This window comes from Campylobacter sp. FU_497, from assembly GCF_025772425.1.
GTDB classification, from domain to species: Bacteria; Campylobacterota; Campylobacteria; order Campylobacterales; family Campylobacteraceae; genus Campylobacter_D; species Campylobacter_D lari_C.
The window spans coordinates 54761-112047 of the sequence record NZ_JAKMSC010000003.1; the positions used below are offsets into that span (position 1 = coordinate 54761).

A 57287-nucleotide genomic window follows, 5' to 3' on the forward strand; every position below is an offset into this window, starting at 1 on the left:
ACCTGATGATATAGAAGTGGCTAATAGTGACTTTTTAGTGCGTTGCGTGTTAGAAGGTTTTAGAAGGGATGAAAATGAGTAATCAAGCAGAAAAATTAAAAGATCTAGTAAAAAATGAAAACTCAAATGTAAAACATACTCATTTTATCGCAGTTACTAGCGGTAAAGGTGGGGTTGGAAAAAGTACTTTTAGTGCAAATTTGGGCAACATCCTAGCTAAAAATGGTTATAAAGTAGGGCTTTTTGATGCAGATATTGGGCTTGCAAATTTAGATGTGATTTTAAATGTGCGTGTAGAAAAAAACCTTTTGCATGTTTTAAAGGGCGAGTGTTCATTAGAGGATATTTTAATAGAAGTAAAGCCAAATTTATGGCTTATCCCAGGTGAGAGTGGCGATGAAATTTTAAAATACAATGATAAAAATATTTATGAGAGATTTTTAAATCAAACAAGTATTTTAGATGATTTAGACTTTTTAATCATTGATACAGGAGCAGGTATAGGTGGTAATATAGGAAATTTCTTAGAAATGTCTGATGAAGTTATTGTCATCACTGTGCCTGATCCTGCTGCGATTACTGATGCTTATGCTACTATAAAAACCACTTCAAAAACTAAAGAGAATTTATTAATGGTGTTTAATGTTGTTAAAAATGAAAATGAGGCTTTGAGAATTTTTGATAATATTAAAAAAGTAGCAGATATTAACATTAAGCATAATTTAAATTTAGAATTTTTAGGATTTTTAGGTCAAAGTAAAGATATTAGTTCTAGTATTAAAAAAAGAACTTTATTTAGTGATGATGATACTAATGCAAGTGATGAGCTAAAAACCATAGCTTCTAAGCTTTTATATAGGTTGGAACAAAAAGTGCTTAATAATGTGGGAGATAAAAGCATTATGAGTTTTTTCAAAAAGCTTTTGGATCGTTTTTAGATTGAGGGAAAAAGATGAGACCAGAGAATTTTGTTGCTTTTTTTACTGTTTGTGGTTTTTTTATAGGATTAATGTTTACCATAGTTAATATAGAAGATGCAGTAGAGATAGTTGTATATACTTGTTTGATTACTTTTGTATTTTATGTGTTAATCCATATAGTAATTATGATCTTTGTAGATGCAAATAAAATTAGCGGTAGAAGCTTTAATAAAGAAAAATACGAAAATGAAAACAATAGTTTTATAGCAGAATTAGCTGCAAGAGAAAAGAAAATGGATTACTTGCTTGAAAAACTTCAAGAAGAGCGTGAAGACCTTAAAAAACTTGAAAGCTCTTCAAAAAGAAAAGTAAAACATGCAGCCGCATAATGCCTATGCTTCTACGCTAAAAAAAGAACAAGATGACTTAGTCATCTCTTATATGCCAGCATTAAGAGCTATGGCTTTTAGACTTAAAGAGCGTTTGCCTGCGAGTATTGATGTAAATGATTTAATTAGTATCGGCGTAGAAGAGATGATTAAACTCTCACGCCGTTATGATAAAGAACAAAATGATAATTTTTGGGGCTTTGCAAGAAAAAGAGTAAATGGAGCTATGCTTGATTATCTAAGAAGCCTTGATGTAATGAGCAGAAGTAATAGAAAAATCATTAAAGATATTGACGCTATTATAGATGAGTTTTATCAAGAAAATGAAAAAGAACCTGATGATGAGTATTTAGCACAAAGACTTAATTTAGAAGTAGAAAAGGTTAAAGAAGCAAGAGCAGCTCATGCTATATCGCTTGTTATGCCTTTGGACGAACAACTAAATTGCTTTAATGATAGCAATATCATAGAACAAATAGAAAAAGAAGAATTAATAGAAAAAATCAACGCAGTTTTGGAAGAATTTAAAGAAAGAGAAAAGCTTGTAATACAGCTTTATTATTATGAAGAATTAAATTTAAAAGAAATCGCAGAGATTTTAGAGATTAGCGAGTCAAGAATTTCACAAATTCATAAGCGTTTGCTTAAGAAGATTAGAGAAAGGCTAGTTTAATGGCTGAGATACTTTCCCAAGAAGAAATTGATGCTCTTTTAGAAGTTGTTGATGATGATAGTGATGACAGTACTGCTTCTTCAAAACTAGAAGAAATAGAAGATAAAAGAGATATAGTAGTATATGATTTTAAGCGTCCAAATAGGGTTTCTAAAGAACAGCTTCGTTCTATCAAAGGGATTCATGATAAATTAGCAAGAAATCTTGCTTCACAAATTTCATCTATGATGAGAAGTATAGTTGAGATTAAACTTCACTCAGTAGATCAAATGACTTATGGTGAGTTTTTGATGTCTTTACCTTCGCCAACAAGCTTTAATGTTTTTTCAATTAAGCCTTTAGATGGAAACTGCGTTTTAGAGATTAATCCAAGCATTGCTTTCCCTATGATAGATAGACTTTTAGGTGGTCAAGGGGAGAGTTTTGATACCTTAAGAGAGCTTACAGAAATCGAGCTTAATTTGCTTGATTCTATTTTGCGTATTATTATGCAAAGGCTTAAAGAAAGCTGGATGAATGTTACTGAAATTTATCCAAGTGTAGAAGCGAAAGAATCAAGTCCAAATGTTGTGCAAATTGTTTCACAAAATGAGATTGTTATCATGGTGGTAATGGAGATTATCATCGGAAATTCAAGCGGTATGGTAAATATTTGTTATCCTGTTGTGCATTTGGAAAGTATTTTGAGTCGTTTGGCAAATCGTGATATTATGATGGGTGAAACTTCAGCCAAAAAGTCAAGAAATAAAGAGCTTAAAACCTTGATCGGCCGTGCTGAGGTAATTTATGAAGCTATGCTTGGTAAAACTTTTATCAATGTGAATGAATTTTTAGATTTAAAACAAGGGGATATTTTAAAGCTTGATAGAAGTGCAGATGATAAAGCTATAGTAGCTATTGATAAAAAAGAAGTATTTTTAGCTCAAGTGGGACTTCATAGATTTAGAAAGTCAATTAAAATCTTAGAACTTATCAAAACTGATAAAGATGAGATTAAAGAAATGCTTGAAAAATATGAAGATGAAAGAAGAGCAAAAGCAAATTCGTATGATGATAATGAAGAACTAGAAGAGGAAGACGATGATCAATGATTTTTTAGGCATATTCGTCAATGAATGTGTAAGTACAATAGAAGGTTTAACAGGAAAAAGTGCTGAATTTAGCGAGTATTATGAGTATGATGTAAATTCTCAAGATTCTATGACTCCGCCATTGGTTAGCGCTACTTTTAGCGTTAATAATGAAATGAAAATCAAAATCCTAGCAAGTGCAGTTTTAATGAGTGCAATTGGTGAGTGGATGATGGGAGAAGAAGAAATCTCCAAAAACAGTGAGCTAAATGAAGATGAAATGGATGCAGCCAAAGAAGCTATACAAAATATCATCTCAGCATTTTCTACAACTTTAGGCGCACAAAAAGAAATTCCAAAAATGGAGTTTAGTCTAGAAAATTGTGAATTTGTTGCAGATAGCTTAGAACTTGGTGGTTTTCATAAGCTATATTTATACAATGTAAAAATAGCTGATTTAGAAGAAAAAATTTCTTTAGTTTTTGATGAAAAAATTTATAAGATTTTAACTAAAACTGACTTAGAAGAAATCGTAGCAACAAATGAAGATCATACGCAAGATCATAAAGCCTTGGCTAATGTAGAAGAGCTAAGAAATATCGGTTTGATCATGGATGTGCGTTTGCCTATAAGAGTGCGTATAGGTAGTAAAAAAATGCTTTTAAAAGATGTTTTAACTATGGATATAGGTTCGGTTATCGAGCTTGATCAATTAGCAAATGATCCTTTAGAAATTTTAATAGGCGATAAAAAAATTGCTTATGGGGAAGTAGTTATCGTAGATGGAAACTTTGGAGTGCAAATTACTGAAATAGGCTCTAAAAAAGAAAGATTAGAGCAACTAAGATGAAAGAATATATCATTGAAGATATTGCTTATCTTAAAGAATTAGAAAAAATTCAAAAAGGCATAACCTTTTTTGGCTCTGCGCGTTTAAAAGAAGATAATGAGTATTGTATTTTGGCTTCAAAATTAGCTCAAAAGTTAGCAGATCTTGGTTATAGTATCATCAGTGGTGGTGGCGGTGGCATTATGCAAGCTGCAAATTATGGGGCTATGCAAAGTCAAACTTCACACTTAAAATCTTTTGGATTTAATATACATTTACCATTTGAGCAAAAAGCAAATGATTTTTTAGAGTATAATATCACTTTTAAGAGCTTAGCCATTCGCAAAATGGCTCTTATTCAAAAGAGTCTAGCTTTTGTGATTTTCCCAGGCGGCTTTGGAACATTAGATGAATTTTTTGAAATTCTTACTCTTAAACAACTTAGTTTTAAAAAAGATGTTCCTATTATTTTAGTTGGGCAAAAATTTTGGCAACCTCTTGATGAATTTATCAAAACTTCTTTACTAGGACTTGGAACTATATCTAAAAATGATGAGTTAAAGTATAGTATAAGTGATGATTTAGATGAAATTATAAGAATGATAAAGGAAAAAGATGAAAATTCTTGTTGCAATGAGTGGGGGTGTGGATAGTACTGTAACTGCTTATAAATTAAAACAAGCAGGACATGAGATCATAGGTTGTTATATGAAGCTTCATGGAAAAGCTAATTATCATGAAGAAAATATACAAAAAGTTGAAAAAGTTGCTAAATTTTTAGACATTAAATACCATATTTTAGACTTACAAGAAGATTTTAAAAATCAAGTTTATATGCCTTTTGTTAATACCTACAAAGAAGGAAAGACGCCAAATCCTTGTGCTTTGTGTAATCGCTTTATCAAGCTTGGTAAGCTTTTGGAATTTGCTAAGAGTTTGGGTTGTGAAAAATTAGCCACAGGTCATTATGCAAGGATAGAAAATGGTTTGATCAAAACTGCGGTTGATGAGAGTAAGGATCAAAGTTATTTTTTAGCAAATGCAGATAAAGAGGCTTTGGAATATTTGATTTTCCCTCTTGGAGAGATGAAAAAAGAAGATGTGAAAAAATTTGCTTCCACAATCGATGTTTTAAAATCTTTTGCAACACAAAAGGAAAGTTCTGAAATTTGTTTTGTGGAAGATACTTATGTGCAAGTTTTAGATCAGTTTATGGATACTAAAATTCCAGGTATTGTAAGAGATAGTAGCGGTAAAGAAGTAGGAAAACACGAAGGTTATATGCATTATACCATAGGTAAAAGAAGAGGTTTTGAAGTGCGTGGGGCTCATGAGCCACATTTTGTATTAAAAATTGATCCTAAGAAAAATGAAATCATAGTAGGTAAAAAAGAAGAGCTTAAGATAAGTGAATTTAATCTTGATAATATTAATTTATTTATCGATGCTAAAGAGTTAGATTGTGAAGTAAAAATACGCTATAGGTCAAGATCAACCCCATGTAAAGTTTTGATTAATGAAGATAAAAGTGCAAAAATCATCTTACAAGAGCCTGTTTATGGGCTTGCTAGCGGACAAATGGCAGTATTTTATGATAAAGATTTAGTTCTTGCAAGTGGATTTATAAAATAATGCTAAAATTTGATGTTTTTAAATAGCAGGAGTTAAAAATTTAGTTTTGTAAAATTATTTTACTATTAAGTGGTAGCTTGAAATTAATTTCTTATTTTAATCTTTTTTCAAGAGTAAGGCCATCATACTCGGTGGCTTTTTAAAATCTGTTTTAGAAATTTTATTATATAAATTTAATATAAGATATATAAAAATTTTATATAATTTTAACTATAACAGTTAAATCAACAAAGAGTAATATTATGAGGATATTAGGTTTTGATATAGGAATTAATTCTATAGGTTGGGCTTTCGTAGAAAACGATGAACTAAAAGATTGTGGAGTAAGAATTTTTACCGAGGCTGAAAATCCATCAAATAAAGAATCTTTAGCCTTGCCTAGACGCAATGCAAGAAGTTCTAGAAGACGTTTAAAAAGAAGAAAAGCAAGATTGGTTGCTATCAAGCGTATTCTTGCAAAAGAATTAAAATTAAACTACAAAGATTATGTAGCAGCTGATGGAGAGCTGCCTAAGGCTTATGAAGGGAAGTTAACAAGCATTTATGAGCTAAGATATAAAGCATTGATTCAAAAGTTAGAAACAAAAGATCTAGCAAGAGTGATTTTGCATATAGCAAAACATCGTGGCTACATGAACAAAAACGAAAAAAAATCAAACGACGCCAAAAAAGGAAAAATTTTAAGTGCTTTAAAAAATAACGCTTTAAAATTAGAAAACTATCAAAGTGTTGGAGAATATTTTTATAAAGAATTTTTCCAAAAATATAAAGAAAATACTAAAAATTTCATCAAGATCCGCAATACCAAAGATAATTATAATAATTGTGTTTTATCAAGTGACTTAGAAAAAGAACTAAAGTTTATCTTAGAAAAACAAAAAGAATTTGGCTATAACTATAGTGAAGATTTTATAAATGAAATTCTTAAAGTCGCATTTTTTCAAAGACCTTTAAAAGATTTTTCACATTTAGTGGGAGCTTGTACTTTTTTTGAGGAAGAAAAGCGAGCTTGCAAAAATTCATATAGCGCTTGGGAGTTTGTGGCTTTAACTAAGATTATCAACGAAATAAAAGGCTTGGAAAAAATAAGCGGAGAGATTGTACCAACTCAAACAATAAATGAAGTTTTAAATCTCATTTTGGATAAAGGAAGTATTACATATAAAAAATTTAGATCTTGTATCAATTTGCATGAAAGTATTAGTTTTAAAAGTCTTAAATACGATAAAGAAAACGCTGAAAATGCAAAATTAATTGACTTTAGAAAGTTAGTAGAATTTAAAAAAGCTTTAGGAGTGCATTCTCTTAGTAGACAAGAGTTGGATCAAATATCTACGCATATTACCTTAATAAAAGATAATGTTAAACTTAAAACTGTTTTAGAAAAATACAATTTAAGCAATGAGCAAATCAATAATTTACTTGAAATTGAATTTAATGATTACATCAATCTTAGTTTCAAAGCACTTGGCATGATCCTTCCTTTGATGAGAGAGGGAAAAAGATATGATGAAGCATGTGAAATTACAAATTTAAAACCAAAAACAGTTGACGAAAAAGAAGATTTCCTTCCAGCTTTCTGTGATAGTATATTTGCGCACGAGCTTAGTAATCCTGTTGTAAATAGAGCTATAAGTGAGTATAGAAAGGTCTTGAATGCTTTGCTTAAAAAATATGGCAAAGTACATAAAATTCATTTAGAATTGGCAAGAGATGTAGGGCTTAGCAAGACAGCAAGAGAAAAAATAAAAAAAGAACAAGAAGAAAATCAAGCGGTTAATGCTTGGGCTTTAAAGGAGTGTGAAAACATAGGGCTTAAGGCAAGTGCTAAAAATATTTTAAAATTAAAACTATGGAAAGAACAAAAAGAAATTTGTATTTATAGCGGCAATAAAATATCCATAGAACATTTAAAAGACGAAAAAGCCTTAGAAGTTGATCATATATATCCTTATTCAAGAAGTTTTGATGATTCATATACGAATAAAGTTTTAGTTTTTACCAAAGAAAATCAAGAAAAACTTAACAAAACACCTTTTGAAGTTTTTGGAAAAAACATAGAAAAGTGGAGTAAAATTCAAACACTAGCTCAAAATCTTCCTTATAAAAAGAAAAATAAAATTTTAGATGAAAATTTCAAAGACAAACAACAGCAAGATTTCATCAGTAGAAATTTAAACGACACAAGATATATCACAACTTTAATAGCTAAATATACAAAAGAGTATTTAAATTTTTTACCTTTAAGTAAAAATGAAAATACAAATTTAAAAAGTGGGAAAAAAGGAAGCAAAATTCATGTTCAAACCATCAGCGGTATGCTTACATCAGTTTTAAGACATACTTGGGGTTTTGATAAAAAAGATAGAAATAATCATCTTCACCACGCACTTGATGCGATTATAGTTGCTTATAGTACAAGCTCAATCATAAAAGCTTTTTCAGATTTTAAGAAAAATCAAGAGCTTTTAAAAGCAAGATTTTATGCTAAAGAGCTTACAAGTGATAATTATAAACATCAAGTTAAATTTTTTGAACCTTTTAAAGGCTTTAGAGAAAAAATTTTAAGTAAAATCGATGAAATATTTGTTTCAAAACCACCTAGAAAAAGAGCAAGAGGTGCTTTGCACAAAGAAACTTTTTATTCTGAAGATGAAATGATTAAAGATTATAACTCCAAAGAAGGTTTAAATACAGCATTAAATTGCGGAATAATAAGGAAAATAGGCACAAAATATGTTAAAAATGATACTATGGTAAGGGTTGATATCTTTAAAAAGCAAAACAAATTTTATGCTATACCTATTTATGCTATGGATTTTGCCTTAGGAATTTTGCCAAATAAAATAGTGATCACTGGTAAAGATAAAAATAACAATCCAAAACAATGGCAAACAATAGATGAAAGTTATGAATTTTGTTTTTCTTTATATAAAAATGATTTGATTTTATTGCAGAAAAAAAATATGCAAGAGCCTGAATTTGCATATTTTAATAGTTTTGATATTGGTTCTTCTAGTATTTGTGTTGAAAAACATGATAATAAATTTGAAAATTTAACAGACAATCAAAAATTATTATTTTCTAAGGCAGAGGAAGGAAAAGTAAAAACAAAAGGTTTAGGGATTCAAAATTTAAAAGTATTTGAAAAATACATTATAACCCCTATTGGGGATAAAATAAAAGCAGATTTTCAACCAAGAGAAAATATATCTTTGAAGACAAGTAAAAAATATGGCTTACGATGAAGCTTTTAAAAGCGTATTGATCGCAAATCAAGCAAAGCTAAGTCTTGAATTAAATCATCTTGTAATAAAACAAGATGATAAAGAGGCTAAAATTTTTCTAAAAGATATTAATTTTATTATATTAGAATCTTTACAAGCAAGTATTACCTCAAGCTTGCTTAGTGCTTTAGCTAAATATAAAATTATACTTTTAACTTGTGATGAATCTCACAATATTAATGGAATTTTTTCTCCATTTTTAGGACATTTTATAAGTGCAAAAGTAGCTAAAAAACAAATTGCGGTAAGTTTGCAAAGAAAAGCAATTTTATGGCAAAAGATTATTAAAAACAAAATTTCAAATCAAGCTTATATTTTAAAAATTACCAATCATTCCAAAGAATCCAAAGAACTTTTAAATATGGCTAAGAATGTAAATTTAAACGACTCTAAAAACTTAGAATCAACTGCAGCTGCTTTATATTTTAAAACTTTATTTGGTAAAGATTTTGCAAGAAATGATATATGTTTTATAAATTCAGGATTAAACTATGGCTATGCTATTATAAGGTCGCTTATTGTTAGGGCTGTTTGTATAAGTGGGCTTTTGTCATGGCAAGGTATAAAACATGATAATATTTACAATGATTTTAATCTTTGCGATGATTTGATAGAAGTTTTAGACCATTGATTGATTTGTGTGTATTTAAGCTAAAAGATACAAAAGATAGTGAATTTTTAGACAAGGAAACAAAACAAAAATTAATTGGTATTTTGCAAGAAGAAGTGATTTTTGAAAATAAATCTTATCCTTTAAATAGAGCTATAAATTTTTACGTGCAAAATTTTAAAAATGCTTTATTAGAAGATGATGAGCTGATAATGGTAAATTTATATGATAGAAGATAAATTTATGAGAGTTTTATTGATGTTTGATGTGCCTACCAAAAGCAAAAAGGATCAAAAAAACGCAAATAAATTTAGAAACTCATTGATAAAGCTTGGATTTTTCATGATACAATTTAGCGTGTATGTGAAAATTTGCAAAGGATCAGCTTCGGCAAAAACAACGATAAAATCTATAGAAAAAATTTTACCACCTTATGGAAATATAAGAGTTTTAACTATAACAGAAAAACAATTTGATAATATGCAAATTCTTTTAGGTGGGGTTTCTTTTAATGAAAAAATGAATGATGATAAGAACTTAGTCCTTTTTGAATATGATGAAAAAACTCAAGAATTTAAATATGGCAATGAAAAAACAAATAAAGAAAGGAAAAAAACCAAGTTTATACAACCTAGTTTATTTGAATTTTAATGGTTTTAAAGGGATTGTAACCCTGCGTGGATGACCAAAAACCACTTATTTTAGTCTCTTTTTAAATTTCTTTAGCAAGAATTATAACATATTTTAGGTTTTTTTCTATAGAAAAAAACCTAGTTTTCTTTATTTGATAAAGATCTATTTTATCATAAAGAAATTTAAAAAGAGACTAAAACTTCCATAACATCTTGCTCATTAATACCTAAATTTTATCATAAAGAAATTTAAAAAGAGACTAAAACAAAATACTCGCTTACTTCTTCAAAAACATTATTTTATCATAAAGAAATTTAAAAAGAGACTAAAACATTATTACAGTAGTTATACAAAACTCCACAATTTTATCATAAAGAAATTTAAAAAGAGACTAAAACAACATCAATTTGTGCTAAAGATTGGAAAATATTTTATCATAAAGAAATTTAAAAAGAGACTAAAACCGTATAGCAAATACAATTAGAATTATTGTTATTTTACTCTAAAGAAAATTAGAAAATAGCTTCACAAATTTATGAAGCTAAAATATCTCCATAATGCTTATATCAAACCATAAAAGATCAAATTTAAGTAAAATTCCATAAATCACAGCACTAAATAATCCTGCGAAAATTCCTGCTAAAACATCATCTAGCATTACGCCTAAACCACCTTTGGTTTTTTTATCGATTTTACCTATGATAGAAGGTTTTGTGATATCAAAAAATCTAAACAAAACAAAAGAAAGCAAAAAAGTAAAAACACTTTGTCCGCAAATTGCTAAAGCTAAAAACACTCCAACAACCTCATCTATTACAATATGCTTATCATCGTGTATGCCTGTTTGTTTTTCATACTGATCGATGATTTTTATAGAAACCAAGAAAAGCAAAATTGCAAGTAAGATCAAAGTTCCTATACCCAAATACCTTAAAATAAAAAAAGCAGGGATTAGCGCTGCTATCGTGCCAAAAGTTCCTGGAGCTTTATTAACACTACCTGAATAAAAAAAAGTTAAAAATAGTTTTTGCATGATTACACCATATATGACATTTGATGAAGTTTTATAAGTTGCTCGTAAAATTCTTTATCGCTTCGATATTCTAAAATACCATGCGTAGGGAAAAGATTGCTATAGATATTTTGTTTATTATGAAAGCGATTTGGAAAAAGCTCAGATAAAATCAAAGCCGAAATTTCTCTTCTTATAAAAACTGCTGGTGGAATGATACCAAGTCTGAGTAAATTTTTTAAAGAATCGCCATGGTATTTCATATGATGATGAGCTCCATGCGGACATGATTTGGTGCTTACTATCATTTTGCATTCATCGCAAAATACAAATTCAGGAAGTATGGTTACTTCTATATTATAATCTTTTGCAAAATCATCAAGCACAGTAAAGGCTCTGTTTTGATTAAAATACATTCCAAGCCCTGCGTGATTTTGTCCTACAAAAAGCTTATTGCAGTCAAAACTTTTAGCCAAAGCACATTCAAGAACTGGATTTAAATGCGAGGCAAAAATTTTGATATTATGTAAAGGTATGAGTAAAACCCTAGAAGATGGTAAGTAATTTTGAGCAAAAACATCAAAACAGCGCTTTTTAAGTTTTAAGCTCAAACCATTACTTTCATAAGATTCTATAAGGAAAATAATTACTAGATCAGATTGCTCTATAGCCCATCTTAAAATTCTCTCATGTGCTCTGTGAAAAGGATCAAAACTTGAAACAATGGCAGTGATATTGGAAGGATTGAGTCTTTTTTTGATTTTTTCAAAATCTTCTTTAATAGCTTTGATATGGTTATGATAAATTTCAAATTCCCCACTAATGCAAGTTTTTCCAAAATCGTCAATTAAACAAGCATTGGGTCTAAAAATATCATTGCTGTTTTTATCATTTTCAAATTTACTTTCTAAGATGATATGTCCTATGATTTTATCATTGCAGATAAAATCTATTTTATCGCCAACTTTTGTGTTTTCTAAAATAGTATTATTTTCTTTTGTGCTAGCGGGTGCAAAGGTTAGAGTGTAAGGAATTTTTTGATTATGGATCATTCCAGTAGCTAGGACTTCATCTCTTTCTTTTTGGTTCATCAATTTAGTAAAAGAACCAAAAATTCCTTCTTTGATAAAGCACAAAACCTCGTATTCTTCCTCTGAGATTATAATGCTATTTTTTCTTTGTAATGCCATATTTTTTCCTTTTTTCCCATAAAGACTTTCTTGAAATTCCTAATTTTTTAGATAAATCCGTATCAGGAAAGACATTTTGATAACTAATGATAATATGTTTAACATAATCATCAATAGTTAAAATCCCATTGCTTTCAAAGCTTTTTTCATCTTCATTTAGTTCTAAAATTTGAAATTCACTATGCTCAATATTCGCACTTGTATGTATAATAACAGCTTTTTTTAAAGCAAGATTTAACACTTTCTCTTTTTCTAAAGGTTTTAAGGTTTGAAAATTGACCAAATAATATAAAGAATTATCCTTAAAAATCTTATCTAAATTTTGTTGGTGTGAAAGATCTATATAAATATTTGCGATATTATGCTCATTAGTATAATTAAACACAAAATGATCAGCAAAAATTTGATTGTTGGTTTTTAAAATCAAAGGCAATTTAAATTTTTTATAATCAAAACTTGGTAATTTTGCTGTTTCAAATTTATGTTTTAAGTAAGATTGATAAGTATGATTTAAAATACTTATTTTTTTAAATTCTTGAAAATGCTTTATTTTACGCATTAATTCTTCTATCATGAAAGGCTTTTGTATATAATCACTCGCGCCAGCTTTTAATGGCGCTAAAACAGTATCTGAGCTTATGTAAGATATAAGTAAAATAATGATTTTATGTTTAAAAATTTCTATAATATGTTCAAAATTAGCCATACTAGTAGAAAGCAAAATGATTTCATAATCATGATGAGCAAGTTCATTAACATTTGCGATAATATCACAATCATAACCTATAGAATTAAGCTTTGAACCTATACTTTGAGCTAAATAAAATTCATTTTCTACTATTAAAACTTTCATAATTTCATCCAATCAAAATATTTTAAATTTACACTTGCTAAAACCGCAATGCCTTCTTTTCTTCCTACAAATCCTAGATGTTCTGTGGTGGTAGCTTTGATATTGATTTTATTAGGCGTAGTTTTTAATGTTTTAGCGATATTAAAAGCAATAGCTTCTTTAAAATCTTTCATCTTAGGTGTTTGGGCTATGATAGTAATATCAGCATTTACAAGCTCAAAACCATAATTTTGCACCAAAGTATAAGTATTTTGCAATAAAAGCATAGAATCGGCGTTTTTATACTGCATATCATTATCTGGGAAAAGTTCGCCAATATCTCCAAGCCCTGCTGCACCCAAAAGCGCATCAATTAGCGCATGAGCTAGTACATCTCCATCAGAATGAGCTTTTAAACCCATATTTTCATGCACTTTTACTCCACCCAAAAGCAAGGCTCTTTGCTCTTCAAATTCATGCACATCAAAGCCATTTCCATTAAAAATATCCCAAGATGGTTTTGGTAAATTTAAGCTTTTTAAATCTTCTTTAAAGGTAATTTTTTTAGCCAACTCATCACCTTGTACATACCAAATTTTACCACCAATAGCTTGTATGGCTGTGCTATCATCAGTGAAATTTGAGCTTTGTTCTAAAGCTTTTTTTAGCATACTCGTGCGTGAAAGTTGAGGGGTTTGTATGAGTTTGATTTTATCTCTATCGATAGCTTCTTGAGCGTAAATTGTAGTATCACTTACTTTTAAAACAGGTGTAATACAATCAGCTTTGTCATGATTTTCTATGATATTGTTAAAAAGATTTTTAGAAACCAAAACCCTTGCAACATCACTGACTAAAACATATTCACTCTCAACCATACTTAAAGCATTGAGTAAAGATTGTGCTCTAGTTGTACCACCTTGGACAAATTTATATTCAGGGGCAAATTTTTTCATATAAGAAATATTACCAGAAGTAACAACTATTTGTTTAAAAGGATAAAAAGAACTTAAATTTTTAGTAGCATAAAGCCATAAAGGTTGTTCGCCTAGTCGTAAAAACTGCTTTTTTACCGGAGCATTAAATCTTGATGATTCTCCCGCAGATAGCATAATCAAGGAAATATCTAACATTTGTTACACCTTAATTTCTTATTAATGTTACGATATTATACACCATAAAAGCCAAAATTTATATTTTTGTTAGTAGAATTAATCATTTTAAATAACAAGGAGAAAAATTGAAGGAAAAAATCGAAGAAAGACTAAAACAAGTTATATATCCAGGCTTTAAAAAAGATATAGTTAGTTTTGGTTTTGTAAAAAAAATTGAAGCAAATGAAAATCAAGCTCATATAGTAGTTGAAATCGTTTCAGCTAATGCTCAAATTGCACAAGAACTTAGACTAAACATTGCAAATGTTTTAAAAGATTTAAATTTAGAGCTTAATTTAGAAATCATACAGCCAAAAATTCCTGAAGAAAAAAGCAATTCAAGAAGTGGTAAAAATATCGCTCCACAAATTAAAAATTTCCTTATGATTTCAAGTGGTAAAGGTGGGGTAGGTAAAAGTACTACAACTTTAAATTTAGCGATTTCTTTGGCTAAAATGGGTAAAAGGGTAGGGCTTTTGGACGCAGATATTTATGGACCAAATATACCAAGAATGCTAGGTGAGAGTAAAAGCAAACCTGAAATTGTAGGTCAAAAAATTCGTCCTATTTTATCTCATGGGGTTTATATGATGAGTATGGGTGTGTTGATAGAAGAAGGTAAGGGTTTAATGTGGCGTGGCTCTATGATCATGAAAGCGATTGAACAACTTTTAGCTGATGTGCTTTGGCCTGAACTTGATGTATTATTGCTTGATATGCCTCCAGGAACAGGTGATGCACAAATTACCCTAGCTCAAAGCGTGCCAGTGAGTGCAGGTGTGTGTGTAAGTACTCCTCAAGTAGTGTCTTTAGATGATAGCAAAAGAGCGCTAGATATGTTTGAAAAATTGCACATTCCTGTTGCAGGTATTATAGAAAATATGAGTGGCTTTTTATGTCCTGATAATGGTAAAGAATATGATATCTTTGGTAAAGGCACCACAGAAGAAATGGCAAAAGCTTATAAGTGTGAAGTTTTAGCTCAAATTCCTATTGAAATGAGTGTAAGAGAAGGTGGAGATAGCGGTAAGCCTGTAAGTTTTTATATGCCTGAGAGTGTAAGTTCAAAAAGATATTTACAAGCTGCTGAAAAAATTTGGGAATTTATAGAAAAGGTTAATCAAGAAGGTAAAGTAGATAATTCAGCTATCCAACCTATAATGAATGGCAAAAGCGCGTGTTCGCAATAAGGAGGAAAATATGCCAATAGAAAGTAAAGAAGAATTTTTAAATTTAATCAAGCAAATCGAACAAAGGATTAATTATAAAAAGCCTAAAGCTTTTGCTATAGCAAGACTTGATCTAAGTCAAGTTGATCCTAGTAAAAAACTTCAAGCTAATTTTGGTGTGATTAATTTTGAGCAAAATTATGCCGCTGCAGCTGTTATGTTTGAAGCTTTTTTTAGAAGAGGGGTTGATGTTGATTTTAATGAAAGTGAGTTTGTGGCTACTTTGATTAAAGAAGATTTGGATTTTGCACTTGAATGCTTTGCGCCATTTTTACAAGAGCAAGGTCATAAAAATATAGAAGCAATCAAAGCAGCAAAGGAAAATTTTAGAGAAAATGCTTTTTCTTTTGTTTGTATTTTTGATGATGAAGCACCAAAAAGCTTAGAAAGTGTGTATTTAAAACTTTACTTGCTTTCTAATAAAAAAGTACCTTTAAGAAGTTTAAATTTAACAGGTGCTTTTGGGATTTTACCAAATGTTGCATGGAGTGATAATAAGCCTATTGATTTGGACTTTTTAAGAGAAAATGAGATTGATTTAAAAATGAGTGGAAGGTATCCAAGGATTGATTATGTAGATAAATTTCCAAGATTTTTAGCTCATGTTATTCCTGAGGATAATACTAGAATTTTAGAAAGTTCTAAAGTAAGAATGGGGGCGGTTTTAGCTGCAGGTACTACTATCATGCCAGGGGCTGCTTATGTGAATTTTAATGCAGGTACAACTGGAGCTTGTATGGTAGAAGGGCGTATTAGTTCTTCAGCTGTTGTGGGCGAAGGTAGCGATGTAGGAGGCGGTGCTTCTATACTTGGTGTTTTAAGTGGTACAAGTGGTAATGCTATTAGTATTGGTAAAGCTTGTCTTTTGGGCGCAAATTCGGTTACAGGAATTCCTTTAGGGGATAATTGTATCGTTGATGCAGGCATTGCTGTTTTAGAAGGGACTAAATTTGCTTTAAAAAATAAAGAAGAACTTCAAAAAATCAATCCTGATTTTAAATTTGACAAAGATATATACAAAGGTTTAGAATTAGCAGGATTAAATGGCTTACATTTTAGACAAGATTCTCAAAGTGGAGTGATGATAGCAGCTTTAAATAAAAAAGCCGTAAAACTTAATGAAGATCTACATTAAATTCTTAGCCCTTATGGGTTAAGAATTTTAAAACTCATGTTGTAGATTTTAAATTAAACTATAGATATTGTAAAAATGATTTTTAGTATTTAGTTTTTTTAGTGAAAAATCCTACATAAAAGCTTGAGCTGAATACTTATCTAAATAATATTTTGTGATGATCATTTTTCAATGATATATTTTTGTTTAAAAATACATTGAGTTGCTATAAACTATAATTATAAAATAGTACTTAAGCGAACTTGGAATTTTATAAGAGTAGTTTCTCTTGGGAAGTTAAATTTGTTTTTTGACTTAAAGCAATAAAGCTTTGCAAGTCAAAAAACATTATAAATTCTTACATAGAGCAAGTATTTTGGATAGTTGAATTAAGCATCCAAAGAACTTTTTCATATTTTGCGATATTTTCTTGAGCAAATGCTGCAGTTGTAGTATCGCTTGCTTTTTCAGCTTCTTCATTTAATTTTTTAAATTCAGCTAAAAGATATTTATAATCTTCTCTAATAAATTCTAAAACTTCTACAGGAGTAAAGCAATCTTTACCATTTTCTAGTTTTGGGCTTTTTGCATTTTCCATTAAAACTTTTTGGCAAGTAATAGCTTTTTCTCCAAGTTGTAAAACTCTTTCAGCGCAATCATCAAAAAGTTCTGCCATTTCTTCATAAGCTTTTTCTGTATATTCATGAATTGAAAAAAACTGTAAACCTTTTACATTCCAATGATAATTATGAAATTTAACCCATAAATGATGAGCATCTGCTTGTAATTGTAATAATTGTTTTGTTACTGACATGTTATCTCCTTTTTTTATTTTTAAAATTATAACATAAAATTCTTAAATAATAATTATTATTATCTAATAAATTTTAATGTTAATAATTATTATATTTTCATTATACTCTTTTTTTACAATAAAGCAAATTTATTTACTTAATATATTTTTGAGTATTAATTTTCCCACCTCTACGCCAGGTTGATCATAAGTGTTAATTCCAAGCATAATGCCACATGCAGAAGTAAATAACTCATAATAATACATCAAATACCCACAGTGATAAGCATCTAATTTCTCAAGTTCTATTACATCAACACTTAAATTTTCAGCAATTAATGCATGCATAGTTGCATCGCATTGCGCGTTTAAAAGATTATGTAAATTAACTTCATTAGTAAAATCACAATTTTGTAAATGATTAAAGCTTATATTTGGGATACTAGGAGATTTTTGACTATCTTTGATTTTTAAAAAAGTAACAGTTTTATCTTTGGGTCCATCCATGATAAGTTGTAAAAAGCTATGCTGATCTCTAGCACCAATTAAAGCAATAGGAGTTAAACCTATGCGTTTAAAGCCTTGCTTTTTACCTAGACTTTCAGCAATTAGTTGAATATACCATTCATTAAAACCTTTAAAGGCATCTCCATAAGAAAAAAGCACATTAATATGCGCACTTTTATGTGTGCAGTAATGATAAGCCTTTTGCAAAATTTGATCACATTTTTTCTCAAAAAAATCCACATAACAAGCTTTTGCACCTTCTAATAAGGCTTTAGTATCATAGCCACAAAAGCTCAAAGGAACAATACCAATGGCAGATAAAACACTAAATCTACCCCCAACATTTTTAGGTATAAAAAAGCATTTTATGTTTAATTCTTCTCCTAGTTTGTGAAGTTTTGACTCAAAATCAGTAATAAACACAAAGTTTTCGTGTAAATTTTCATTTTTAAAACCAAAATGAGCAATGATGAGTTTAAATAAAGAAATCACCTCTATAGTTGTACCTGATTTGCTTGCTATAATGAAAAGTGTTTTTTGGGGATTTATTTTTTGCATAGTTTGGGTAAAAGTATGTGAGGAGGTATTGTCAATAATAAAAAGTTTTTTTTCTTCTACTTGATCAAATAAAAGCTCTTTTAAAGCTTTAACCCCACAACTTGATCCACCCATACCTACTAAAACGATATTTTCTATATGAGTTTTAGTAGCGATAAATTCTTTGCTTTCTTTGATTAAATCAAAGCTTGTATCTACTAAGTGATAATACCCTATATCGCCACTTTCTAACTCATCATTCATTCTATTTGCATAAGCGGTGATTTTTTTAAAATCTTGGGTTTTAAAAAATAAAGTATTATTTAGCATTTTTACTTTTCTCATAAAAATAATTTGTCGCTTCCACAAAGCCTTCTACGCTTCCACAATCAAATCTTTTTCCTTTGAATTTATAAGCTAAAACCATATTATTAGTTGCTTGTGAAAGTAAGGCATCGGTAAGTTGAATTTCTCCATTTTTACCTGCTTTGGTATTTTCTAAAATGCCAAAAATATCAGGCGTTAGAATGTATCTTCCTATGATAGCTAAGTTACTTGGAGCATCTTTTGGATCAGGTTTTTCTACCATAGAATTTACCATGATTAAATCCTCTTCCACAGCATTTCCAGCTATAACCCCATAGTTTGAAACTTGATTGGCTTCAACTTCCATTACAGCTATAACAGAGCAGCGGTATTTTTCATAAATTTTTACCATTTGAGCTAGGACATTTACCCCGTCTTCATTCACACATAAATCATCTGCCAAAATTACCCCAAAAGCTTCATCTTGTACTAAAGGCTTTGCTTTTAAAACCGCATCTCCTAAGCCTTTCATTTCATTTTGTCTTGTAAAAGTAAAAGTGCAACGATCTATGAGTGTTCTTATTTCACTTAAAAGATATTCTTTTTTAGTACCCGCAATTTGATGCTCAAGTTCATAAGAAATATCAAAATAATCCTCCAAAGCTCTTTTTCCACGCCCTGTAACAAAACCCATAGTTTCCATACCAGCTTCTAAAGCCTCATCTACACCATAATGAATTAAAGGCTTAGTTAGTATAGGTAGCATTTCTTTAGGTAGGGTTTTTGTAGCAGGTAAAAATCTAGTACCATAACCTGCTGCAGGAAAAATACAAGTTTGAAGCATAGTTTATCCTTAAATTTTTATAAGTTGTTTTGATTATAATTTTATTTAAATATTATAACTAATTTAAGGAAAAAATGAAAACCATTGATCAAATTTATCAAGCAAAAATAGAAATCAAAAAATCAACTTTTTTGTCTTTTTTATGTCCTTTTGAAGATTTTCAAACTTTAATGCAAAAGCTAAGAAATGAGCATTTAAAAGCCGTGCATTTTGTATATGCTTATAGGTATTTAAATGAATTTGATCAAATCATAGAAGATAAAAGCGATGATGGTGAACCAAAAGGAACTTCTGCAATGCCTTGTTTGAATGTCTTAAGAGGGGCTTTGCTTGTTAATTGCGCGGTGATTGTGGTGCGTTATTTTGGAGGGATTAAACTTGGTACAGGCGGTCTTGTAAGAGCTTATAGTGAAGCTACAAATGAAGCTATTTTAAACGCAACGCTTTTAGAATTTGAAGCTAAAAATATTTTAATTTTAAACATTCCTTTTCATCTTTATGCAAGATTTGAGCATTTTTTGAATAAAAATAACATTTCATATGAAAAAAAATTTCAAGAAAATGTTGAATTGATTTTAAGCGTTAATGCTAAAGAAGAAGAGGAATTTAAAAAATTTGCAAAAGAGTTTGAATTTAGTGGACTTGTTTGGAAGTAAGCGTTTGCTTACTTCATTTTATAAAGAACTTAAAAGATCTTTTACCATATCTTTTTGTGGCTCTTGTTTTTCTTCTATATTAGCTTGCATAGGAGTTTCGTTTTGTCCTCTAAAACGATAATTATAAATATTTGACATATTTGAGCTAAAAATTCCTGTGCTAAATTGATCTTGACTCATAGCTTTTGAAAAAAGCTCATCAAGTTTTATGCTTTGCTCGTTTAAATTTTCACTATTGTTTTGACTAAGTAAAGACATAAAGTCTTCATTAGCTCCTTGAGTGCTTTTATAAGCACTACTTTGACCATATCCATACTCTTTAACCGATAAATTATCATGGTTAACTTGCATGTTTTCTCCTTTCAAAATATTACAAGGAAAAAACAAGCAAAAATCATTCCTTAATCGCCATGAGTTGGATAGTATTCAGCTTCTATTTCATTGTTTTTAATAAACTCTTCTCTGGCTTTATTACAGCGCTCATCTCTTAGTTTTCTATAGGCATTTCTACTTTCTAATTCTTGAGAAGTTAAAGGGCGATCTTCTAAAAATGAAATGTGAAAATAAGTATCATCTTCTTTGCTGAATTTTTCATAAAATTCAACATAGTCAAAATAATCTTTTTCGCTTTGAAAATCAATACTTTCTTCTACATAAATAGTTGGGCCAAAACCTCTGTGATTTTGAGTAAAATGTCCAAAACCAGCTGCATATTTTATCTTAAACGAATTCATTCTAAACCTCCTAAAAATTCGTCATAACTTCCTTTAAAGTCTGTTAATTTTCCATCTTCTAAAAACCATATACGATTAGCAAAAGCGCTAATTAGCTCTCTATCGTGGCTTATGCATATCACACAACCTTTGAAATTATACAAAGCTTCACCTAATGCAATGATACTTTCAAGATCTAAATGATTATCCGGTTCATCCAAAAGTAAGAAATTTCCACGCTCTAACATTAATTTTGAAAGCATTAAGCGGTGTTTTTCACCTCCACTTAAACTAGAAGCCATTTTTTCTTGATCGCTTCCGCTAAAGAGCATTCTACCAAGACATTTGCGAATTTCATCTAAATCTTTGAATTTTTCACTCATTAACCATTCATAAAGTTTCAAATTTTCATTGATTAAATTCGTTGTATCTTGTGAAAAATATCCCATTTCTATGGTAGCGCCAAGGTGGATGTGGCCACTATCAGGTTCTAATTTTGATGCGATGATTTTAGCTAAAGTGCTTTTCCCAACACCATTTGCGCCAATTAAGGCTATTTTATCACCTTTTTCTAATTTTAATTCTAAATTCTCAAATAAAGTTTTATCATAAGCTTTGCTAATACCTTTTAATTCTAAAACTTCATTTCCTATTTCTCTATTTGTTCTAAAAACTATGCTAGGATCACGCCTGCTTGAAGTTTTAATCTCTTCAAGTTCAAGTTTTTCTAAAGCTTTAGCCCTGCTTGTAGCTTGCTTAGCTTTTGAAGCATTAGCACTAAAACGACGTATGAAATTTTCTAATTCTTCTCTTTCTTTTAAGGTTTTATCGCGTTTGAGTTCGGCTTGTTTGGCAAGTAAAGTTGAAGCCATGTACCAATCATCATAATTTCCAGCAAAATCACGTATTTGTTTAAAATCCACATCTAAAATTCTTGTACAAACTTTATTTAGAAAATGTCTATCATGGCTAATTACTACTAAAGTTCCCTCATGTCTTAAAAGCTCATTTTCAAGCCAAGAAATAGCTTCTAAGTCAAGGTTGTTTGTAGGCTCATCTAAAAATAACACATCAGCACCTAAAAATAACACTTGTGCTAATAAAACTTTAAATTTATCCGCACTTTGTAAAGTGCTCATGAGAGCATTAAAATCTTTTATATTTAAAGAGCTAAGAATTTTTTCACATCTAAGCTCGCAATCATAGTTTGGATCTTCTTCTGCTGTTATGATTTCAAGCTCGCTTAATCTATCGTTGATTTCATCGGTAAATTCTTCACTCATATAAAGTTTTTCTTTTTCTTTTAGCGCATCATATAATCTTTTATTTGCACACATTACCGCATCTTTGATAGTGTAGTTTTCAAAAGCAAATTGATCTTGTCCTAATACAGCGATTTTTAAATTTGGATCTATACAAATTTCTCCACTGCTTGATTCTATTTCGCCTGAGAGAATTTTTAAAAAGGTTGATTTTCCTGCGCCATTTGCGCCTATAAGTCCATATCTTTCACCACGGTTTAATTTTAAATTTACATCTTCAAATAAAAGTTGATTTGCAAAACGCATAGTGAGATTTTTTACTTCTACCATTAATATCCTTAAAATATTTTTGCTATAATTTTAACAAAAAAAGGTTTATTATTTTGGATTTTTCGTATTTATTGTTAAAAACATTGCCTAGTATGACTTTGGTTTTTAATATCTTAGCTTTATTTTTAGCTTATTTTTTTAAGCAAAATAAGATTTTTTTCTTGCTTTTGTTGATTTTATGTGCTAGGGCTTTATCTTTAGTGGCAAGTGAATATCAAGCGCATTTGTTTATCTCGGTATTTTTACCTTTTTCTTTTGTGCTTTTTGTTTTTTTGCAAGATAGTAAGCTTGTTTTTGAAAGAATTAATTTTATTAAATTTGCGTATTTAGCCTTTATGGGTTTTGTAGCGTTAATACTTAGCACAAGTACTAATTTTAATGCAAGCATTACAAGTGAAATTTTTGGCCTTTCAACGCAATTTTTTAAGCCTATTAGTGAGTTAAGCTTTTGTGTGTTTTGGGTAGGAATGATATTTTTATTATTTTCATATTTTAAAAATAATGATTTTCATTTTTTGCTAGCTTATATGGGCTTGAGCGTGCAATTTTTATTTTACAATAGTGTTGATTTGGGTTATTATGAATTTGCTTCTTTGGTATTGATAGGATTTTTAGTGTATAAAGCTTATAAAATAGCCTTTTTTGACACTTTAACCAATTTGCCAAATTTAAAGGCCTTAAGAAGATATGCCCAAGGACTTGAAAATTTTCATTTAGCCTTGATTGAAGTAAAAAATATCAATGAAATTTATCATCAAAAAGACTCAAAAATGGGTGAGTTTATAATGCATGAATTTGCTAGGATTTTAAAAAAAGCTTTACATGCTAGGGTTTTTAAAGATGATAAGGATTATTTTATTATTGTATTTGAAAATGAAAGTATGGCTTTTGTACAAAGCAAGCTTCAAATGCTTGAAAATTTTATGCAAAAATATTGTTTTGAATTTAAAGAACAAAATGTAAAGTTAGAAATTAAACTTTGTTTATCAAGCAAAAATGAAAACATAGAAGAAAGTTTAAAACAAGCAAAATTAGAACTTAGAAGACAAAAGGATTAAAATGTTAGATTTGATTTTTAGAGAGTATGATATAAGAGGGCTTTACCCAAGTGAGTTAAATGGAAAAAGTGTAAAAGCTATAGGCTATGCTTTGGGTTTAGAAATGAAATCAAGGGGTTGTGAGAAAGTAAGCGTAGGCTATGATGCAAGATATAGTGCAAATGAACTTTTTAACTATTTAATCAGCGGTTTAAATAAAGCTAATATGCAAGTTTTCAATATAGGCTTAGCACCAACTCCTATGGGATATTTTAGCTTGTTTTTTGATGATATTTTTGATGCAAATATCATGATAACAGGTTCGCATAATCCAAAAGAATACAATGGCTTTAAAATAACGATTAATAAAGAAAGTTTTTTTGGTGCTGATTTGAAAAAGCTTTCTTTAAAAGTGCAAGAGTATTTAGAACTTGAAATCAATGATGATTTAAGATATGAAAATTATGATATTAAAAGCTTATATATAGACTTTTTAGCTAAACATTTTTCACATCTTAAGGGCTATAAAGAAAAAATCATTATTGATTGTGCAAATGGAGCTACTGGAGTGATTATAAAGCCTTTGGTGGAAAAATTAAATCTTAATGCACAAATTTTATTTGAAAATCCTGATGGAAATTTCCCAAATCACGCGCCCGATCCAACAGAGCTTGAAAATTTACACGCATTGCAAGTTGCGCTAAAAGAAAATGAAAATGCAAAAATGGGCTTTGCTTTTGACGGAGATGGAGATCGCTTGGTGGTTGCAAGTAAAGATTATGTATTTAAGGGCGATGAGCTTTGCTATTTATTTGCTAAAAATATAAAAAATCCTAGAGTTTTAGGTGAAGTAAAATGTTCTAAAAATCTTTTCGATGAGGTAGCTAAATTTGGTTTTATCATGATGGGTAAGACCGGGCATTCTAATATTAAAAAAATGATGAAAGAGCAAAATATAGACATAGCAGCAGAGCTTAGCGGGCATATTTTCTTTAAAGATAGATATTTTGGTTATGATGATGGAATTTATGCATTTTTAAGAACTTTAGAGCTTTTAGCAAATGGTTTTGATATAGAAAAATTAGTTAAAGAATTACCAAAACTTTATGCAAGTGAAGAGATTAAGCTTAAGGTTAGTGAAGAAAATAAATTTCAAATCATAGAAAAATTTAAAGAAAAAATAAAAGCAAATGCTTTTGAAAATGTGCTTGATTGTAATGAAATTGACGGAGTTAGAATTACCTTTAAAGAAGGCTGGGCGCTTTTGCGTGCTTCTAATACAAGTCCATATCTTATCATGCGTGCTGAAGCTACAAGTGCTGAATTTAAAGACTTTTTAGAAACAAGAGTAAAAGAACTTTTTGAAGAAATCATAAAAGAGCTTGCATAAGTTCTTTTACATCAATATTTTTTGTGTATAAATATGCTCTTAAGAGTTTAGGGATTTTTGCTTTTCTATAAATTTCTTTAAATTCTTTTGACATTTTCTCACAACTTACAAAAGGAAAAATCAAAACTTTTTCTTGTATATAAACAATGCCTATTTTATGCGAAATCACTCCATCGCCTTTTAAAGCTTCTTGTCTTTGTTTAGCACTTAAAAGTACTCCAAGTTTTTTAAAGCATTTTGCGATTAAACTTTCATCTTTATGAGTAATGTAAATATTTTTAAATTCACAAATATTTTCTTCTTTTAAGTCTTTTTCTAGGTATTTAAAGCTTTTTTTTACTCCATTTGGATAAAGCTTTAAAAACTCATTAGCAAAATTTTTGCGTATGAAATTTCTAAAATATTTTTCATCATCATTACTCTCATCATGAAAATAAGCGATATTGTTGTCTTTTAGATAGTTTGAAATTTCTTCTTTTGGAATTTCAAGCAAGGGTCTTATGATAGTAAAATATTTTCTTTTTTCAATATCTTTAAAACCAAGTAATTCTCTAAGTCCTGCACCTTTGGAAAATTGCATTAAAAACCATTCCAGTTTATCATTTAAATGATGAGCTAGTAAAAGATTATCATAAGAGTGATTTTTGCAAAGTTCTTTAAAAAACTCATAACGCAAAGCTCTTGCATGGGCTTCGAAATTTTTTGTTATCTTGGGTGCAGTTTTGATGTAAATTTTTTTATGAAAATGCTTGGCTAATTCTTTGGCACTTTGCTCTTCTTTATCGCTATTTTTGCGAGTTTTGTAGTTTATAAAAGCAAGGTCAAAATCTACATTTTTTTCTAAAAGCATGAAAAATAAAGCACTAGAATCACTCCCATGAGAAAATGCTAAAAGATTTTTCCCTTGCTTTAAATGATTTAAATATTTGCTATCAATCATTAAACTTTCTTAAAGCTTTTGCAATGAGTTTTTTATCTAAGCTCTGCGTGATTTCACACTCATAAAGCTCACCCATTTCTAAATCGCCACAATCACTTTCACTGATAAGAATTTCTCCATCTATATTTCTATCCCAACGCAAATCTTTTGCGCCGATGAAAAATTCTCCTTCAGAGCTTTGACCTTCACAAAATGCTAAAGTCTTTTTACCAACTTGTTGATTAAAGCTTTTTTCTATGCAATCATCAACAATTTTTTCTATCACTTTTAATCTTGCATTGATGATTTTACTAGGAATTTGCTCCATTTCAAAAGCTGCAGTATCTTCTTCTTTAGAATAAGCAAAAACACTAATTCTATCAAAACCAAATTCTTTTATAAAAGCGCATAATTCTTCAAAGTCCTCATCACTTTCTCCAGGGTGTCCTACTATAAAACCTGTGCGTAAAAATGAATTTGGAGCTTGTTTCATTAAATTTAAAAGCTCGATTAATTTAGCTTTGTTAGCTCCGCGTTTCATGATTTTAAGCATATTATCACTGATGTGTTGCAAAGGCATGTCAAAGTAATTTACAAAAACTTTTGATTGAATGATTTTTTCTATTACTTCTTTGCTAATGCTTGTTGGGTATAGATATAAAATTCTAGCAGCTTTTATACCTTGGATATTTTCTATAGCTTCAATAAGATTTAAAAGTCCATCTTTTTGATCTTGATCAAACAAATACGAACTTGTATCTTGAGCAATAAAAGAAAAGTCTTTATAGCCTTTTTTAACAAGTTCTTTTACTTCATTTATAATACTTTCTAAGCTTCTTGATTTAAGTTTGCCTTTAAAACTTGGTATAGCGCAAAATGAACATTTTTGATTGCACCCTTCAGCTATTTTGATAAAAGCATGATAGTTTGATCCTGTGATTACACGATTGGTATTTTTATCTTGTAAGTAAGTAGAATTTGAAAAAAGATTAGTTTTTTTAAGTATCATTTCATCAATTTTTTCATAATCTCCCACACCGGTAAAAAGATCAACTTCAGGTAGTTCTTTCATTAATTCTTCGCGGTAGCGCTGCATTAAACAACCTGTTACAACTAACAATGAATCTTTTTTTCTTTGCTCGTGTAGGTCTAAAATCGCATTTATACTTTCTTTTTTAGCACTATCTATAAAGCCACAGGTATTTACAATCAAAACATCAGCTAAGCTTGGCTCATCACAAATTTCATAATCACTTAATCTTCCAAGCATGATTTCACTATCAACTAAATTTTTATTACAACCTAAAGACATTAAAAAAAGTTTTGGCATATTTCTCACTTTAAATGTTTTATTTTTTTGCTAAAATTATAAGATTAAATTATATCAAAATTAGAAAGAAAATTTTTATGGATAATTACGAATACAGCGAACTTTTAAAAAAATTAAAAAACAAAGTTGGAAATATAGCTTCTATTATTAAGCCTGAAGAGATAAAAGCAAGATTAAAAGAAATAGAAAATTTAGAAAATTCCCCTTCTTTTTGGAGTGATGTAAAACAAGCAGGAGTGATAGGTAAAGAAAAAACTAAAATTTCAAATTTATTAAAAAACTACGAGAACGCTTTCAATGCTTTAAATGACGCTAGTGAGCTTTTTGATCTAGCAAATAGTGAAAATGATTTAGATACTATAGAAGCTTTATTTGAAGACGCAAATAAGCTAGAAGATCTTATTGTAAATCTTGAAATTTCTATGCTTTTAAGTGGGGAAAATGATGGTAAAAATGCTATAGTTTCCATTCACCCAGGAGCAGGTGGAACGGAGAGTAATGACTGGGCTAGCATGCTTTATAGGATGTATTTGAGATTTTGTGAAAGAGAAGGCTTTAAAGTAGAAACACTTGACTTTCAAGAGGGCGAAGAAGCAGGACTTAAAGATGTTAGCTTTTTAGTAAAAGGTGAAAATGCTTATGGGTATTTAAAAGCTGAAAATGGCATTCATCGTTTAGTAAGAACTTCTCCATTTGATAGTGCAGGACGTCGTCATACGAGTTTTTCTAGTGTGATGGTTTCTCCTGAACTTGATGATGATATAGAAATAGAAATTGAAGAAAAAGATATAAGGATTGATTATTATAGAGCAAGCGGGGCAGGTGGACAGCATGTTAATAAAACCGAATCAGCAGTGCGTATAACTCATATGCCAAGTGGTATAGTAGTGCAATGTCAAAACGATAGAAGCCAGCATAAAAACAAAGCAACTGCCTTTAAAATGCTAAAATCACGCCTTTATGAGCTTGAGCTTATGAAACAACAAGATGAAGCAAATTCAAGCGAAAAAAGTGAGATAGGCTGGGGTCATCAAATCCGCTCTTATGTGCTTTTTCCTTATCAACAAGTCAAAGACACACGTTCAAATGAAGCTTTTTCACAGGTTGATAATATCTTAGATGGGGATATTAAAAAAATCATAGAAGGTGTTTTAATAGCTCAAAAAGCACAAGATTAATACTACAAAAGGATATTAAATGGAAAAAATTTTAGTTTGTGTGGATGTTTTAGAGCCTTGTAGGGAAAGTTTGCATTATGGGGTGTATTTAGCTAAAAAGCTAGATTTACCTTTAATGTTTTTATACACTATAGAACCAAATTTTACCAATGCTGAATTAGCTTGTAGTTTTGGCATAGGCGCTAGCGGATGTGTGATTGAAGATTTGGTAGAAGAGCAAAGTCAAAAAAATGAAAATCTTTGCAAAAAAGGGCAAAGAATTTTAGAAGAATTTTGTGCTTATGCAAAAGAACAAGGTGTAAAAGAATGCTTTAGTGTGCAAAGAGATGGAGACTTAGAAGAGGTTTTAAAAGAATATAATGATCAAATAAGATTAGCCATAGCAGGTTTAAAAGGCGGGGGTAAGAAAAATAAAATAGGTATTCATACAGAAGAATTAGTAAGAGCTTTAAATGTGCCTATTTTACTTGTAAATTCTGCTTTTAAAGAGATTAAAAGTGTGATGATGGCTTATGATGGGAGTAATTTGGCTAAAAAGGCCATAGAGCAAGCCATTAAAAGACCTATTTTTAAAGAAGCAAAGCGTTATGTAGTAAATGTTTCTAAAGATGAAAAAGCTTCTTGTGAGTTGTTAGCTCAAGTAAGTCAAATTTTTAAAGAAGCAAATTTAAATGTACAAACTCAGCATTTAAGTGGAGAGATTACTCAAGCTTTATTTGATTTTGGTGAGCAAAATGATATAGATTTATTGATTATGGGGGCTTATTCACATCACTGGTTAAAAAGTATTTTATTTGGTAGTTTGACAAATGATATTTTAACTAAGGCTAAAAAACCTTTATTGCTGATTCGCTAATGTTGCACCATAGACTTTTAAATCACTATATTAGCATTTATCATAAAAGCACCAAACAATTTCTTTTTGTTTGGACTTTGCTTGCTATGGTGCCTTTGTTTTGTAGTTTTTTATTTGATGAACTTGCTATTTATGCAACAGGTAAAATTACTTCTGAAATTTTATTTTTAATTTTAAATATTATTCCTATTATGGTGGCTATAGCATTGATGATGTTTTTGCTTATTAGTATTTGGGCTGCTTTTAGTAGTAAGATTAATATTAAAGAAAAATTTTTTATTATTTTATATGCTTATGTTTTGATATGGTTTGCGTATGGGAATTTGTATTATTTTTCTTGCGATGTAGATAATTATAATAGAATGTTAATAGCTACTCAAAAAAATGAAAATTTAGATATTGTGGATTTGCAAGAAAAAATCATAGAAGTGCAGTTTCAAACCCCTATAAGAGGAATTCATAATTTTTGGTCTTTAAATGATGACTTAAAACCTCAAATTCAAAATAGAATAAAAGGTTTGGTTGATTGTTATTATTTTAGCGGAGTTACTATGCTAACGATAGGTTTTGGCGATGTAACACCTGTTAGTTCTTTGTTAAGATTATTTAGCGTATTTCAAGGATTTTTAGGGCAAGTGATTGTTGTGATTGCTATGGGGCTTTGGATTAACCAAGCAGGTAAGCAATAGCTTACCTTGCGATTAATGTTTTATAGCATATTTATTTTGTATTTCTTCATGTCCTAGTATTTTTTGAACATTGCAGTTTTTGTTAATATCTAATTTTTTAACATCATGATGAAAATTAGTACAATTGTACAATAAAAACGCCATTGTTTTAGCATTGTGTACATCCCATCTTGATAAATCTTGATTAAATTGTTTGCAGTTTTCAAACATATGTGCCATTGTAACGGCATTATGCACATCCCAATTTTCTACTTTATGATTAAATTTAAGACAATTACAAAACATATACTTAGTATCTTTAACATTTGACATATTCCAAGAAGATAAGTCTTGATCAAAAGATTCACAATCAAAAAACATTCCTTCCATGTTTTCAACATTTCTAACATTCCATTTAGAAATATCATGATTAAAGCTTTTGCAACAATAAAACATATAAGACATATCTTTAACATTTGATACATTCCACTTTTCTATACCATCAAAGTTAGTTCTAGTAGAATAATAGAACAAATAAGACATATCCGTGATTAAGCTTACATCGATTTCATCTAAGGCAATAAGCTCTTCTCTAACAAGAGCAACTAATTCACATTTTGTTTTAGGCGTAAACATGTTAGCTCCTTTTTGGTATTTATTTTCTTTCAACGCAATTATAATACTATTTAAATATAAAGTAGTAAAAAATAAATATTAAATTAATAAAAAATATAAAATACTATAATATGTTTCATTATGAAACATATTATAAAATACAAAAAAACTATAATAAATATAGTATAATTTCAACAGAACTAATTTACAAAAAAAGATCATAACAATGGAAAATAATTCAAAAAATAATATATACTTGTGTAGTTTTGCTGATACTAGACTCGGGACTTCAATTTATAGATTTAAACTACAAGCAGAAGCAATGAATGTGTTTGATGATATCATTATTCATACAGAGGCTAGTTTGCCTTTAGATTTTAAAAATTATTTTAAAGATAAGTTTTATACAAAAGATAAAAAAATCACTAGAGGTTTTGGGTATTGGTGTTGGAAGCCCAAAGTTATATTAATGACTTTAGAACAAATGCAAGAAAATGACATTCTTTTGTATTTAGATATAGGTTTTACTTTTAATCCAAAAAAAAGAAAGCAGCTGTTAGAAGATTTAGATTTTATCAATGAAAATGAAATAGTAGGAATGCAGGTAAAAAGTATTGAGAAAGAATACCAAAAAATGGATACTTTGGTTTTTTATGGATTACACAATAACGAAAAATTTTTAAATTCATTTACCTATGGAGCTGGTTTTATTGGTATAAAAAAAACAACTCAAAATATAAAGATCATACAAGAATGGATGGATGTATATTATCAACATTGGAATTTTATAGATGATAGCCCATCCCGACTTCAGAATTTTACGTGTTTTAAGGAAAGTAGACATGATCAAAGCATATGGAATATATTACGAGAGAAATATAGTATAGCATTTGTTCATGGAAAAGGTTATCATATCGGAGAAAAAGCAGTGCTTTGTGCTAGAGAAAAAATATTTTTTCCAAATACCTCTGAAGAAATGGAACAAATTAAAGATATGATTAGAAAAAGAGATTTTTTTGGATATAAATATGTGTATAATTTAAGAAAATTAAAAAAAAGATTGTTTAAAAAAATATAGTTTTATGATATTAATCTTATAATAAGTATGCAAAAAAATATAAGCCATGTAAATAACAACAATGCCATCAAAAATGGTTTAAAACCTGCATTTTTTAAAATATTTTTATGGATATTTACTCCCAAAGCTACCATAGCCATAGAAAGCAAAAGTGTGTCTATGGTTTGTATGCTTGGTTTTATATAGCTAAGCGCAAAATTGGTATTTAATATCTCAAGTGAGCTAATTCCACATGCAAATAAAAACCATAAGGCAAAATAAGGAATATTTGCTTTAATGGAAATTTTTTCATTATTTTTGCTTAGAAATTTCAATGAAAAAAGACTTAAGAAAATCAAAAAAGGCACTAGCATTAAAACACGCATCATTTTTTCTATGACAGCACTATCTCCTGCTTGCACAGCTTCACCTGCTGCAACAGCATGTGCAACTTCATGCAAGCTTGCTCCCATGAAATACCCCATTTGCTTTAAACTAAAAAAATCAAACCAGCCTAAATTCCAAGCCAAAGGATATAAAAACATCCCCAAAGTTCCAAACACAACCACAGTGCAAACTGCCACGCCAACTTTAGCAGAGCCACCTTTAACAATGCTCTCACTTGCCATCACAGCAGCTGCTCCACAAATGCTTGAGCCACTACTTACAAGTATGCTTTCTTTAAGATCAAGTTTAAATAATTTTCCTAGTAAAAGTCCTATAAAAAAGGTAGAAAACACCACTAAAAATGCTAATAAAATTCCATTTAATCCAACTTTTTCTAAATCATTAAAAGTAATTCTAAAGCCATAAAGTATAATCCCAAGTCTCAAAATTTCTTTTGTTGCTATGTTTAAAACTCCTGATTTTTTAAGTAAATTTGCATTTTGATGTGCTAAATTTCCTATTAAAGCTCCCAAAATCACGGCTATGATTAAAGCTGAAATTCCAAGATTTTTAAAAAAATTAAGCTTAGAAATTGCAAAAGCACAAAAAGCAAGAGTAAAAAGCAGTAAAAAAGCTTCAAATTTTCTATTTTTATATATATTTTTATGCATGAATTTTCCTTTTTTTGTTTTTGTAATATTAATGATTTTTTTATGATAAGTAAAATTAATTTTATTTGATATAATGATTAAAAATATTTATCAAAAGAGTGCTTATGACTTTTAAACAAATAAAATATTTTCAAGCCTTGTGTAGAAATTTAAATTTAAGAGCTTGTGCTAAAGAATTAAATATAACTCAATCTGCTTTATCTTTAGCTATATTTGAACTTGAAAAAAGTTTAAACACCAAGCTTTTTGATAGAAATGCTAAATTTTTAAGCTTAAATGAAAAAGGAAAAGTTTTTTTAAAACAAATCACACCTTTGATTTTAGAATTTGAGCGCATAGAAAAAGCAATGCAAGATGATCAAAGCTATGAAATAAGTATGAAAGTGAGTCAAAATGTAGGCACTTATTTACTAGGATCTTTTTTAGATCAAAAGGCAGAAAATATCAAGTTAAATTTGTCTTTGGATAATAGTCAAAATATCATCAAAGATATTTTAGATAAAGAAATCGATATAGGTTTGATTGAAGGGATTTGCAAAGATAAGGATATAAAAAAGATTAAAATTTGTGATGATGAGCTTATTGTGGTGAGTAAAAATGACTTCAAAAAAGAATTTTTCATAGATGAGTTAAAGGATTTTAAATGGCTAAGTCGTGAGCAAGGTTCAGGTGTAAAAGAAGTGTTTTTAAATGCTTTGCCTAAAGATGTAAGACTTAATTTAGTTTATGAGTTAAACTCAACTGCTATGATAAAAGAGTTAGTTAAAAAAGGTGATTTTTTAGCAGTTTTACCTAAATTTAGTGTTAAAGAAGAACTTGAAGTTAAAAGCTTATTTGAAGTGAGGTTAAAAAATTTTAAAATTTCAAGAGAGCTTTGCTTGATTTATCATAAAAATAAAGAGCCAAGCAAGAAATTTATAAATTTATGTGAGTTTTTAAAACTTTGCGTTCAAAAAGATTTAGTTTAGCTCTTGAATACATTTTTTAAAAAGCTCCCCTCTTTCTTCATAAGATTTAAACTGATCTAAACTCGCACAAGCAGGGCTTAGCAGGGCTACTTCATCATTAGTTAAGTTTTGATTGATTTTTTCTACTGCTTTAGGTAAAAACTCGCAAAAATGTGCTTTTAAATTAGCATTTTTAGCATATTCAAGCATTTTATTAGTGCTTTTTCCTATGGCATAAAGCTCTATATCAAGCTCTTTCATAAAAGTAAATAAAGCACTTAAATCCACTCCCTTATCATCGCCACCTATGATAAGATGAATTTTTTTATCCTTATAGCGTTTAAGAGCAGCTAAACTAGCATCAAGATTAGTTGCTTTAGTATCATTTACCCAAAGTCTATTTTTATGATCAAATATTTCTTCAAGTTTATTTTTTTCTATTTTAAATTCATTTAAAAGCTCGTAAGAGCAACGATCTAGTATGATTTTTTCTATACTTAAAGCAATAAGTGCATCAAGTAAAAATGGGGTTTTAAAATGAATTTTTTCTAAGTCAATTTGCATTTTTTTAGCTAAATCTTGCTCATCTTCATAGCTTATAACATAAGCATGGGTTGGATAAGCCTCATATTTTTTAGGTAAAATTACCACATCATTTTCATTCATTCTTTCAAGCACGCTAAGCTTTGCTTGCTCGTAGTTTTCAAAGCTTTTATGCCAAGAAAGATGATCAGGTGTGATAGGTAAAAGTGCATAAATTTCAGGTTTAGCTTCTTTGGTGTAAAAAAGTGAAAAAGATGAGCTTTCTAAAATCCATAATTTAGCATTAGCGTTCATTTGCGCTAAAGGAATTCCTATGTTTGCTCCCATTTGTGCGTTAATGTGTTTTAAAAGATGGTGTGTCATTTGAGTGGTGGTGGTTTTGCCATTTGTTCCGCTTATCCAAACACTTTTTGGCATGCCATCGTAAAAAAAATCATACTCGCTACTTAAATTTCTTGCTTGCTGTGTGAGAAGATGATCACTTGGAAAGCCAGGACTTGGAATTTCTAAGTCACTTTTTAAGGGATCAAATTCACAAGGTGGTAAAAGTGTATTGCCAAATTCATCTTTACTTATACTTGTAAAATGATCATCATAAATATCGCAATTTCCAAAACGCTGTGCAAAAGCTTTGGTTGTTTTTCCGTATCCAAAAAGTGAAATTTTCATTATCTTAACTTTATACTAATTAATGCAATGATATTTGCAAGTAAGGCTATCATCCAAAAACGCACGATGATTTTATTTTCCACCCAACCTATTTTTTCAAAATGATGATGAATAGGTGCCATTTTAAATACTCTTTTATTAAAGATTTTAAAACTTCCTACTTGCAAAATCACTGAAATAGTTTCTAAAACAAATACAAAACCTATAAGTAAAAGTAAAATTTCATTTTTGCTTACTATACCAAGATAGCCTAAAAATGCCCCTATACTTAAACTCCCACTATCTCCCATAAAAACTTGTGCAGGATAGCAGTTATACCACAAAAATCCCATAAGCGCACCAACCAAAGCTGAGCTTAGCACCACAAGTTCTCCTAGTCCTTGAATTTTAGGTAAAAATAAATAAGAACTATAAATAGCATTTCCACTTAAATACAAAAAAGCACCAAGGCTTAAAAGAGAAAATATAGAAGGCACAGTTGCAAGACCATCAAGCCCATCGGTTAAATTTACAGCATTAGAGCTTGATACAATAACTAAAATCCATAAAAACAACATAAACATACCACTATCAAAAATAGCATGTTTGTAAAAAGGTAAATAAAATTCAGTATTTATATCAAATAAATATAATAACCCAACACAGATAAAAGCAGCACTAAATTGCCCTAGAAGCTTCATTTTTGGGCTTAATCCTGCATGATTGTCTTTTTTTAAAATTTTCCCTAAATCATCCACTAAACCTATAGTGCAAAATAATACCAAACATAATAATCCAACAATTACAAAACTATTGTTTAAATCAGCACTTAAAACACTTGCTATGATAGTAGCAAAGATAAAAACAAGCCCACCCATAGTAGGGGTGTGAGATTTAGCTTGGTGTGATTGTGGAGCGTATTCATAAATAGGTTGATTTGCTTTTTTATTTTGAGCCCATTTAATAAATTTTGGCATTAAATACAAACTCAAAAACAAAGCGATAAAAAATGCAAAACCAGCACGCACGCTAATATAAGAAAAAAACATATAATTTGTATATTCTGTAAGATAAAGCAAAATTTTAACCTTGTATTTGTTTTTTAAAAGCATAATTTTAGTAAAATCACATAAATAAATTATAAAAAAGAGTAAAAAATGAGTCAAAAATGTATTTTGATAATCACAGATGGTATAGGACATAATACAAATTCAAACTTTAATGCTTTTTTTCATGCTAAAAAGCCAACTTATGATAAGCTTTTTGAAAATACCCCTAATGTTTTGATAAAAACAAGCGGTTTAGCGGTTGGCTTACCTGAAGGTCAAATGGGTAATAGCGAAGTAGGGCATATGTGTATAGGTAGCGGACGCATAATCTATCAAAATTTAGTCAAGATAAATAAAGCCATAGAAAATGATACTTTAAAAGATAATAAGGCTTTAAAAGATTTATTGCAAAAATGTAAAAGAGTGCATATTATAGGGCTTTATAGTGATGGTGGGGTGCATTCTATGCATACACATTTTAATGCACTTTTAAAAATTTGTAAGCAAGAAAATAAAGAAGTTTTTGCGCATGCAATTAGTGATGGTAGAGATTGTCCTCCAAATTCAGGTTTAGAATTTATAAAATCTTTACAGGAATTTTGCAAAAAAGAAGGGGTTAATTTTGCTTCTTTATCGGGAAGATTTTATGCTATGGATAGAGATAAGCGCTATGATAGGGTTAAGTCTTATTATGATGCTTTATTTGCTAAGGCACAAAAGTGTGATGATTTTGCACAATTTATACAAAAAAGCTATGATGAAAATATCACAGATGAGTTTTTAACACCAGTTATTAGTCAAAACTTTGATGGGATTAAGGCTGAAGATGGTGTGATTTTTATCAATTTTAGAAATGATAGAATGCGTCAATTAGTTGCTTCTTTAACCCAAGAAAGCTTTAATGAATTTTCAAAAGAAGTACTTGTAAAAAATGCCATTACTATGAGTTTGTATGATGAGAGTTTTAAACTACCTGTGATGTTTGAAAAAGAAGAATTAAATAATACCTTAGCTTCTGTGATAGCTAATGCAAATTTAAGCCAACTTCACACAGCTGAAACAGAAAAATACGCTCATGTAACCTTTTTCTTTAATGGGGGAAAAGAAGAATTAGAGTGTAATGAAACAAGAGTTTTAATTCCAAGTCCTAAGGTAAAAACATACGATGAAAAACCTCAAATGAGCGCAAAAGAAGTAGCAGATGAGGTAATTAAGGGTATAGAAAATGGTATGGATTTTATCGTAGTAAATTTTGCAAATGGTGATATGGTAGGACATACGGGTGATTTTGAAGCTGCAATTAGTGCGGTTGAATGTGTGGATGAGTGTTTGGGTAGGGTTATTGCTAAAGCAAGAGAGTATGATTATGCTTTTATTATTACTTCAGATCATGGAAATTGTGAAGCAATGAGGGATGAAAATGAAAATATGCTCACTAATCACACAACCTTTGATGTTTTTGCCTTTGTAGAAGCTAAAGGAGTAGAAAAGCTTAAAAAAGGTATGGGGCTTAGTAATATAGCACCAAGTGTGCTTAAAATTTTAAACTTACCTATTCCAAAAGAAATGGATGAGGCTTTATTTTAATTTAAAGGAGAACAATGAAATTTAGTGGAAAAAATGTTTTAATAACAGGTGCAAGTAAAGGTATAGGTGCAGCAATAGCTAAAGAATTAGCAAGTTATGGTTTAAAAGTTTGGATTAATTATAGAAGCAAGCCTGAACTTGCTGATGCGTTAAAAGAAGAGATAGAAAAAAGTGGTGGCACTGCAGCTGTGATTAAATTTGATGCAAGTGTTGAAGAAGAATTTACAAGCGCTATTGCAACTATAGTAGAATGTGATGGTGAGCTTAGTTATTTAGTTAATAATGCAGGTATTACTAATGATAAATTAGCGCTTAGAATGAGTATGGATGATTTTTCTTCAGTGATTAATGCTAATTTAAATTCAAGCTTTTTAGGTTGTAGAGAGGCGTTAAAAACTATGAGTAAAAAGCGTTTTGGCGCGGTTGTAAATATTGCTTCTATAGTTGGAGAAATGGGAAATGCAGGTCAAACTAATTATAGTGCTAGTAAAGGCGGTATGATAGCATTAACAAAATCTTTTGCTAAAGAAGGTGCAGCAAGAAATATAAGATATAACTGCATTACCCCAGGTTTTATAAAAAGTGATATGACTGAAGTTTTAAGTGATGAAATAAAACAAAATTATATTAACAATATCCCTTTGAAACGTTTTGCAGATGCAAGCGAGGTAGCTCAAGCTGTGGCGTTTTTATTAAGCAATCATTCTTCTTATATTACAGGGGAAATTTTAAAAGTCAATGGTGGGCTTTATATGTAAGCAAGGTTTTAACCTTGCTTAGTTTTTATAGCCACTACTGCTATAGCAAAACCCCCATCATGTGCTACGCTTACACTTGCTGACTTGATTTTAAATTCTTGCGTGACTTTTTGAGAAAAACTAATATGTGGAGCATTTTTATTATCTTTAGAGATGATGATGTCAAAAAAAGAACATTCTTTAGAAATTCCAACCCCCAAAGCCTTGGAAGCAGCTTCTTTAATAGCCCAAAATCCGGCTAGAGTGTTGGTATTTTTTATATAACTTTGCTCTTGCTTGGATAAAAATTTATCCAAGAAAAGCGTTTTGTGTCTTTCATAAATTTTTTCTATGCGAGAGCATACGACTATGTCACAGCCTATCATTAAGATACTACAAAGTCAGTAAAATAAATATTTTTGATAAAACCATCGGTTAAAACCTCATTGATTTTACCAGTTAATTCATCTTTTAATCTTTCTTTACCCTTTGTGGTACTTACTTCTTCAAAGGTTTTTGAAGTTAAAGTTCTAATGATAATATCTCTAATAATAGCAACTTTTTTATCAAGTTCAGGGGTTAGGGTTTCGACATTTTGTTCAAGTTGAATGGTGCATTTTACATATCTTGATCCACCATCGCTTAATAAATTTAGTGTAAAAGGTGCTAAAGGATACATCACGCCAATATTTGCATAATCACTCCCTCTAGCTGCTACTGCATTTGTTTTTTTAGGAGCTTGTGCAACTTGTGCGCTTTCTTCAGCTTGCGGAGCAGGATTTTCTTCAGAACCACCACTAAACATTAAATAAGCAATCGCTCCTACGATTACAAGTAAAAATACAAATAAAAATACAACGATAATAATTACTAAAGTATTGCCACCTTTTTTCTTTGATTCGCCTTGTTCATCCATTATATCATCAGCCATATTTTTCCTTTTATAAAATTTAAAGTGTTATTGTATCAAAAATTATAATTTTTTTAAATTATGATTATTTAATCTTTTGTAAATGTCTATAAACACTAGGCTCTGAAATACTCAAAAGCTCAGCAACCTTAGGAATAACACCTTTTACATTAAATACGCCTTTTTCATATAAACTAGCTATCATTTTTTGCTTTTCTTTTGGTTTTAAACTTTTATTTTTAAAACTTTCTATATCCATACCTGAAATATCTTCAATGATTTCTTCTAGATCAAGTTTTATATATTCTTTATTTTCTTGTTCAGGACTTTCATAAGAATTATCATAAATATTTCCAAGATTTAAAATTTCATCAGAGATTTTTTTAAATGCTGAAGTATCATGATTAATGCAAAGCAAACCCTCAAGTTTTTCATCTTTTTTGATAAAAAAAGTAGAGCCTGACATTACTTGTGAGATTTTAGCCGAGGTTTTATAATGTGTTATATAATCACGCTCTAAATAGATTTTATTTTTAATCATTTCAATAGCAAAACCAGTTAGAGGTGAGTTTATAGTTCTTTTACTAATATGGTTATTAGCTATTTCTGCTATATTAGCTCCATCTTCGCTTACATCGTGCAAGACTATTTCATAATTTCTACCCAAGGCTTCTGCAAGAAATTTAACTAATTTAATATAATAAGTTCTTGTTTCCTTATCCATAAGCTCTCCTTTTTTTATTAATTTTGTAGTAAAAATATTTAAAATAAGAATGCTTATTCTTATTTTTTAACAATTTTAATACAAAATAAAAATAATTATGCTTAAAAAAAGATTATTTTTTTAAAAATAAGAATTTTATAATCATTTTTTAAATAATGATAATTTTTATCGTTTAATTTTATTTTAATAATATAGGGATATAATTTATCAAATAATAAAAATTATTATTTAAAAAGGAGACACAATGAAAAAACTAACAAATGATTTTGGAAATATCATAGCTGATAATCAAAATTCACTAAGTGCAGGTGCTAAAGGTCCGCTTTTAATGCAAGATTATATTTTACTTGAAAAACTTGCTCATCAAAATAGGGAAAGAATTCCAGAAAGAACAGTACATGCAAAAGGAAGTGGTGCTTATGGAGAACTTAAAATTACTAAAGATATTTCTCAATACACTAAAGCAAAAGTTTTACAGCTTGGAGAAAATACGCCTTTATTTATAAGATTTTCAACCGTTGCAGGTGAAGCAGGTGCTGCTGATGCTGAAAGAGATGTAAGAGGTTTTGCTATTAAATTTTATACTAAAGAAGGAAATTGGGATTTAGTAGGTAATAATACTCCGACATTTTTTATAAGAGATGCATATAAATTTCCTGATTTTATCCATACTCAAAAAAGAGATCCAAGAACTCATCTAAGAAGCAATAATGCTGCATGGGATTTTTGGAGCCTTTGTCCTGAAAGCTTACACCAAGTTACTATTTTAATGAGCGATAGGGGAATTCCTGCAAGTTATCGTCATATGCATGGTTTTGGAAGTCACACTTATAGTTTAATTAATGATAAAAATGAAAGATTTTGGGTGAAATTTCATTTTAAAACCAAGCAAGGTATTAAAAATTTAACTAATGAGGAAGCGGCAAATTTAATAGCAAATGATAGAGAAAGTCATCAAAGAGATTTATATGAAGCTATTGAAAAAGGAGATTTTCCAAAATGGACTTTCCAAATTCAAGTTTTAAAAGAAGATGAAGCAGAAAAATTAGGTTTTAATCCTTTTGATTTAACTAAAGTTTGGCCACATAGTATTGTGCCTTTAATAGAAGTAGGTGAATTAGTACTTAATAAAAATGTACAAAATTACTTTAATGAAGTAGAACAAGCTGCATTTAGCCCAAGTAATATCGTTCCTGGTATTGGTTTTAGTCCTGATAAAATGCTACAAGCTAGAATCTTTTCTTATCCTGATGCACACAGATATCGCATAGGGACAAATTATCATTTATTGCCAGTTAATCGTGCAAAAAGTGAAGTAAATACTTATAATGTAGCAGGGGCTATGAATTTTGACACTTATAAAAATGGTCTAGCTTATTATGAGCCAAATAGTTATGATGATAGCCCAAAAGAAGATAAAAGCTATCTTGAGCCTGACTTAGCACTTGAAGGTAGCGCGCAAAGATATGCTCCACTTGATGATGATTTTTACACCCAACCAAGAGCCTTGTTTGATATAATGAACCAAGATCAAAAAGAGCAATTATTTAAAAATATCGCTGCTTCTATGAGTGGAGTTGATGAAAAAATTATTGCTAGAGTATTAAGTCATTTTGAAAAAATTTCAAGTGAATATGCAAATGGCGTTAAAAAAGCTTTGAAAATGTAATTTTTACTTGCCACTTTAAAGTGGCAAACTAAAGATTATAAAAGGAAAAATATGTTTAGCAATGAAGAAGAAAAAAGAATTCAAGAACTTTGCACTATGGCTTTTGATTACGCAAGAAAAAATGATTTACAAAATTTAAAGATTATGATAGAAGCAGGTTTGAGTGTGAATTTAAAAAATCACAAAGGTGATAGTCTCTTAATGCTTGCAAGTTATCATAATGCTTATGAATGCGCTAAGTTTTTACTAGAAAATAATGCTAGGGTAGATGAGAAAAATGATAGAGGACAAACTCCATTAGCAGGGGTGTGTTTTAAAGGATATTTGCCCATGTGTAAGCTTTTGGTAGAACATGGAGCAAATATTGATGAAAACAACGGTCTTGGTATGACACCTTTTACTTTTGCACTAATGTTTGGGCATAGAGATATAGTAGAGTTTTTAGCAAAGCATTCTAAAAAAAGTTTTCTTAAAAAAATAGCTTTTGCTGTGTTGAAAATTTTTAAAAGAAAGAAAAGTTAAACTCTTTGAAAAAATAAAAATTATAAAATTATCCTTTTATTTGTAAATAGAAGGATAAATATGTCACAAAAAGCAGAGAAATTATGGGGTGGACGTTTTGATTTACCTACAAATAAATTAGTTGAAGAATACACTGCTTCATTATTAGTTGAGCCAAGACTTGCTCCTTTTGATATACAAGGAAGTATAATTCATTGTACTATGCTTGCAAAACAAGGTATTATAAAAGAAGATGAAGCAAAAACTATCATCAAGGGTTTAGAACAAGTTAGAGAAGAAATTCAAAATGGAACCTTTGTTTTTGATATAGCTGATGAGGATATTCATATGGCTGTAGAAAAAAGAATGACACAAATTGTAGGCCCAGTAGGTGGAAAGCTTCATACTGCAAGAAGTAGAAATGATCAAACTACGCTTGATTCAAAAATGCATATGAGAGCAGTTATAAAAGAAATTCTAAATCAAATTATTGCTTTGCAAGAAGAAATTATAAATCAAGCTCAAAAAAATATCAAAGCTGTTATGCCAGGCTATACACATTTACAAACTGGTCAACCGGTGCTTTTTTCACATTGGATTATGGCATATTTTTGGATGTTAAGTAGGGATTATTCTCGTTTTGAAGATTTATATAAAAGAATGGATGAGTGTCCTTTAGGAGCAGCTGCACTTGGTGGAACCACATTTAATATAGACAGACATTTTTGTGCCAAAGAACTAGGTTTTGCAAAACCAACAGAAAATAGCATTGATAGCGTTAGCGATAGAGATCATATGGTTGAATTTACTTCTGTGGCTGCAATGTGCTTTATGCACCTTAGTCGTTTTTGTGAAGAGCTTATACTTTTTTCAAGTCAAGATTTTAAATTTATAGAATTAAGTGATGATTTTTGCACAGGCTCAAGCATAATGCCTCAAAAGAAAAATCCTGATGTGGCTGAAAAAATGCGTGGTAAGACAGGCAGAATGTATGGCAATGTTATGGCAATGCTAACTATTATGAAAGGTATTCCACTAGCTTATAATACTGACATGAGTGAAGATAAGGCTCAAGTTTATGATTCTATGGATACTTTAATGGCAAGTTTAAAAATCATAACTCCTATGATAGAAAAAATGCAAGTAAATGCTAATAATACAAGAGCAGCTGCTGCAAAAGGTTTTTCAAATGCTACGGATATGGCTGATTATTTAGTAAGAAAAAATATACCATTTAGAGAAGCTCATAGTATAGTTGGTGGGGCTGTGAACTATTGTATTAAACATGGAAAAATGCTTGAAGAGCTTAGTATGGAAGAATTCCATCAATTTAATGAAAATATCCAAGAAGATATTTATAAAGCAATTGCTTTAGAAACTTGTATAGACGCAAGAGTATCTTATGGTGGTACAGGAACAAAAGTAGTATTAGAGCAAATTGAACATGCAAAAGAATTGTTAGATAAATGTAAAAAATAAACAATAAGGGCGAAGATTAGATGGATATTATTTTTATACTTCAACTTTTTATTATTTTTTCTATGATAGCCATAGGTGGTAGATATGGTGGTATAGGACTTGGGGTCGCAGGTGGACTTGGTATGTGTATTTTGGTTTTGGTCTTTGGTATGCAACCAGCTTCACTTCCTGTGAGTGTAGTGTTTATTATACTTGCTGTGATTACTTGTGTGAGTGTTTTACAAAGTGCAGGTGGGCTTGATTTACTAGTAAAAATAGCTGAAAAAGCATTAAAGAAAAAACCTCAAGCTATTGTTTTTATGGGTCCATTAATCACATCCACATTTACAATATTTTGTGGTACTACTTATGTAGCTTTTTCTGTTTATCCAGTGATTGCTGAAGTAGCTGCTCAAGCTAAAATTCGCCCTGAAAGACCACTTTCGGTTTCAGTTATAGCAGCAGGTATTGCAGTGGTGGCTTCTCCTATGAGTGCAGCCACTGCAGGTATGGTGGCTATTTTAGCTGTTAGTGGTGTAGGGCTTGTTCAAATATTAGCCGTGGTAATGCCAGCATTTTTAATTGGTGTTATATGTGCTTGTTTGAGTGTTTTTAAAAGAGGAAAAGAGCTTGAGCAAGATGAGGAATTTCAAAGAAGAGTAAGAGCAGGGGAATATCAGTTTTTAACTCAAGATAAACAAGAAGATAAACAAGAAGCAGATCCTAAAGTTAAAAGAGCTTTATTGATATTTGCTTTGGGGATTTTAACCATTATTTTCTTTGGGACTTTTACAAATTTATTGCCTCATTATGAGCTTGCAAATGGTAAAATAGAAAGACTTTCTACTCCAAATTTAATCCAAATGATTATGCTTGCAACAGCTTGTTTGATTATGCTTTTTGCTAAAGTTCCTGCTAATAAACTTGGTGAAGCTTCTGTATTTAAATCAGGACTTATAGGCGTTGTAGGGGTTTTTGGTATAGCTTGGATGACAGGAACATTTTTTGAAGCTTATAAGCCTTTATTTAGCGATTCTTTATCGCATATTGTAGAGGATTATCCGTATTTATTTGGTGTGGCTTTATTTGCCTTTTCTATGGTGATTTTTTCTCCAGCTGCAACAGTAGCAGCTTTGATGCCTTTGGGCGTGAGTTTGGGAATTCCTCCTCAAATTCTTATTGTGCTTTATCCTTGTGTGAGTGGAGATTTTATAGTCCCAGGTGCTAATCAAATAGCATGTGTGGCTTTTGATAGAACAGGCACAACAAAAATAGGTAAATTTGTGATCAATCACTCTTACTTAAGACCAGGTTTTGCTCTAATTATCGGCGCTGTTGTAAGTGCTTATTTTATATCACAAATAGTTTTTTAGTTATTAAAGGCTATTTTTAAGTTTTTGTAAATACCTATAGACGCTAGGTTCTGATATATTAAGCGACTTAGCAACTATAGGTATGCTTCCTTTAATGTTAAAAATTCCTTTTGAGTGAAGCTTTTTGATAATTTCATCTTTTTGCTCAGTGCTTAAGCTGTATCCTGAATTTAAATATTTTAAGTCTATGTTTTCGGCTAAAATATCTTCTATAGAATGACTAAGTGTTTCTATATTACTCACATTGTGTAAATTTACATTGTTTTGATTGTGAATATCTAATAAATCACTAAAATCATTGATTTTTTCAAGTTCTATGATTTTACTAATAGCATTTCTAAGCTCTGTGGTATCGTGATTTATACATAAAATTCCCACAATTTTATTTTGATTTTTTATAAAAAAAGTTGATCCAGTAACAATCTTAGACTTTCCAACCTTTGCCTTATAATCACATAAAAAGTCTTTATTTAAATACTCTTTTTCTTGTACAAGCTCACTTGCAAAAGAAGTTAGTGGAGAATTAATGGTTCTTCCGCTAATGTGGTTATTTGCAATGGCTGCTATATATGAACCCTCAGGTGAAATCACATGAAAAACGATTTCGTATTGATCTCCAAGCACCTGTCCTAAAAACTGAGTAAGTTTGATAAATAATTCTTTTTGTTGCTCATCCATGATCTAGACCTTTTTGTTGTTTTTTGTTATTTTACAAAATATTTTCATCAAAGTTGTTAATATTTACAACAATAAAAAAAATTATTATTATGATAAAAAAATATTGACAATTTATTATTATGATGATAATATTATATTATGATTTCATTTAAACATAAGGAGTATACATGGCAAATTATCCAAAGGCTATAGGACCATATTCAGCTTATAGAGAAGCTAATGGTTTGTTGTTTATTTCAGGACAACTTCCTATTAATCCAGAAAGTGGAAATATAGAAAGTGAAGATGTGAAAGAACAAACAAGACAATCATTATTAAATATTAAGGCTATATTGGAAGAAAATAATCTTTATTTTAACAATGTAGTTAAAACGACTTGCTTTTTAGCAAATATTGATGATTTTGTGGCTTTCAATGAGGTTTATTCTGAATTTTTCGCAGCTCCATATCCTGCAAGAAGTGCTTTTGCGGTAAAAGATCTTCCTAAGGGAGCAAAAGTGGAGATAGAGGTTATTGCTCATAAAGGATAGAGCATGTTGGGTTTATTTTTTGCAGGATGTTCTGTATTTTTACTTGTATTCATGCTCTATAAAAAAATCAACGCCCATATGGCGTTGCTTTTAAGTGGTTTATTCTTGCTAGCTTTAGCAGGAATTTTTGGACTTTCTCCTATTATTAGTGAAAAGCAATCTTTACATTTAGGTCTTTTTGATATTTTCCAAGTAGTAAATACTAAAATGTCAAGTACTCTAGCAGGTCTTGGACTTACTTTAATGTGTATAGCAGGATTTTCTGCTTATATGGATCATGTGGGTGCAAGCTATGCTTTATTTAAAGTATTTGAAAGACCTTTAAAGGCAGTAAAATCGCCTTATATTTTATTGCTAGTTTCATATTTTGTAATCCAGTTTTTAGTGCTTTTTATACCTTCACATGCAGGTTTAGCGCTTTTGCTTATGGTTACAATGTATCCTATTTTAGTGCGCTCAGGTGTTTCTAAACTTTCTGCACTTTCAATTATCGCTATTTGTCAATACATTGACCATGGTCCAGGCAGTGGCAATGTAATTTTAGCCGCAAAAACAGCTGAAATTGATCCTGCGGTGTATTTTGTGCATTATCAGCTTCCTACAACTGTGCCTATTATCATAGCAGTAGGTATTGCGATTTATTTTTGCTCAAAATATTTTGATAAAAAAGAAAATTTCACATTTAACCGTGATGATGTTGAAAAAGAATTAGCAGAACATGATGGCAAAAGTGAAGAGCTTAAAAAGCCACCTAGAATTTATGCGATTTTACCTATTATACCTTTAGTGTTAATTTTGGGCTTTAGTAGTGTTTTAGATAGCATTATGGTGTTAATGGGGCTTACTACTATGGAAGAAGTTAAAGCAGCTTCATCTACTGCTATTAAAATGAATGTGCCGGTTGCTATGATGATTTCAACCTTTATAGCAATTATTTTTGAAATCATTCGTTATAGAAGTTTGATTGATACTTTAAATTCTATCATGGTATTTTTCAAAGGTATGGGGCATTTGTTTGTAATCACAGTTTCTTTGATCGTTTGTGGTCAAGTTTTTGCAAGCGGACTTTTATCAGTTGGCTTTGTGGATACTTTAATAGGTTTTGCAAAAGATGCAGGTTTTGGAGTGCTTGCTATTATTATAGCAGTTTCTATTTTACTTGCTGTGTGTGCATTTTTAATGGGCTCAGGAAATGCAGCATTTTTCTCTTTTGCACCACTTATTCCAAATATAGCAAAATCTTTTGGCGTTGAAACCATAGCTATGATAGCACCTATTCAAATCATGACAGGTTTTGGCAGATGTGTTTCGCCTATTGCACCTGCTATTTTGGCGATTTCAGCTATGGCTAAAGTAAATCCATTACAAGTTGTAAAAAGAACAGCTATTCCTATGCTTGTAGCTGCTATTGTTAATGTGATTATGACTTATGTTTATTTGTAAAAAAGGACTTAAAATGAATAACAAAACTAAATTAATCCACCTAGGAAGAGGCGATCAAAACGCTGAAGTAAGATCAGTTAATCCAACCCTAATGCGTGCATCAACTATACTTTTTAAAGATCACGCAACTTGGCAAAAATACCGTGAGTTAAGAAAAACAGATCGTGTTTTAAGTTATGGTGCTAGAGGAACAGCAACAAATTTTGAACTTGAAAAACTAATTTGTGAGCTTGAAGGAGGCCATAGAGCACAACTTTTCCCAACAGGACTTGCAGCATTAGCTATGGTGCTTTTAAATTATGCTAGCAAAGATGCTCATTTTTTAATCACTGATGCTATTTATGGACCTGTTAGAACAATTTGTGATTTATTTTTAACTAAAATGGGTGTAGAAATTGACTTTTTAAAAGCTGATGCTTCTGATGTAGAAGAAAAAATCAAACCAAACACAAAATTAATCCTTTGTGAAAGCCCAGGTTCTATACTTTATGAAATCATAGATTTGCCAAAACTTTGTGAAATTGCGCATAAACATAACATACCAGTAGCGATTGATAATACTTATTCAAGTGGGTATTTTTTAAATCCGCTTGAGCTTGGAGTGGATATTTCAGTTATTGCAGCGACTAAGTACTTAAGTGGGCATTCAGATGTAACCATGGGTATAGTAGTGATTAATGAAAAAGAATGGAAAAATTTTGACAAATTACCAGAAGCTTTAGGATTTACTACAAGTCCTGATGATGCTTATTTAGTGCTTCGTGGTATGAGAACTTTAGATGTAAGAATGAAAGCTCATGAAAAAAGCGCAGATGAAGTAGTAGAGTTTTTACAAAGTAGAAAAGAAGTTAAAACAATTTTTTATCCAAAATTAAAAACTCATCCAAACCATGAAGTTTTTATGCGCGATCATAAAGGCGCTAATGGTATGGTAACGATTGAATTTGCAGATGGTATTTCAAAAGAACAAGCTATTAAGTTTGTAGATGATTTAGAATATTTTTCAATCGGTGCAAGCTGGGGTGGATATGAGAGTTTAGCTACTGTTACTACTCCACCAAGAACAGCAACAGATTGGAGTGCTAGAGGACCTTTTGTGAGATTTCATATAGGTCTTGAAGATAGTAAGGATTTGATTGCTGATTTAAAACAAGCATTTGAAAAAATAAATTTTAAAGGATAAAACATGGGTGTGAGTGTATTTGATATGAGGTTGCTTCAAGATTCTTGGAGCACCCCTGCAATGAGAGCTATTTTTAGTGAAGAAAATAGAATTCAAAAATGGCTTGATGTAGAAGCTGCCCTAGCAAAAGCTCAAGCAAAACTTGGCATTATCCCTAATGAAGCAGCTATAGAAATAGCTAAAAAAGCACATTATAAATTTATGGATATGGATTTTATTTTTGCTGAGTTTAAAAAAACTAAACACCCTTTAGTGCCTACTGTGCGTGGTTTAGAAAAAGCTTGTGAAAATGGTCTTGGTGAATATGTACATTTTGGTGTAACAACGCAAGATATCATTGACACAGGCTTAGTTTTACAATTTAAAGAAGCTATGACTTTAATCAAGCAAGATTTAAAAGATATAGCTAAAAATTTAGCAAAAATCGCAAAAGAGCATAAAAATACTGCGATGATGGGAAGAACCTTAGCTTTACAAGCTTTACCTATAACTTTTGGACACAAAGTTGCAATTTGGCTTAGTGAGCTTAATCGCCACTATGAAAGAATTATTGAACTTGAAAAAAGATTATATGTAGGATTAATCGTAGGTGCAGTGGGAACTAAAGCAAGCTTAAGTGACAAGGCTAATGAAGTAGAAAAACTTACTTTAGAAAGCTTAGGTTTAGAAGTTCCTGATATCTCATGGCAACCAGCAAGAGATCGTTTCATTGAGCTTGGTTATGTTTTAGGTAATATCAATGCAACCTTTAACAAAATCGCACATCAGCTTTTAATCTTAGCTCATAATGAAATCGATGAAATTGCTGAGCCTTTTGGAAAAGGTCAAGTGGGAAGCTCTACTATGCCTCATAAAAGAAATCCTGCAGTAAGTGAAAACGCAGTGACTGTAAGTAATGCCCTAAGAGCTAATATTGCAATTTTAAGCGATATAGAAAGACATGAGCATGAAAGAGATGGTCAAGTTTGGAAAATGGAATGGAAGCTTTTGCCAGAAGCGTTTTTAATGCTTTCAGTGGTATTAGCAAATATGAAATTTGTCTTTGATGATTTAGAAGTTAAAAAAGACAAAATGTTAAAAAATCTTGATACGCTTAATGGCTTTGTATTGGCAGAACGCGTGATGTTTGCTTTGAGTGATCATTATGGTAAGCAACATGCACATGAAATTGTTTATGAAAATGCTATGAGAGGCATAGAAAATCATAAAACTTTCAAAGAAGTTTTACTTGAAGATGAGCGTGTAAATAAGGTTTTAAGTGAAAAAGATATTGATGTTTTAATGGATGCTACAACTTATGTAGGTTATGCACCAAAATTAGTTGATGAGTTCTTAGAAAAAATCGCTAATGCACCAATTCTAAAGTAGGAAAAAATGTATTTAAGTGAAAAACTAGCCGAATTTATCGTAAATTTAGACTATGAAGCTATCCCTAGTGAAGTAAAGCAAAGAGCAAAAGAGCTTATGCTTGATGCACTAGGAACAGCCCTAGCTGCTAAAAATGAAGCTTGTGTTTTAAATGCAACTAAGGCTTTTGAAGCTTTAAGCGTAAATCCTTGTGAAAAAATTTGGAGTGAAGATAAAAAGCTTGATGTAATTTATGCTGCGATGGTAAATGCCATTGCAGCGCATGCCCTTGATTTTGATGATACTCATACTGAAGCTATTTTGCACGCTAGTGCTATTTTAACTCCGCTTTGTTTAACTTATGGATTTAGCGTAAGTAAAAATGGAAAAAAAGTTTTAAAAGCTTTTATAGTTGGTTGGGAAATTGCTGCTAGAGTGGGTATAGCAAGCAAAGGAAGTTTCCATAAACGCGGCTTTCATACTACAGCTATAGCAGGAATTTTTGGTAGTGTAGCTGCAAGTTGTGTTTTACTTGATTTAAACAAAGAACAAATCATCAATGCTCTAGGTTTAGCAGGAAGTTTTGCAAGTGGGGTAAATGAGTTTTTATCTAATGGTTCTAATTCTAAAGTTTTACACATAGCTAATGCTTTGAAAAATGGAATTTTAGTAGCAAATTTCGCAAAAGCTAATATGAGTGGCCCTTTGAGTATATTTGAAGGAAGGGATAATATCTTTAGAACTTTTGGTTTAGAAGATGAGTGTGATAAAAATGAACTTTGTAAGGGCTTGAATGAAATTTGGCAAGTAATGCAAGTTTCGTTAAAACCTTATCCAAGCTGTCATTTTGCGCATGGGCTTATTGATTGTGCTATGAGTTTAAGAAATGATGGCTTAAAAGCACAAGATATCAAAAGTTTGCATTGTTTTGTAGATGAGGTGCCAATTTCATTTATCTGTGATCCAATAGAAGCAAAATACACTCCACAAAGTGCTTATGCTGCCAAATTTTCCATGCCTTTTTTAATGGCTTTGGCATTTTTTGATGGCAAGATCACTTTAAAATCTTATGAAAATTTAAATAGAGCTGAACTAATAGAATTTGCTAAAAAAATTAGCTATGAAAAGAAAAAATCTAGCGGTTTCCCTAAATACTTTCCAGGACATTTAGAAGCTGTTTTAAATGATGGAAGAGTAATTAAAAAAGATGTACTGATTAATAAAGGAAATTTTGATAATCCTTTAAGTTTTGATGAATTAAAAGATAAATTTCTTTCTAATGCTAGCATAGCACTTTCTTTAGAAAAGGCTGAGGAATTAGTCAAAAAGCTTCAAAATTTAGAAAATCTAAATGATTTTGATTTCTAGCAATCTCATTTTTTTGAGATTGCTTATTATTTTAAAAAAGAAATAATTTAATTTTTTATATAATGTTTTATCTTAGTTTTTGTAAGGAAAAACATGACTTTAGATACATTAAAAGATAATGAAGAAGCTATTATAGTAGGCTTTGAAGCAGATAAACAACTCCAAGCAAGACTTTTTAGTTTTGGTTTTGCAAAAAACAAAAAAGTTAAAAAAATTCGCTCTTCTATTGCAAATTCTACTATTATGGTAGAACTTGATACAACTTGCGTGATTTTACGCTCAAGTGAAGCAAAAATAATACAAATTTCAAAAGAGTTTTAATGAAAGAAATCATCGTTGCTTTAGTAGGTCAGCCAAATGTTGGTAAAAGTTTATTAATTAATGCACTTTGTAAAGCTAATATGAAAGTTGGTAATTTTAGCGGTGTTACGGTTGAAAAGGCTGAGGCTAGATTAATTTATAAAAATTATGAGTTTAAATTTATAGATTTACCAGGAACTTATGCATTAGATGGTTATAGCGAAGAAGAAAAAATTACAAAAGATTTTTTAAAAAAGGGTAAATTTGATCTTGTAGTAAATGTGCTTGATTCTACAAATTTGGAGCGTAATTTGATTTTGAGTGCATCTTTAATAGAAGCTAAAATTAAAATGATTATGGCTTTAAATATGCAAGATGAAGCTAAAAATGAAGGTTTTAGTATAGATTTTAAAATTTTATCCCAACTTCTAAATACACCTTGTCTTGGCGTGTGCGCTAAAACCAAAGAAAATCTAAATACACTTTTGGATTTAATCATTTCAACTCATGAAGCTAAATTTGAAGCCAAAGAGTGTGTTTATAGTGATATCATAGAAGAAGAACTTACAAAAATAAGTGAATTTTTAAATCAAAATGAAATTACTTATTTAGATTTTTCTACAAAAGATTTAGCACTTGCTTTACTTAAAAATGAAGCTAATATAGTCATTTCGCACGCTTTGAGAAAAATACTTGATGAAGCTTTAGAAAAAATTTATATGGCATATCATAGCAAAGATATGGAAAGTATTTTTAAAGAAGAGCTGATTGCTTTTGCAAATGGTATATGTGCTAAAGTTTTAAGTAAGGGTGTTAAGTATAAAAATCATACCAAAGAAATAGATTCTATTTTAATTAATAAATTTTTAGGAATTCCTATATTTTTGTTTTTTATGTGGGCTTTATTTCAACTAACCTTTACTTTAGGTCAAATCCCTATGGATTATATAGAAATGTTTTTTGCTAATTTAGGTGATATGGTAAAAAATAATATTAGCAATGAATTTATCGCTTCAGCCTTAGCTGATGGTGTTTTAGGTGGGGTTGGTGCGGTTATAACTTTTTTACCAAATATTATGATTTTATTTTTTGGTATAGCCTTACTTGAAACAACTGGATATATGGCTAGGGTTGCATTTTTATTAGATGGAATTTTATACAAATTTGGCTTACATGGTAAAAGTTTCATCCCTTTAATCACGGGTTTTGGTTGCTCAGTACCTGCATTTATGGCTACAAGAACTTTAAAAAATAAAAAAGATAGATTATTAACTCTTTTTATTATTAATTTTATGAGTTGCGGTGCAAGACTTCCTGTATATGTGCTTTTTGTTGGAGTGTTTTTTTCCGCTGATGTAGCGGGAAATTATCTTTTTGGAATTTATCTTTTGGGTGCGTTTTTGGGTTTGATTGCAGCTAAAATTTTAAGAATGAGTGCTTTTAGAGGACAAGATGAACCCTTTGTAATGGAAATGCCAAAATATAGAATGCCAAATTGGAATTTGGTATGGTTTATGGTGTTTAACAAAGCCAAAATGTATTTAAAAAAAGCAGGAACATTTATTTTGATAGCTTCTTTGCTTATTTGGTTTGCGAGTAATTTTCCTGCACAAGAAAATAATACTCAAGATGCTTTAACTCAAGAGCTTCAGATAGAAAATAGTTATCTTGGGCAATTTGGTAAAGCAATAGAGCCCATTTTTGCGCCACTTGGCTTTGATTGGAAACTTAGTGTATCTTTGGTAAGTGGTTTAGCTGCTAAAGAAGTGATGATTTCTACTATGGGTGTGCTTTATTCTTTAGGTGATGAAGTTGATGAAACAAGTTTAAATTTACAAGAAGCTATAAAAGAAAACATCCCTTTTAATACAGCAGTAGCTTTTATACTTTTTGTTATGATTTATAATCCTTGTTTTGCAGCAACTATAGTTTTTGCCAAAGAAGCAGGAAATAAAAAGTATGCATGGTATCTTTTTATATTTACATCTTTATGTGCGTATTTGGTTGCTTTTTTTGGGATTAATATTGCCAAATTGATAATTTAATCATCTTTATGATGATTAAATTTCCATTTTTTGCTCTAAAGAGTGTTGCCAAAAGGCTGTTTCAAGCCTTATGGTAGTATAAAAAATTTCGTTTAATTTTTTAAATTTTTCTTCACTAATGCTATTTGCATAAGAATTAAAAAAGTCTTTAAATTCTTTGATTTCATCTTGAAATTCTTTACCCGCATAGGTTAAAATCCACTCTTTGTAAGGATGATTTTCTAAGCTTTGTTTATTAAGTCCTTTATAAATTTCTTCTCCTATATATGCATAGCCTATAGCACAAGCACTCAAAGCACATAGCATATCTAAATAATCTCCATTTTGTCCCACGCTTAGTAAGTATCTTGTATAGGCAATATTAGCTAAACTTTCATCTTTATAATTTAGTTTTTCTACATCAATACCTAGCTTTAAAATACTTCTATGAAGTTCTAATTCTCCTTCTAAAGTGTAGTTTTGATTTTTAATAGCAAATTGAATTTCTTTAGCATTATTTGCATTTAAAGCAAGCAAAGCATAACATTTTGCATAATTATTTAAAAAGATATAATCTTGTTTAAGATAAAACAAAAATACATCTTTTTCTAAAGTGCCATTTTGAAGTTTTTTTACAAATTCGTGATGGATGTATTGCTCCCAAGTTTTTTTATTTTCTTTTATAAGTCTATCCAAAAGCATTAATTTCCTTTGTTAAAAATTAAGCTTTTATTTAAACACAGATAATTAAATTTTTCGTAATAATCTTTAATTTTTAACTTTTTAAACAAGAAATTTATTTTTTTATTGTAAAATGTGGTTTAATTTTTTAAACTAGGAGATAAAAATGGCAATTTTTGATGATGTAAAAAAAGTAGTTGTTGAGCAACTTAGTGTTGATGAAGATGCAGTTAAAATGGAATCTAAAATTATTGAAGATTTAGGTGCAGATTCTTTAGATGTTGTTGAATTAGTTATGGCTTTAGAAGAAAAATTTGATGTAGAAATTCCAGACAGTGATGCTGAAAAACTAGTAAAAATCGAAGATGTTGTTAATTATATAGAAAATCTTCAAAAATAATTTTAATTTTTAATAAGGAGTGCGGTTTGAAACGCGTTGTAGTAACAGGTATAGGAATGATCAATGCCCTTGGCTTAGACAAAGATAGCTCATTTAAAGCAATTTGTGATGGCAAAAGCGGTGTTGATAAAATCACTCTTTTTGATACCACTGATTTTCCAGTGCAAATTGCTGCTGAAGTAAAAAATTTTGACCCTTTAAGTGTTTGTGATGCTAAAGAGGTTAAAAAAATAGATCGTTTTATACAACTTGGTATTAAAGCGGCAAGAGAAGCTATGGAAGATGCTAAATTTGATGAAACTTTAAACAAAGAAGAATTTGGTGTAGTTTCAGCAGCTGGTATAGGTGGTTTACCAAATATAGAAAAAAATTCCGTTACTTGCGCACAGCGTGGACCACGTAAAATTACTCCTTTTTTCATACCATCAGCTTTGGTTAATATGCTTGGTGGGATTATTTCAATCGAGCATGGATTGCAAGGACCAAATATCTCATGCGTGACTGCTTGTGCAGCGGGAACTCATGCTATAGGCGAAGCTTATAAAAGCATAGCTTTAGGCAATGCAGATAAAATGCTTGTAGTAGGCGCTGAAGCAGCTATTTGTGCTGTGGGCATAGGTGGCTTTGCTGCTATGAAAGCTCTTTCTACTAGAAATGATGATCCAGCTAAGGCTTCAAGACCATTTGATAAAGAAAGAGATGGTTTTGTAATGGGTGAGGGTGCTGGTGCTTTAGTGTTTGAAGAGTATGAGGCTGCTAAAAAGCGTGGAGCTAAAATTTATGCTGAGTTAGTAGGTTTTGGCGAAAGTGCGGACGCACATCATATTACTTCGCCTACTTTAGAAGGGCCATTGCGTGCTATGAAAAAAGCTTTAAAAATGGCAGGAAATCCAAAGGTAGATTATATTAATGCGCACGGAACTTCTACCCCGGTAAATGATAAAAATGAAACAGCAGCTATTAAAGAACTTTTCAAAGATCAAATTCCTTTAGTTAGTTCTACAAAAGGTCAAACAGGCCATTGCTTAGGTGCTGCTGGTGCTATTGAAGCTGTTATTTCTTTAATGGCACTTGATCAAGGTATATTACCGCCAACTATCAATCAAATCGTAGCAGATGAAAACTGTGATCTTGACTATATACCAAATACTGCAAGAAAAAGCGAAGTTAATGTTGTAATGAGCAATTCTTTTGGTTTTGGTGGAACAAATGGTTGTGTGATTTTCAAAAAAGTAGATTAATATGGCTTCTTATTTAGATTTTGAAAAAAATATTCAGCAAATTGACGAGGATTTAGCAAATGCTAAAATCAAAGGCGATGATGAAGCAGTAAAAATTTTAGAAAAAAACCTTGAAAAAGAAACTCAAAAAGTTTATAAAAATTTAAGCGATTACCAACGCTTGCAGCTTGCAAGACATCCTGATCGTCCTTATGCACTTGATTATATTCAAGCTATATTATGTGATGCTTATGAAATTCATGGCGATCGTGCTTTTAGAGATGATCCTGCTATTGTGTGTTATGCAGGATATATAGGTGGTAAAAAAGTTATTGTTATAGGTGAGCAAAAAGGTAGAGGTACTAAAGATAAGCTTCATAGAAATTTTGGTATGCCTCATCCTGAAGGTTATAGAAAAGCTCTAAGAGTGGCAAAAATGGCTGAAAAATTTGACATACCGGTGTTATTTTTAGTAGATACCCCGGGTGCTTACCCAGGAGTGGGTGCTGAAGAGCGTGGTCAAAGTGAAGCTATAGCTAGAAATTTATATGAATTAAGTGCTCTTAAAACAATCACTATAGCAGTAGTTATAGGTGAAGGTGGAAGTGGTGGTGCTTTAGCCATAGGAGTAGCTGATAAACTTGCTATGATGAAAAATTCAGTTTTTTCTGTGATTTCACCTGAGGGTTGTGCTGCTATTTTATGGAATGATCCATCAAAAAGTGAAGCTGCTACTAAAGCCATGAAAGTAACTGCTGATGATTTAAAAACTCAAGGTTTGATTGATGATGTTATCGAAGAGCCAATGAGTGGAGCTCATAGAGATAAAGAAAACGCGATTAAAAATTTAAGCGATTATGTCTTAAAAGCTATAGAAGAATTAGAACAATACGATAAACGCGAATTAGCTGCATTAAGAATGCAAAAAATCTTTAAATTTGGAGCTTTTTCTGAATAATTTGCATTTTTATGCAAATTTCAACTTTTTTTAAAAAAACTATTGTATAATTACAACTTCAATTCAGTGGTTGGATAGCTCAGTCGGTAGAGCAGCAGACTGAAAATCTGCGTGTCGGCAGTTCGATTCTGCCTCTAACCACCATTTCATTTTCTATTATAAAAATCATCTAATTCTTGAAGTTCATTTTCGTTAAATCCTGCTTGAATTCTAGCTGTTTTGTTATATACTTTTCCTAAAAGATTAAATTCTTTATATTTGGCGCAAAGATCAAGATAACTATCATTTTCATTTTTTGCATAATTCCACCAAAAATCCCCTTTGTTTACATGTTTAATTTCATCATTTAGTATAATGGTAAAAATTTCACTAAATAAAC

58 protein-coding genes, 1 tRNA gene, 1 pseudogene and 1 CRISPR repeat array (2 of these 61 running past the window's edge) are annotated in these 57287 nt (G+C 30.2%); of the genes and pseudogenes, 38 read left to right on the plus strand and 22 right to left on the minus strand.

The genetic code is table 11. The annotated features are described in order from the left end of the window. The 11 genes and pseudogenes from flhF to cas2 all read left to right on the plus strand — a co-directional run. Positions 1 to 82 carry the final stretch of a flagellar biosynthesis protein FlhF gene (gene flhF / locus L8W68_RS02390; protein ID WP_263674871.1) on the plus strand. The gene continues 1301 nt to the left of window position 1, outside the view, so the window shows 82 of its 1383 coding nt (coding positions 1302–1383); the start codon falls outside the window, past its left edge; the stop codon is at positions 80 to 82. Beyond that, on the plus strand, positions 75 to 938 hold the full coding sequence (gene flhG, locus L8W68_RS02395; protein WP_039625269.1) for a flagella biosynthesis ATPase FlhG: 864 nt from the start codon (positions 75 to 77) through the stop codon (positions 936 to 938). The genes flhF and flhG overlap by 8 nt, the downstream gene beginning before the upstream one ends. A gap of 14 nt (positions 939 to 952) precedes the next feature. Beyond that, the gene (locus tag L8W68_RS02400; protein WP_087700664.1) at positions 953 to 1309 is read left to right on the plus strand and encodes a hypothetical protein; all 357 of its coding nucleotides are present in this window, start codon (positions 953 to 955) and stop codon (positions 1307 to 1309) included. Beyond that, positions 1296 to 1982 (plus strand): RNA polymerase sigma factor FliA, encoded by a 687-nt coding sequence (locus L8W68_RS02405; RefSeq protein WP_039627867.1) that lies wholly within the window; start codon positions 1296 to 1298, stop codon positions 1980 to 1982. Before L8W68_RS02400 ends, L8W68_RS02405 begins: the two co-directional genes overlap by 14 nt. Continuing rightward, positions 1982 to 3073, plus strand: a complete 1092-nt coding sequence (gene fliM / locus L8W68_RS02410; protein WP_087700665.1) for a flagellar motor switch protein FliM — start codon at positions 1982 to 1984, stop codon at positions 3071 to 3073. The genes L8W68_RS02405 and fliM overlap by 1 nt, the downstream gene beginning before the upstream one ends. Further along, entirely contained in the window at positions 3063 to 3902 is an 840-nt protein-coding gene (gene fliY / locus L8W68_RS02415; RefSeq protein WP_039617433.1) for a flagellar motor switch protein FliY, read from the plus strand. Before fliM ends, fliY begins: the two co-directional genes overlap by 11 nt. Beyond that, positions 3899 to 4534: a TIGR00730 family Rossman fold protein gene (locus L8W68_RS02420; RefSeq protein ID WP_114640015.1), complete on the plus strand. Its 636-nt coding sequence runs from the start codon at positions 3899 to 3901 to the stop codon at positions 4532 to 4534. Before fliY ends, L8W68_RS02420 begins: the two co-directional genes overlap by 4 nt. Then, positions 4497 to 5513, plus strand: a complete 1017-nt coding sequence (mnmA, locus tag L8W68_RS02425; protein ID WP_214135637.1) for a tRNA 2-thiouridine(34) synthase MnmA — start codon at positions 4497 to 4499, stop codon at positions 5511 to 5513. The genes L8W68_RS02420 and mnmA overlap by 38 nt, the downstream gene beginning before the upstream one ends. A gap of 239 nt (positions 5514 to 5752) precedes the next feature. Further along, the gene (gene cas9 / locus L8W68_RS02430) at positions 5753 to 8761 is read left to right on the plus strand and encodes a type II CRISPR RNA-guided endonuclease Cas9 (RefSeq protein WP_263674917.1); all 3009 of its coding nucleotides are present in this window, start codon (positions 5753 to 5755) and stop codon (positions 8759 to 8761) included. Continuing rightward, positions 8748 to 9649 (plus strand): annotated as a pseudogene (cas1, locus tag L8W68_RS02435) (type II CRISPR-associated endonuclease Cas1). The gene cas9 and the pseudogene cas1 overlap by 14 nt, the downstream one beginning before the upstream one ends. Before the next feature lie 4 nt (positions 9650 to 9653). Beyond that, entirely contained in the window at positions 9654 to 10061 is a 408-nt protein-coding gene (gene cas2, locus L8W68_RS02440) for a CRISPR-associated endonuclease Cas2 (RefSeq protein WP_263674872.1), read from the plus strand. Positions 10062 to 10207: 146 nt separating this feature from the next. Continuing rightward, positions 10208 to 10507: a CRISPR direct-repeat array (repeat unit 36 nt; unit sequence ATTTTATCATAAAGAAATTTAAAAAGAGACTAAAAC). Between the two features lie 77 nt (positions 10508 to 10584). On the opposite strand, the gene L8W68_RS02445 is transcribed toward cas2, so the two are convergent. Genes L8W68_RS02445 through L8W68_RS02460 form a run of 4 tightly spaced genes read right to left on the minus strand, consistent with a single transcriptional unit; the run spans position 10585 to position 14210 of the window. After that, a complete protein-coding gene (locus L8W68_RS02445) occupies positions 10585 to 11076 on the minus strand; it encodes a phosphatidylglycerophosphatase A (protein WP_263674873.1) in 492 nt (163 codons plus the stop codon). A 2-nt stretch (positions 11077 to 11078) separates the two neighbouring features. After that, positions 11079 to 12245, minus strand: a complete 1167-nt coding sequence (locus L8W68_RS02450; protein ID WP_263674874.1) for a sulfate adenylyltransferase — start codon at positions 12243 to 12245, stop codon at positions 11079 to 11081. Continuing rightward, entirely contained in the window at positions 12223 to 13098 is an 876-nt protein-coding gene (locus L8W68_RS02455; protein ID WP_263674875.1) for a hypothetical protein, read from the minus strand. The genes L8W68_RS02450 and L8W68_RS02455 overlap by 23 nt, the downstream gene beginning before the upstream one ends. Next, positions 13095 to 14210, minus strand: a complete 1116-nt coding sequence (locus tag L8W68_RS02460; RefSeq protein WP_263674876.1) for a bifunctional 2-C-methyl-D-erythritol 4-phosphate cytidylyltransferase/2-C-methyl-D-erythritol 2,4-cyclodiphosphate synthase — start codon at positions 14208 to 14210, stop codon at positions 13095 to 13097. Before L8W68_RS02460 ends, L8W68_RS02455 begins: the two co-directional genes overlap by 4 nt. A 107-nt stretch (positions 14211 to 14317) precedes the next feature. Here L8W68_RS02460 and L8W68_RS02465 point away from each other — a divergent pair, with 107 nt between their 5' ends. After that, positions 14318 to 15421 carry an Mrp/NBP35 family ATP-binding protein gene (locus tag L8W68_RS02465; protein WP_263674877.1) on the plus strand — a complete coding sequence of 368 codons (1104 nt, stop codon included), beginning with the start codon at positions 14318 to 14320 and terminating at the stop codon, positions 15419 to 15421. Positions 15422 to 15431: 10 nt separating this feature from the next. Then, on the plus strand, positions 15432 to 16595 hold the full coding sequence (locus tag L8W68_RS02470; RefSeq protein ID WP_263674878.1) for a 2,3,4,5-tetrahydropyridine-2,6-carboxylate N-succinyltransferase: 1164 nt from the start codon (positions 15432 to 15434) through the stop codon (positions 16593 to 16595). Between the two features lie 337 nt (positions 16596 to 16932). Here L8W68_RS02470 and L8W68_RS02475 read toward each other — a convergent pair whose 3' ends face one another. The 3 genes from L8W68_RS02475 to galU form a co-directional block, all read right to left on the minus strand. Further along, the gene (locus L8W68_RS02475) at positions 16933 to 17388 is read right to left on the minus strand and encodes a Dps family protein (protein ID WP_133319614.1); all 456 of its coding nucleotides are present in this window, start codon (positions 17386 to 17388) and stop codon (positions 16933 to 16935) included. Between the two features lie 129 nt (positions 17389 to 17517). Further along, positions 17518 to 18741 carry a glucose-6-phosphate isomerase gene (locus L8W68_RS02480; RefSeq protein ID WP_263674918.1) on the minus strand — a complete coding sequence of 408 codons (1224 nt, stop codon included), beginning with the start codon at positions 18739 to 18741 and terminating at the stop codon, positions 17518 to 17520. Then, entirely contained in the window at positions 18731 to 19561 is an 831-nt protein-coding gene (gene galU / locus L8W68_RS02485; protein ID WP_087700679.1) for a UTP--glucose-1-phosphate uridylyltransferase GalU, read from the minus strand. Before galU ends, L8W68_RS02480 begins: the two co-directional genes overlap by 11 nt. Before the next feature lie 74 nt (positions 19562 to 19635). Between galU and L8W68_RS02490 the strand changes: the two genes are divergently transcribed. Beyond that, a complete protein-coding gene (locus tag L8W68_RS02490) occupies positions 19636 to 20217 on the plus strand; it encodes an IMPACT family protein (protein ID WP_257928522.1) in 582 nt (193 codons plus the stop codon). Between the two features lie 18 nt (positions 20218 to 20235). Here L8W68_RS02490 and L8W68_RS02495 read toward each other — a convergent pair whose 3' ends face one another. The 3 genes from L8W68_RS02495 to L8W68_RS02505 are packed head-to-tail and all read right to left on the minus strand — an operon-like array spanning position 20236 to position 22522. Beyond that, positions 20236 to 20568: a hypothetical protein gene (locus L8W68_RS02495; protein ID WP_039617460.1), complete on the minus strand. Its 333-nt coding sequence runs from the start codon at positions 20566 to 20568 to the stop codon at positions 20236 to 20238. Positions 20569 to 20618: 50 nt separating this feature from the next. Beyond that, the gene (locus tag L8W68_RS02500) at positions 20619 to 20951 is read right to left on the minus strand and encodes a hypothetical protein (protein ID WP_039617462.1); all 333 of its coding nucleotides are present in this window, start codon (positions 20949 to 20951) and stop codon (positions 20619 to 20621) included. After that, positions 20948 to 22522: an ABC-F family ATP-binding cassette domain-containing protein gene (locus tag L8W68_RS02505; protein ID WP_263674879.1), complete on the minus strand. Its 1575-nt coding sequence runs from the start codon at positions 22520 to 22522 to the stop codon at positions 20948 to 20950. The genes L8W68_RS02500 and L8W68_RS02505 overlap by 4 nt, the downstream gene beginning before the upstream one ends. A 53-nt stretch (positions 22523 to 22575) precedes the next feature. Between L8W68_RS02505 and L8W68_RS02510 the strand changes: the two genes are divergently transcribed. Together L8W68_RS02510 and L8W68_RS02515 are read left to right on the plus strand one after the other, a co-directional pair. Next, a complete protein-coding gene (locus L8W68_RS02510) occupies positions 22576 to 23580 on the plus strand; it encodes a GGDEF domain-containing protein (protein ID WP_263674880.1) in 1005 nt (334 codons plus the stop codon). A gap of 1 nt (position 23581) precedes the next feature. Further along, positions 23582 to 24949 carry a phosphomannomutase/phosphoglucomutase gene (locus tag L8W68_RS02515; protein ID WP_263674881.1) on the plus strand — a complete coding sequence of 456 codons (1368 nt, stop codon included), beginning with the start codon at positions 23582 to 23584 and terminating at the stop codon, positions 24947 to 24949. Here L8W68_RS02515 and tilS read toward each other — a convergent pair. Together tilS and rimO are read right to left on the minus strand one after the other, a co-directional pair. Next, on the minus strand, positions 24930 to 25889 hold the full coding sequence (tilS, locus tag L8W68_RS02520; RefSeq protein WP_263674882.1) for a tRNA lysidine(34) synthetase TilS: 960 nt from the start codon (positions 25887 to 25889) through the stop codon (positions 24930 to 24932). The two genes, L8W68_RS02515 and tilS, sit on opposite strands and share 20 nt — an antisense overlap. Further along, entirely contained in the window at positions 25882 to 27198 is a 1317-nt protein-coding gene (gene rimO / locus L8W68_RS02525; protein ID WP_263674883.1) for a 30S ribosomal protein S12 methylthiotransferase RimO, read from the minus strand. The genes tilS and rimO overlap by 8 nt, the downstream gene beginning before the upstream one ends. A 77-nt stretch (positions 27199 to 27275) precedes the next feature. On the opposite strand from rimO, the gene prfB reads away from it, so the two are divergent. Genes prfB through L8W68_RS02540 form a run of 3 tightly spaced genes read left to right on the plus strand, consistent with a single transcriptional unit; the run spans position 27276 to position 29921 of the window. After that, a complete protein-coding gene (prfB, locus tag L8W68_RS02530) occupies positions 27276 to 28376 on the plus strand; it encodes a peptide chain release factor 2 (RefSeq protein ID WP_047207962.1) in 1101 nt (366 codons plus the stop codon). Positions 28377 to 28395: 19 nt separating this feature from the next. Next, the gene (locus L8W68_RS02535; protein WP_263674884.1) at positions 28396 to 29232 is read left to right on the plus strand and encodes a universal stress protein; all 837 of its coding nucleotides are present in this window, start codon (positions 28396 to 28398) and stop codon (positions 29230 to 29232) included. Then, complete coding sequence (locus L8W68_RS02540; RefSeq protein WP_263674885.1) at positions 29232 to 29921, plus strand: potassium channel family protein; 690 nt, start codon at positions 29232 to 29234, stop codon at positions 29919 to 29921. The genes L8W68_RS02535 and L8W68_RS02540 overlap by 1 nt, the downstream gene beginning before the upstream one ends. Positions 29922 to 29933: 12 nt before the next feature. Here L8W68_RS02540 and L8W68_RS02545 read toward each other — a convergent pair whose 3' ends face one another. Further along, positions 29934 to 30536: a BspA family leucine-rich repeat surface protein gene (locus L8W68_RS02545; protein WP_263674886.1), complete on the minus strand. Its 603-nt coding sequence runs from the start codon at positions 30534 to 30536 to the stop codon at positions 29934 to 29936. 205 nt (positions 30537 to 30741) lie between these two features. Between L8W68_RS02545 and L8W68_RS02550 the strand changes: the two genes are divergently transcribed. Next, the gene (locus L8W68_RS02550; protein WP_263674887.1) at positions 30742 to 31593 is read left to right on the plus strand and encodes a hypothetical protein; all 852 of its coding nucleotides are present in this window, start codon (positions 30742 to 30744) and stop codon (positions 31591 to 31593) included. Positions 31594 to 31595: 2 nt separating this feature from the next. On the opposite strand, the gene L8W68_RS02555 is transcribed toward L8W68_RS02550, so the two are convergent. Then, complete coding sequence (locus L8W68_RS02555; RefSeq protein ID WP_263674888.1) at positions 31596 to 32630, minus strand: YeiH family protein; 1035 nt, start codon at positions 32628 to 32630, stop codon at positions 31596 to 31598. A gap of 104 nt (positions 32631 to 32734) precedes the next feature. Here L8W68_RS02555 and L8W68_RS02560 point away from each other — a divergent pair, with 104 nt between their 5' ends. Then, the gene (locus tag L8W68_RS02560) at positions 32735 to 33598 is read left to right on the plus strand and encodes a LysR family transcriptional regulator (RefSeq protein ID WP_263674889.1); all 864 of its coding nucleotides are present in this window, start codon (positions 32735 to 32737) and stop codon (positions 33596 to 33598) included. Here the strand turns inward: L8W68_RS02560 and murD are convergent. Both murD and mraY read right to left on the minus strand, forming a co-directional pair. After that, on the minus strand, positions 33590 to 34789 hold the full coding sequence (gene murD, locus L8W68_RS02565; protein WP_263674890.1) for a UDP-N-acetylmuramoyl-L-alanine--D-glutamate ligase: 1200 nt from the start codon (positions 34787 to 34789) through the stop codon (positions 33590 to 33592). The genes L8W68_RS02560 and murD overlap by 9 nt on opposite strands. After that, positions 34789 to 35847, minus strand: a complete 1059-nt coding sequence (gene mraY / locus L8W68_RS02570; protein ID WP_263674891.1) for a phospho-N-acetylmuramoyl-pentapeptide-transferase — start codon at positions 35845 to 35847, stop codon at positions 34789 to 34791. The genes murD and mraY overlap by 1 nt, the downstream gene beginning before the upstream one ends. Positions 35848 to 35925: 78 nt before the next feature. On the opposite strand from mraY, the gene gpmI reads away from it, so the two are divergent. Together gpmI and fabG are read left to right on the plus strand one after the other, a co-directional pair. Beyond that, a complete protein-coding gene (gene gpmI, locus L8W68_RS02575) occupies positions 35926 to 37404 on the plus strand; it encodes a 2,3-bisphosphoglycerate-independent phosphoglycerate mutase (RefSeq protein WP_263674892.1) in 1479 nt (492 codons plus the stop codon). A gap of 14 nt (positions 37405 to 37418) precedes the next feature. Then, entirely contained in the window at positions 37419 to 38162 is a 744-nt protein-coding gene (fabG, locus tag L8W68_RS02580) for a 3-oxoacyl-ACP reductase FabG (RefSeq protein WP_263674893.1), read from the plus strand. 8 nt (positions 38163 to 38170) lie between these two features. Here the strand turns inward: fabG and acpS are convergent, their stop codons facing one another. From acpS to L8W68_RS02595, 3 genes are all read right to left on the minus strand, one after another. Further along, positions 38171 to 38527 (minus strand): holo-ACP synthase, encoded by a 357-nt coding sequence (gene acpS, locus L8W68_RS02585; RefSeq protein WP_263674894.1) that lies wholly within the window; start codon positions 38525 to 38527, stop codon positions 38171 to 38173. Beyond that, positions 38527 to 39072 (minus strand): flagellar basal body-associated protein FliL, encoded by a 546-nt coding sequence (gene fliL, locus L8W68_RS02590; RefSeq protein ID WP_412175552.1) that lies wholly within the window; start codon positions 39070 to 39072, stop codon positions 38527 to 38529. The genes acpS and fliL overlap by 1 nt, the downstream gene beginning before the upstream one ends. A 64-nt stretch (positions 39073 to 39136) precedes the next feature. Next, positions 39137 to 39775: a transcriptional regulator gene (locus tag L8W68_RS02595; RefSeq protein WP_263674895.1), complete on the minus strand. Its 639-nt coding sequence runs from the start codon at positions 39773 to 39775 to the stop codon at positions 39137 to 39139. Positions 39776 to 40019: 244 nt separating this feature from the next. On the opposite strand from L8W68_RS02595, the gene L8W68_RS02600 reads away from it, so the two are divergent. The 4 genes from L8W68_RS02600 to L8W68_RS02615 are packed head-to-tail and all read left to right on the plus strand — an operon-like array spanning position 40020 to position 44776. Further along, the gene (locus L8W68_RS02600) at positions 40020 to 41444 is read left to right on the plus strand and encodes a catalase (RefSeq protein WP_263674896.1); all 1425 of its coding nucleotides are present in this window, start codon (positions 40020 to 40022) and stop codon (positions 41442 to 41444) included. 51 nt (positions 41445 to 41495) lie between these two features. Further along, positions 41496 to 41966, plus strand: coding sequence for an ankyrin repeat domain-containing protein (locus tag L8W68_RS02605; protein ID WP_263674897.1), 471 nt, complete (start codon positions 41496 to 41498; stop codon positions 41964 to 41966). A 60-nt stretch (positions 41967 to 42026) separates the two neighbouring features. Beyond that, positions 42027 to 43424, plus strand: a complete 1398-nt coding sequence (gene argH / locus L8W68_RS02610; RefSeq protein WP_263674898.1) for an argininosuccinate lyase — start codon at positions 42027 to 42029, stop codon at positions 43422 to 43424. Positions 43425 to 43444: 20 nt separating this feature from the next. Continuing rightward, positions 43445 to 44776, plus strand: coding sequence for an anaerobic C4-dicarboxylate transporter family protein (locus L8W68_RS02615; RefSeq protein WP_087685135.1), 1332 nt, complete (start codon positions 43445 to 43447; stop codon positions 44774 to 44776). Between the two features lie 3 nt (positions 44777 to 44779). Here L8W68_RS02615 and L8W68_RS02620 read toward each other — a convergent pair whose 3' ends face one another. Continuing rightward, positions 44780 to 45454 (minus strand): transcriptional regulator, encoded by a 675-nt coding sequence (locus L8W68_RS02620; RefSeq protein ID WP_263674899.1) that lies wholly within the window; start codon positions 45452 to 45454, stop codon positions 44780 to 44782. A gap of 167 nt (positions 45455 to 45621) precedes the next feature. Between L8W68_RS02620 and L8W68_RS02625 the strand changes: the two genes are divergently transcribed. The 7 genes from L8W68_RS02625 (at position 45622) to feoB (ending at position 53670) form a co-directional block, all read left to right on the plus strand. Next, entirely contained in the window at positions 45622 to 45984 is a 363-nt protein-coding gene (locus L8W68_RS02625; RefSeq protein ID WP_012661024.1) for a Rid family detoxifying hydrolase, read from the plus strand. Positions 45985 to 45987: 3 nt separating this feature from the next. After that, complete coding sequence (gene dcuC, locus L8W68_RS02630) at positions 45988 to 47427, plus strand: C4-dicarboxylate transporter DcuC (RefSeq protein ID WP_263674900.1); 1440 nt, start codon at positions 45988 to 45990, stop codon at positions 47425 to 47427. A gap of 13 nt (positions 47428 to 47440) precedes the next feature. Further along, on the plus strand, positions 47441 to 48610 hold the full coding sequence (gene metC / locus L8W68_RS02635) for a cystathionine beta-lyase (protein ID WP_263674901.1): 1170 nt from the start codon (positions 47441 to 47443) through the stop codon (positions 48608 to 48610). Between the two features lie 3 nt (positions 48611 to 48613). Then, positions 48614 to 49978, plus strand: coding sequence for an adenylosuccinate lyase (gene purB, locus L8W68_RS02640; protein ID WP_263674902.1), 1365 nt, complete (start codon positions 48614 to 48616; stop codon positions 49976 to 49978). Positions 49979 to 49984: 6 nt separating this feature from the next. Beyond that, positions 49985 to 51325, plus strand: a complete 1341-nt coding sequence (locus tag L8W68_RS02645; protein ID WP_263674903.1) for an MmgE/PrpD family protein — start codon at positions 49985 to 49987, stop codon at positions 51323 to 51325. A 93-nt stretch (positions 51326 to 51418) separates the two neighbouring features. After that, a complete protein-coding gene (locus tag L8W68_RS02650) occupies positions 51419 to 51646 on the plus strand; it encodes a FeoA family protein (RefSeq protein WP_039625344.1) in 228 nt (75 codons plus the stop codon). Continuing rightward, complete coding sequence (gene feoB / locus L8W68_RS02655; RefSeq protein ID WP_263674904.1) at positions 51646 to 53670, plus strand: ferrous iron transport protein B; 2025 nt, start codon at positions 51646 to 51648, stop codon at positions 53668 to 53670. The genes L8W68_RS02650 and feoB overlap by 1 nt, the downstream gene beginning before the upstream one ends. Before the next feature lie 15 nt (positions 53671 to 53685). Here the strand turns inward: feoB and tenA are convergent, their stop codons facing one another. Further along, positions 53686 to 54351 carry a thiaminase II gene (gene tenA, locus L8W68_RS02660; RefSeq protein ID WP_263674905.1) on the minus strand — a complete coding sequence of 222 codons (666 nt, stop codon included), beginning with the start codon at positions 54349 to 54351 and terminating at the stop codon, positions 53686 to 53688. A gap of 145 nt (positions 54352 to 54496) precedes the next feature. Between tenA and acpP the strand changes: the two genes are divergently transcribed. The 4 genes from acpP (at position 54497) to L8W68_RS02680 (ending at position 57052) form a co-directional block, all read left to right on the plus strand. Further along, positions 54497 to 54730 (plus strand): acyl carrier protein, encoded by a 234-nt coding sequence (gene acpP, locus L8W68_RS02665; RefSeq protein WP_039617517.1) that lies wholly within the window; start codon positions 54497 to 54499, stop codon positions 54728 to 54730. 26 nt (positions 54731 to 54756) lie between these two features. After that, entirely contained in the window at positions 54757 to 55971 is a 1215-nt protein-coding gene (locus L8W68_RS02670) for a beta-ketoacyl-ACP synthase II (protein WP_039627924.1), read from the plus strand. Between the two features lies 1 nt (position 55972). Next, the gene (locus L8W68_RS02675) at positions 55973 to 56908 is read left to right on the plus strand and encodes an acetyl-CoA carboxylase carboxyltransferase subunit alpha (protein ID WP_263674906.1); all 936 of its coding nucleotides are present in this window, start codon (positions 55973 to 55975) and stop codon (positions 56906 to 56908) included. Between the two features lie 68 nt (positions 56909 to 56976). Further along, positions 56977 to 57052 (plus strand) — tRNA-Phe (locus L8W68_RS02680). Between the two features lie 2 nt (positions 57053 to 57054). On the opposite strand, the gene L8W68_RS02685 is transcribed toward L8W68_RS02680, so the two are convergent. Next, positions 57055 to 57287, minus strand: partial view of a ferritin-like domain-containing protein gene (locus tag L8W68_RS02685; protein ID WP_263674907.1) — the end only. The gene runs 565 nt beyond the window's last position; 233 of the gene's 798 nt are visible here — the last part of the coding sequence; the start codon falls outside the window, past its right edge — the gene reads right to left on this strand; it ends in the stop codon at positions 57055 to 57057.

Bases quoted from the DNA above. Each gene is read 5' to 3' on its own strand.
- flhG (WP_039625269.1), top strand. From the start codon at position 75: ATGAGTAATCAAGCAGAAAAATTAAAAGATCTAGTAAAAAATGAAAAC.
- L8W68_RS02400 (WP_087700664.1), top strand. From the start codon at position 953: ATGAGACCAGAGAATTTTGTTGCTTTTTTTACTGTTTGTGGTTTTTTT.
- L8W68_RS02405 (WP_039627867.1), top strand. From the start codon at position 1,296: ATGCAGCCGCATAATGCCTATGCTTCTACGCTAAAAAAAGAACAAGAT.
- fliM (WP_087700665.1), top strand. From the start codon at position 1,982: ATGGCTGAGATACTTTCCCAAGAAGAAATTGATGCTCTTTTAGAAGTT.
- fliY (WP_039617433.1), top strand. From the start codon at position 3,063: ATGATCAATGATTTTTTAGGCATATTCGTCAATGAATGTGTAAGTACA.
- L8W68_RS02420 (WP_114640015.1), top strand. From the start codon at position 3,899: ATGAAAGAATATATCATTGAAGATATTGCTTATCTTAAAGAATTAGAA.
- mnmA (WP_214135637.1), top strand. From the start codon at position 4,497: ATGAAAATTCTTGTTGCAATGAGTGGGGGTGTGGATAGTACTGTAACT.
- cas2 (WP_263674872.1), top strand. From the start codon at position 9,654: ATGAGAGTTTTATTGATGTTTGATGTGCCTACCAAAAGCAAAAAGGAT.
- L8W68_RS02445 (WP_263674873.1), bottom strand. From the start codon at position 11,076: ATGCAAAAACTATTTTTAACTTTTTTTTATTCAGGTAGTGTTAATAAA.
- L8W68_RS02450 (WP_263674874.1), bottom strand. From the start codon at position 12,245: ATGGCATTACAAAGAAAAAATAGCATTATAATCTCAGAGGAAGAATAC.
- L8W68_RS02455 (WP_263674875.1), bottom strand. From the start codon at position 13,098: ATGAAAGTTTTAATAGTAGAAAATGAATTTTATTTAGCTCAAAGTATA.
- L8W68_RS02460 (WP_263674876.1), bottom strand. From the start codon at position 14,210: ATGTTAGATATTTCCTTGATTATGCTATCTGCGGGAGAATCATCAAGA.
- L8W68_RS02470 (WP_263674878.1), top strand. From the start codon at position 15,432: ATGCCAATAGAAAGTAAAGAAGAATTTTTAAATTTAATCAAGCAAATC.
- L8W68_RS02475 (WP_133319614.1), bottom strand. From the start codon at position 17,388: ATGTCAGTAACAAAACAATTATTACAATTACAAGCAGATGCTCATCAT.
- L8W68_RS02480 (WP_263674918.1), bottom strand. From the start codon at position 18,741: ATGCTAAATAATACTTTATTTTTTAAAACCCAAGATTTTAAAAAAATC.
- galU (WP_087700679.1), bottom strand. From the start codon at position 19,561: ATGCTTCAAACTTGTATTTTTCCTGCAGCAGGTTATGGTACTAGATTT.
- L8W68_RS02490 (WP_257928522.1), top strand. From the start codon at position 19,636: ATGAAAACCATTGATCAAATTTATCAAGCAAAAATAGAAATCAAAAAA.
- L8W68_RS02495 (WP_039617460.1), bottom strand. From the start codon at position 20,568: ATGCAAGTTAACCATGATAATTTATCGGTTAAAGAGTATGGATATGGT.
- L8W68_RS02500 (WP_039617462.1), bottom strand. From the start codon at position 20,951: ATGAATTCGTTTAAGATAAAATATGCAGCTGGTTTTGGACATTTTACT.
- L8W68_RS02505 (WP_263674879.1), bottom strand. From the start codon at position 22,522: ATGGTAGAAGTAAAAAATCTCACTATGCGTTTTGCAAATCAACTTTTA.
- L8W68_RS02515 (WP_263674881.1), top strand. From the start codon at position 23,582: ATGTTAGATTTGATTTTTAGAGAGTATGATATAAGAGGGCTTTACCCA.
- tilS (WP_263674882.1), bottom strand. From the start codon at position 25,889: ATGATTGATAGCAAATATTTAAATCATTTAAAGCAAGGGAAAAATCTT.
- rimO (WP_263674883.1), bottom strand. From the start codon at position 27,198: ATGCCAAAACTTTTTTTAATGTCTTTAGGTTGTAATAAAAATTTAGTT.
- prfB (WP_047207962.1), top strand. From the start codon at position 27,276: ATGGATAATTACGAATACAGCGAACTTTTAAAAAAATTAAAAAACAAA.
- L8W68_RS02535 (WP_263674884.1), top strand. From the start codon at position 28,396: ATGGAAAAAATTTTAGTTTGTGTGGATGTTTTAGAGCCTTGTAGGGAA.
- L8W68_RS02540 (WP_263674885.1), top strand. From the start codon at position 29,232: ATGTTGCACCATAGACTTTTAAATCACTATATTAGCATTTATCATAAA.
- L8W68_RS02545 (WP_263674886.1), bottom strand. From the start codon at position 30,536: ATGTTTACGCCTAAAACAAAATGTGAATTAGTTGCTCTTGTTAGAGAA.
- L8W68_RS02550 (WP_263674887.1), top strand. From the start codon at position 30,742: ATGGAAAATAATTCAAAAAATAATATATACTTGTGTAGTTTTGCTGAT.
- L8W68_RS02555 (WP_263674888.1), bottom strand. From the start codon at position 32,630: ATGCATAAAAATATATATAAAAATAGAAAATTTGAAGCTTTTTTACTG.
- L8W68_RS02560 (WP_263674889.1), top strand. From the start codon at position 32,735: ATGACTTTTAAACAAATAAAATATTTTCAAGCCTTGTGTAGAAATTTA.
- murD (WP_263674890.1), bottom strand. From the start codon at position 34,789: ATGAAAATTTCACTTTTTGGATACGGAAAAACAACCAAAGCTTTTGCA.
- gpmI (WP_263674892.1), top strand. From the start codon at position 35,926: ATGAGTCAAAAATGTATTTTGATAATCACAGATGGTATAGGACATAAT.
- fabG (WP_263674893.1), top strand. From the start codon at position 37,419: ATGAAATTTAGTGGAAAAAATGTTTTAATAACAGGTGCAAGTAAAGGT.
- acpS (WP_263674894.1), bottom strand. From the start codon at position 38,527: ATGATAGGCTGTGACATAGTCGTATGCTCTCGCATAGAAAAAATTTAT.
- fliL (WP_412175552.1), bottom strand. From the start codon at position 39,072: ATGGCTGATGATATAATGGATGAACAAGGCGAATCAAAGAAAAAAGGT.
- L8W68_RS02595 (WP_263674895.1), bottom strand. From the start codon at position 39,775: ATGGATAAGGAAACAAGAACTTATTATATTAAATTAGTTAAATTTCTT.
- L8W68_RS02600 (WP_263674896.1), top strand. From the start codon at position 40,020: ATGAAAAAACTAACAAATGATTTTGGAAATATCATAGCTGATAATCAA.
- L8W68_RS02605 (WP_263674897.1), top strand. From the start codon at position 41,496: ATGTTTAGCAATGAAGAAGAAAAAAGAATTCAAGAACTTTGCACTATG.
- argH (WP_263674898.1), top strand. From the start codon at position 42,027: ATGTCACAAAAAGCAGAGAAATTATGGGGTGGACGTTTTGATTTACCT.
- L8W68_RS02615 (WP_087685135.1), top strand. From the start codon at position 43,445: ATGGATATTATTTTTATACTTCAACTTTTTATTATTTTTTCTATGATA.
- L8W68_RS02620 (WP_263674899.1), bottom strand. From the start codon at position 45,454: ATGGATGAGCAACAAAAAGAATTATTTATCAAACTTACTCAGTTTTTA.
- L8W68_RS02625 (WP_012661024.1), top strand. From the start codon at position 45,622: ATGGCAAATTATCCAAAGGCTATAGGACCATATTCAGCTTATAGAGAA.
- dcuC (WP_263674900.1), top strand. From the start codon at position 45,988: ATGTTGGGTTTATTTTTTGCAGGATGTTCTGTATTTTTACTTGTATTC.
- metC (WP_263674901.1), top strand. From the start codon at position 47,441: ATGAATAACAAAACTAAATTAATCCACCTAGGAAGAGGCGATCAAAAC.
- purB (WP_263674902.1), top strand. From the start codon at position 48,614: ATGGGTGTGAGTGTATTTGATATGAGGTTGCTTCAAGATTCTTGGAGC.
- L8W68_RS02645 (WP_263674903.1), top strand. From the start codon at position 49,985: ATGTATTTAAGTGAAAAACTAGCCGAATTTATCGTAAATTTAGACTAT.
- L8W68_RS02650 (WP_039625344.1), top strand. From the start codon at position 51,419: ATGACTTTAGATACATTAAAAGATAATGAAGAAGCTATTATAGTAGGC.
- feoB (WP_263674904.1), top strand. From the start codon at position 51,646: ATGAAAGAAATCATCGTTGCTTTAGTAGGTCAGCCAAATGTTGGTAAA.
- tenA (WP_263674905.1), bottom strand. From the start codon at position 54,351: ATGCTTTTGGATAGACTTATAAAAGAAAATAAAAAAACTTGGGAGCAA.
- acpP (WP_039617517.1), top strand. From the start codon at position 54,497: ATGGCAATTTTTGATGATGTAAAAAAAGTAGTTGTTGAGCAACTTAGT.
- L8W68_RS02675 (WP_263674906.1), top strand. From the start codon at position 55,973: ATGGCTTCTTATTTAGATTTTGAAAAAAATATTCAGCAAATTGACGAG.